Origin of the sequence: Olivibacter sp. XZL3, from assembly GCF_004368405.1 — a bacterium.
In the GTDB taxonomy this organism is placed as follows: Bacteria; Bacteroidota; Bacteroidia; order Sphingobacteriales; family Sphingobacteriaceae; genus Olivibacter.
The window spans coordinates 57,672-98,132 of record NZ_SBJH01000001.1; the positions used below are offsets into that span (position 1 = coordinate 57,672).

Here is a 40,461-nt window from a genome sequence, read left to right on the forward strand (position 1 = left end):
CTATATGCCGACCAGTCAATGGTATCCGGATCAGCTACCTTGACACCGTTTTTATAAACGTCCATACCATGATTGGCTAAGTAATATCTATCCTCTTTTGCTTGCGCCAGTATCTCCTTTTTTGCGATGCTTGTCGGAATATTCCAGATGGGATTCACCTGAACGCTGTGAATTTTACTGAGCAGCATGGGCGTTTCGTGGCCATCCGCTTTGCCTACCACCACCTTCATACTTTGCTCTACTTGTCCGTTACGTATAACATACAATTCATAAGCCGGAACATTTACATATATGAGGTGCGCACTATCCACCGGGTATTTCCAACGCAAACGCTCCATATTGGCAACTAAAGCGGCCTTATTGGCAGCGTCTCCTTGGCCCAAGGCATTTTGCAAGGCTTTATAAGTCGCATTTTTAGGCTGAATACTATCCAGATAACCTATCAGGTTATTTACATTCAAGACTTTAAAGAAAGCTGTGCTGTCCGGTCGGTCGACAGGAATATAATAGCGAGGCAATGCTTTTCTCGGGTTGACCACACCGTATTCCAACGCAAAGCTATATTGCGTCAGCGCTTCAGCGGCTAACAACTCGGCCTGGGTGATACGCTCATATGCATCTCCTACTTTACGTACCTGCTCTTTATCCGCCAAACGCGCAAACGCATCCGACACCGCTTTCGCTTTATTAGCTTGCCCGGACAGCCCATGTTCGTCCATCTTCGCCAAGTAGTCTATAAAGCGGGCGAGAGAGGAATCCGCATAAAACTTATTGATCAACACCGGCTCGAAATTGTGGGCCGTATAGAATTGGGTTAAGTACTGCGGGTTCTTAAATGATTTTGCATTTGCTTCCAGATAGCTTTTAAAATAGGAATGTAGGGAGTCGGCGTGTACCTTTTTGTATACTTTATTTTCGGTTTCCTTAGAAAGCATCTCACCCACCGGCGTAGCAGAACGTGTACAACCGATCAATAAGAGCAAGAATAAAAAGTAGATGGATTGTTGGAATGAAATTTTACACATATATCAACAGGCTTACAGTTACCTTCGCGGTATAAATGCATAAACCATGCCGATTATTCTATGATGTTCGCAGGGAGTACGCAGATCCCTACATCGCTCACGCCCTTTAACGGATTGTCGCGCATATTTTGCTCTATCTTGAAATAATAAGTTCCCGTATCGGAAAAATGATAATTCGCATGATAGCTAATCTGATAGCTATACAAGCTACCTGCTCCCTTACCCAGCCAACGGCCGTCCTTATCAGCCACTTTCAATCCCACCCGCTTCGTCGTGAACTCATTCTGTTTGGCGTGGCGCTGGTGCACCAAGACGAACAAGTCCGAGTAGCGGTAGTTGGACGTTAACCGTAAATTGACCTTCAAGGTATACGGTATCTGATTATCCTTTACGTTGACTTTAAATTCGGGCGTAAAGGCATAGTTCCATGATTGATTTGGTACCGGCCTAAATTCGTCCAACAATACGCCGTTACTACACGAAAGGACACAAAGGCTAGTCATCATCATATAAAAAATGCGCCTAACGATATCCTTTTTAAGAACTTTCATTGCCAGCGGCACCTCCATCCTTATTCGTCTTTTTTCCGCGGTATCTTTTTCGGTTATTCCTAGCTTTTTGCCCATTGCCAGCGGCCTTCGTTCCTTCCTTTTCTGTATTCGGTTTTTCGTTGGGAGCCCGATTTTCTCTTTTTGCAGCAGGTTGAGCTTTCTGTGACAACTTCTGCTCGGTCACAACAGTACGGTCTGAACCGGCTTGCTTGGACTCGGCAGTCTGTTGTTTATTTTTATTTCGTTTTCTGGCAGAAGAACGTTTTTTCTTTTTCCCCTTCTCGTCCAAACGTGTCAAGCTATCCTGTCCAACCACATTTTCATAATCATAGGTAACGGGCTTAACAACGGTTGCCTCTTCTTTCAGCTCCACAAGATCTTCGGGCTTCACACCGTTTTTATTGCCGCTGGCGATCAACCGCACTTGTTCGATCTCCAGTGGTATCCAGTTTTCGTCCCCGGGATAAGAAAACCACATCAACCGTCTGAATATATCCGTCTTTTGTAACCGCGCCGTACCCCTTTTTGTCTCTAATCGATCAATATCATTGGGAATATCCTTCAAGGCGTCCATATACGTATCTAACTCGTAATTCAGGCAGCACTTAAGCTTTCCGCATTGTCCGGCGAGCTTGAGCGTATTCAATGAGAGGTTCTGATACCTAGCTGCAGCCGTTGAAACCGTTTTAAAGTCGGTTAACCAGGTCGAGCAGCAAAGTTCTCTGCCACAGGAACCAATACCGCCCAAACGGCTTGCCTCTTGTCTCATCCCGATCTGCCGCATTTCGATACGTATCCGAAATGCTTCGGCCATCTTTTTGATAAGTTCTCTGAAATCTACCCGGCCCTCTGCCGTATAGTAGAAAGTAGCTTTGGTTTTATCTCCTTGATAATCTACGTCGCTCAGCTTCATGGAAAGCCCTAAATCGAGTGCCAGCTTACGTGCCCGGTGCATCGTTTCCCATTCAAGATCCTTTGCAGCCTGATACTTATCCATATCATTGCCAGTCGCTTTCCTGAAGATCTTCCTTTCTACTTTTGCCGGGTCGACCTTATTCTTTTTAAGCTGTAAGCGAACCAGCTCGCCCGTGAGGGACACAAAACCGACATCGTAGCCACCTGTTGCTGTTTCTACGGCGACAGGTTCGCCCATCTCCAGATAAAGATTCTCGTGGTTGATATAAAAATCTTTTCTTGAACCTTTAAACCTGACTTCTACAATGTTAAACGGTATATAGTTTGTTGGCATATCCATGTGGCTTAGCCAATCGTAAACATCCAACTTATTACATCCATTCGTCATGCATGAACCGTTGCTTTGGCAACCTGCAGGGGCACAACCTCCTCCGGATGAACAATTATCACATCCCATATTATATATATATTGAGTCCCGTCTGCGCGGGAGCGTTTAGTGTTTAAATAACAAAACTAGTTGCAAAGATACATCTAAAAATAAGATTTTAGGATTCGCGTTGCGTTCTACATAATAGCTCGTCTTCTCAAAGATGCTAACGCAGGCTTCCAGTTTAGCCGTTTCGTAAAGTGGACTGAACTTTTCTACGAAGGACAATTCCGCTTCAGGAAGGTGTACCAACGCCTTTGCCCCTTCTTTATAAAGCACAACGTCGCGCATCATTTGGATAGCGTAAAGTAAGAAACTTTTTTGATTTTCACGTCCAAGCTTCGATAAATCTTCTTCTACTATTTGCATAATGTCTAACACTTTCCCTCCAAAACAAAAGCGCAACCACTGCACAAAAAGTTGAAAATATCCTCCCCCTTCGTCCGACAAGAGTGACAAGGCCTGTTGCATATTCCCTTCGCTGATATACGCCAATTGCGCTGCCCGTTCGCGCGATAGTCCCTTTTCTTCGACTAAAAATTCTGTTAAGCTAGGCTTATCGATCGCTTTGATCTTGACCAGTTGCGTTCTTGAGATGATGGTGTTTAAAAGTTGATCCTGATTCTGGGTAACCAACAAAAACAAGGTGTTGGCCGGAGGTTCCTCAATAAGCTTTAACAGGGTATTCCCCTCCTTGTCCAAAAATTCAGGCAACCACATGATTAAAACCTTATAAGAGGCTTCAAACGCTTTTAAGCTTAATTTCTGAATGATGTGATGACATTCTGCAATATTGATATTAGCTTGCTTATTCCCGGCATCCAGGCTGTTTCGCCAGCTATCCAGGTTGAGGTAAGGGTTTTTCAGAAAGCTCGTTCTCCACTGTTCAATAAAGGTGCTGGCTGTATCTTCTTTATGCGATGCAAAAAAAGGATAAGAAAAATGCAGATCGGGATGAATGAGCTTCGTGTATTTTCTGCAGGAGCTACAGCTTCCACAGCTGTCGTTCTCTTGTTTGTTTTCACAATTGATATATTGTGCATAAGCAAGGGCTAAAGGCAAGCTTCCACTTCCCTCAGGCCCCAGAAAAAGCTGAGCGTGACTAACCCGATTCTCTTTTACGGTATTGATCAGGTGTGCCTTTACCTGCTCCTGTCCTACTATATCTCTAAATTGCATGTCTCTCTCTTTTGTCGATTTCTATCCCGAGCCGTCGTTCTATATTGCGCAACCGCAGAGGCTAAAATAACCTAGCTTTCTGTATCTTTGCTACAAAAATTCAAAAATAACAAATTATGCGGATAATGGCTTTTGATTACGGCACAAAGCGCATCGGTATTGCCGTGACCGATCCTCTACAGATCATTGCGACCGCTTTGATTACCATTCATCCCAAAGATGTTATTGAATACTTAAAAAAGTATTTATCGGCAGAGCAAGTACAAACTTTTGTTATCGGGATGCCAAAACAAATGGACGGCTCGGATTCTCAATCAGCCAGTCATGTAAAAGGATTTATACGTTTGCTGAAAAAGACATTCCCTCAGGTGCCGACGGTGACCATCGACGAGCGGTTCACCTCAAAAATGGCCTCTGCAAGCATCGCAGCAAGCGGACTCAAACGTTCAAAAAGACAAGACAAAAGCTTGATCGATGCCATTTCAGCGGTCATCATCTTACAGGATTATCTTAAAACAACGCAACATTAGGTTGTAAACTTTAAGCATTCGAAAACTGACGGCTGATAGCTAATACTAAGTCCTAAATTGGATCCAAATTTGTTTTTTGTTTTCAGGAAAACCGCGTATTTTATCTAAGTTTGCTTCATGGAGATAATGGACAATCTGCTAAATGCTTATCTAACCACTACTTGTGATGATGAGCCTGCACTTTTGAAACAAATCAATAGGGAGACCCATCTTAAGGAAACCCAACCGCATATGCTATCCGGGCATTTCCAAGGTCGTTTTTTGAGTTTCATTAGCCATCTATTAACTCCCAAACGGATATTGGAAATCGGCACCTTCACGGGATATGCAAGCCTTTGTTTAGCAGAAGGGCTTGCTCCGGACGGAATACTACATACCATTGACATCAACGAAGAGTTGGCCGACCGTGTTCAGGGCTATTTCGATGCCTCGCCCTTGGGTTCCAAAATACAATACCATATTGGCGATGCGCTGTCCATTATACCCACATTGGAAGAAACATTTGATCTGGTATTTATTGATGCAGATAAGAAAAATAATTTAGCCTATTTTGAACTCTTATTAGATCGGGTAAGAACAGGTGGCCTTATTATGATTGATAACGTGTTATGGAAAGGAAGGATTCTGGATACGGCACCCGACAAGCAAACGGAACAGTTCCTTGAACTCAACAAGCGGATCGCGCAGGACAAACGAGTCCAGAAGCTGATCTTACCCATTCGTGATGGTATATTTCTCATTAGAAAGCTTTAGCAATGAAGATTGTCCGGTTTTTTACAAGTGCATTTTTACTTCTTTTCGTTTCGCAATGTAGCTTGGCACAGGGAAGCGCGCAAGCCTACATAGCAGCCCATAAAGATTGGGCGATCCAAGCAATGGAAAACTTTGGTATTCCAGCCAGCATCGTCTTAGCGGTGGCCATGCATGAAAGCGCCAACGGAAGCAGTAAGGTGGCGGTCCACCTCAACAATCATTTTGGCATCCGGGGCGTAAACAACAACAAAGAGATCCGGTCGTCCTATAAAGGCTACGATAGCGTAAAGGCCTCTTATGATGACTTTATCACATACCTCAAAACGCGGAAACAGTTCCAGTCGCTTTTTGATAAATACAGCGCTTACGATTATCGTTCTTGGGCGTACGGCATCATGCACGGCGGTTATGCCGGCAGTAAGACCTGGGCTGCCCACATCATCGCGGTTATTAAAAAACACCAACTTTTTATATTCGATAATAGACCGCCCGACTATGTCGAGCCCCAAACTGCCAGCGCGAATGGATCGCCCATGGCAGGCGATCAAACGTATACGGTGAAAAAAGGGGATACCTTAAGCGCTATTGCACAAAAACACAACACCTCGGTTAGAAATATCAAAATGAAGAATCAACTGCGGAATGACCGATTAAAAATCGGTCAACTTTTAAAAATTTAACCCACGGTTTTTATATGGATAAGCGTCTCTATACATTTCCATTATCATCGGTCATATACCTCTTCCTCTTTTCTATTTCATTGGGTTTAACTTCGTGTTTACCCAAACAAAAGGTATTGCAAAGCTCGAAGTCGCGCCAACAGGCGCCCAACGGAAACGATCGGGAAGGCCTTTCGCATAATCATCCCCACCGTCCCAGCGGTAATCCGAGCGCTATCAGTGTCTCTGCACAAGACTATATAAGTCGCTATAAAGCGATCGCCATCCAAGAGATGAATACCTACGGAATCCCGGCAAGTATTACGCTCGCCCAAGGTCTTTTGGAATCGGCAAATGGCAACAGCACATTAGCGCAGGAAGCCAATAATCACTTTGGCATAAAATGCACTTCCGACTGGAAAGGAGCCTCGTTTTTTAAGGACGATGATGCGATTAACGACTGCTTTCGGGTATATCGTTCACCAGAAGACTCTTTTCGGGACCACTCCGAATTTCTATTAAGAAAACGATATGCGGCCTTATTTGAATTGGATAAAGACGATTATACCGGATGGGCCCATGGACTCAAAAAGGCCGGGTATGCCACCAATCCCCGGTACGCAGAACTATTGATAGACTTGATTGAACGTTATGGTCTATATGAATACGACCGTGGAGAAAAGGCTCCTGAGAAAATACATCGGGAAGAGCGGGTGTTAACTGAAATCGCACACAATAATCCAGATGAACCCGAAAAGGCAGAAGCCAAACCGCCTGTGGAAATGAAAATACATGAAGTAAAACAGGGAGACACCATCTTCAGTATCAGCAAGCGCTATGGATTAAGCACCGTGGAGCTAAAAAGCCTTAACGGCTTGGACAACGATAGCCTCGTAGTAGGGCAACTACTTTTGGTATCAAAATAATGTTATCGATTAAGGCTATTTAGGCGTATAGGCATTGTTAAAAAGTGCAAAATGCTTTTCAATGCCCGCACGCATTCCTATCTTTGTTAACTTGAAAATTCTTGCAACCATAATCGTTTTGCTGTTCATTTCTACCTTCTTTGCCCAGGCACAAGAGCGGGAGGGCATTGTGTTTGACAGCTATACCAAGCAGCGGATAGCACGTGTTTACATATACAACACAGCAAATGATGCGATGAAATATAATAACAAGCGAGGCGAATTTGCGATTGAAGCAAAGCCGGGGGACACGCTGGTTGCTATCGTTAAAGGCTATCATGCAGATACATTGGTGGTCAAAAAAGACCCTGTTATTGTGTTTAACCTAAACCGCTCGACCATTTGGCTAGACGAAGTAAGCATTATTGCGAAGCGTTCTCCGGCTGAAATACTGGAACAGCGGAAGCAGGAATACAGTTCAGCGTACCGGAACGGGAATCCGGGCAGCCTCTTGTCGACAGGCCCGACGGGGGCAGGATTGAGCATCGATGCACTTTATTCCCTGCTCAGCAGGCAAGGAAGAAACGCCCGCTTTTTGCAAGAGCTGATACAACGAGAATATGAAAATAACGTCATTGATGCTCGATTTACGCAAGCGGTGGTAAAACGGCTAACCAATTTAACAGGCGTTGCATTGGAGGATTTTATGCAACAATACCGACCATCTTACCGCTTTATCTTGCAAGCGAACGATTATGAACTAGGGAAATACATACAAAGCTCATACAATATGTATCGCAAAAATCCCAGTGCCTACCGTTTACAACCTTTGCCGCGCGTGCAGCCTAAGAAAGAAGAAGTGAAGATTGAGCGATTGGATTCCAATTAGAGGCACTATTATTGCTTGGTGAAAGCTGATAAAATAAATCAGAAAAGGCTAAGCAGGCAACTTCCCGATGGTATAACACAGCGACACTTTGCCCAGGACAAGTTTCAGCGATTATACGTTTGGCATATAAGATCATTTTATCTAAGTTTGCAGTTTGGATTGGAACCTATAAACAGGTATATATTTACCATGGGCAAACACCAGCGTTAACAATAAAACTATTCTGATGAACGTACGACATTTACTTGTTGCATTTTTTCTCACGGGCGCATTTTTTTTAGCTAACGCTCAAAATTATGATCTAAATGATCTCCGTCAGGCTCCACCAAAAAACAGCTTACCTGTACGGTCTCCGCAGATGAGCATACATGATGTAGAAGTACAAGATCCCAATTTGAATTTAAAGGTAAATTATTGGCGTAATTGGACTGCTTTTGGTATTAACGCGAATCAAGCCTCTTTCAGCGACAACTGGCAAAACGGAGGGGTGAATTCGATTGCCGTAGGTCTGACTTTTAACACTAAATTCGACTATACCCGGGAAAACAAGAATTTCACCTCCGAATTGGATCTAAAATATGGAAAGGTCAAAAACAGGGATCAGCTGGCCAGAAAGGCGAATGACCGGATATTATGGGATAATAAATATGCCATTAAATTCGCCAAAAAATGGTCCTTCTTCGCTTCATTGACATTTGAATCCCAATTTGACAAGGGATATCAATATGGAACGGGGTCGCAGGGCCAGGACAGTATCTTCAAAAGAATATCGAACTTTTTGGCACCCGGTTATTTAACTGAATCAATCGGTTTGGAAGTACTTCCCTTTACCGGTCTTTCCATTCGTTTCGGTACCGGTACAGCGCGGCAGACATTTGTGATGGACGATTTGGTGCTCGTCCCAGATGATCCGAATAACCCAGGAGCAGATTACAAACGATTCGGCGTCGATTGGCCAAAGACCTTCCGCAATGAACTGGCATTTCAAATTGTGGCCAATTTAGACCGCAACCTAAGCGAGAACATTAACATCAAAGCACGTTATGCTTTCTTTGCCAACTATGGACAGTGGGGAGATGCCAGTCATCGTTTAGATGCTACACTAACGGCCCGCGTATCCCGCGTAATCAGCGTCACCTTAAACGGCATTGGATTATACGACCCTCTACAGGAAGAAGCTGGCGGTCGATTACAAACTGCGCAATCCCTCGCTATCGGTATTCTTTATAAATTCCCTCGATAATGTGGAAAGTTGTTTATTTAGTATATACAGGAGCAGCGATACTCTTAATGAGCTCCTGCGCCTCAAAAAAGCAATTTGCCGAAACCAACAAGGTGTATGAAAAGCAAGTCGAGCAATTAGCGGAAGTTATTAAACAACCCTTACCAACACCACACGCCATGGCTGCTGCCGGCTTACCTTCGCCTGGACTGGAGGGACAGCGGACAGATTTTGAATGGGTAGGCACCGTTAACTTCAATATGCGTAAGCCCAACTTCGTCGTTTTACATCACACGGCGCAAGACAGTATACAACAAACACTACGCACCTTTACCTTAGAACGAACACAGGTTAGCGCCCATTATGTGATCGACAAAACCGGTAAGGTCTACCAATTACTGAACGACTATTTGCGTGCCTGGCACGCCGGCAATGGCCGATGGGGGTCGGTTACCGACGTAAATTCGGCTTCAATCGGTATTGAGCTTGACAATAACGGACTTGAGCCCTATAGCGAAATACAAATCGCCAATTTACTCAGCTTACTCGACACCTTGAAAACCAACTACAAGATTCCGACCGAGAATTTTATTGGCCACGGAGACATTGCCCCGGGCAGAAAAGTGGACCCCGGAGTTAATTTTCCATGGAAACGTTTGGCAGAAAAAGGCTTTGGTTTATGGTATGACGACATTTTACAGACGCCCCCTCCGTCCTTCAATCCCTTGGACGGCTTACGGATCTTGGGCTATGATACGCGCAACGCAACGGCCGCTATTCTGGCTTTCAAACGACATTATGTTCCCACCGAGACCACCGAAGAGTGGACTCCTTTCGCACTCAGTGTACTCTACAATCTCTATATAAAGAAAACGACCTTATAGGCAGAGGAGAACAGTTAGTAGTGAAAATCGTAAACAGTTTCACTACTAACTATTCCCCAATCATGATGCTAGCCCGGTTTTTTCGATTCTTTGGCCCAGGTATCCCGTAAACCAACGGTACGATTGAACACCAAGCGTTCTGACGTTGAACGGGTATCTAAAGTAAAGTATCCTTTCCGAATAAACTGATATCCTTTCCCTGGTACGGCACGCAATAAATCAGGCTCTATATAGACCGTCTCCAGGATCTCCAAGCTTTCAGGATTAATCGACTCCTTAAAATCGCCGGTAGTCGCCAAAGGATTCTCACTCTTGAATAAGCGATCGTAAAGCCTTACTTCCGCTGTCTTCGCATGTGGAACACTGACCCAATGGATCGTTCCTTTTACCTTTAGGCCGCTAGTATCTTCACCACTTTTGGAATTTGGAATATAACTACAATGTATCTCTGTGATATTGCCAGTTTCATCCTTTACGAAGTCATCGCATGTAACAATGTAGGCATGTTTTAACCGTACGCTTAAGCCAGGCCCCAAACGGAAGAACTTCTTCGGCGCATCTTCCATAAAATCTTCACGTTCTATCCATAGTTCGCGACTGAAAGGAATATCCCTTCCCCCTTCACCTCCTTCGACTTCCGGATTGTTCTCGCCATACAAAATCTCTTCCTTTCCTTCGGGATAATTCGTGATGATTAATTTCACCGGATCCAGTACGGCCATTCTGCGCCAAGCCGTTTTATTCAGATCTTCGCGGATGCAAAACTCCAACAAGCCAACATCGATTACGTTTTCCCGCTTTGCTACACCAATTCGCTCACAAAAATTACGAATACTCTCCGGCGTATACCCTCTTCTTCTTAAGCCGCTGATAGTAGGCATTCGAGGATCATCCCATCCCTCCACATGCTTTTCGTTTACCAACTGAAGTAAGCGGCGTTTGCTCATTACCGTATAGGTCATATTCAAACGTGCAAACTCATATTGCTTAGAAGGGAAAATACCAATGTGTTCGATTAACCAATCGTATAAGGCCCGGTGTGGTACAAACTCCAATGTACAGATGGAGTGCGTAACGCGCTCGATTGAATCGCTTTGTCCATGCGCGAAATCATACATTGGATAAATGCACCAAGCATCACCCGTGCGATGGTGATGTGCATGTTTAATGCGATAGAGCAATGGGTCGCGCAGGTGCATATTGGGGTTTGCCAAGTCAATTTTTGCTCGGAGCACCTTGCTCCCGTCCGGATACTTTCCTTCCTTCATTTCGGCAAATAAACGAAGATTTTCTTCGACAGAGCGGTCTCGATAAGGAGTCGGCGTACCCGGCTCCGTGGGCGTACCTTTACTGGCCGCAATCTCTTCGGGCGTACTATCATCCACGTATGCCAGCCCTTTTTCAATGAGACCTACGGCATAACCATAAAGCGTTTCGAAGTAGTCGGACGTATATAGCTCTTCTGCCCATTCGAAACCTAACCACTTAATATCATTCTTTATGCTCTCTACGTATTCGACGTCCTCGGTGACGGGGTTGGTATCGTCAAAGCGCAGGTTTGTTTTACCCTTATACTTTTGGGCTAATCCAAAGTTCAGGCAGATTGATTTTGCATGACCGATATGTAGGTAGCCATTGGGTTCGGGAGGGAATCTAGTTAAAACCCTACCGTCATTTTTTCCATTACGTATATCTTCCTCAATAATTTCCTCTAGGAAATTCAATGATTTATCTTCATTCATAAGGCACAAACTTAGCTAAATTTCTCAGATGAAACAGCATGCCAAACATTTTTCCATCGCGCTCTTCGTTTTTGATAAAAACAAGAAAGGCTGCCCTCTGGACAGCCTTTATACGATTTATATTATTACTATCCTAGATAACTTTAACATTTACCGCATTTAAGCCCTTCTTTCCCTGCTCAACCTCGTAAGATACGTGATCATTTTCACGGATAGAATCGATTAGGCCAGATGAATGTACGAAGATATCGCCTCCACCAGCATTTGGAACGATGAAACCGAAACCTTTCGTTTCATTAAAGAATTTTACTACTCCTTCTTGCATTGTATTGTATTGAAATTTATTAATAATATAACAAAGGTACGGAATATTAATCTAAGATTTTCTCAATAAATCATTTATTTATAAAATCTTAACAACAAATTAGCCTAGCTATTTCCGAGTTTGCTGATTGGCAGGCCTAAATCGGCGCTTTTTCCGGCTTTTTGCCACAGCCGTCTTTTCCGACTTTTCTTTTAGTGGTCTTTTTGGAGTTGGTACTGCAACAAAGGTGTCACTAGCAGGAAAAGGATGGCTATTTATTACCGGGATTACTTGATTGATTAAGTTGTTGATGCTTTGCAGATACGGACGTTCTTCCAAATCACAAAAGGAGATTGCTTTGCCACTAGCCCCAGCCCTGCCCGTACGCCCAATACGATGCACATAGGTTTCCGGCTCGTTTGGTAAATCAAAATTAATCACAAACTTGAGCTCTTCGACATCGATTCCGCGAGCCGCAATATCGGTTGCAATAAGTACCTTTAAGGCACCTCCTTTGAACGCTTGAAGCGCATTTTGCCGCGCATTCTGAGACTTGTTACCGTGTATAGCCGCAGCCTGTATATTTTGCTTGGCCAGAAATTTAACCAAGCGATCCGCCCCATGCTTCGTTCGGGTAAAGATCAGGACATGGTCTTTCACTTCATGTTGCAATAAGTGTAAGAGCAGCTTCGGCTTATTCGCTTTGTCCACCGCATACACTTCTTGTGCAACTTTTTCTGCAGTTGAAGAAACCGGAGTCACTTCCACGCGCTCCGGATCTTTGAGCAAGCTATTCGCCAGCTTGGTAATCTCCGGCGGCATAGTAGCTGAAAAAAACAAGGTTTGTCGCTTTGATGGAAGAAGTGCTACAATTTTTTTAATGTCGTGTATAAATCCCATGTCCAGCATCCGATCGGCCTCATCCAACACAAAATACGATACCTGTTGCAAGGTAAGTACACGTTGGCCGATCAAATCCAGCAGGCGTCCGGGAGTAGCCACTAACACATCAATACCTTTTTTTAAACCATTAATTTGGGTGTTGATGTTGACCCCACCGTAAACCACCTGATGTTTCAATGGTAAAAACTGACCATAAGCAGCGATGCTTTCATTGATTTGTATCGCCAGTTCCCTGGTGGGTGCCAAGATTAACGCTTTCACCTCTTTTTGATTGCTGCGCTGCTCGGTTAAGCGCTGTAAAATAGGCAATATAAATGCGGCAGATTTACCGGTGCCTGTTTGCGCACAACCGAGTAAGTCTTTACTCGAAAGTACGATCGGAATAGCTTGGGATTGGATGGGCGTCGGGTTTTCGTAGCCCTCCTTATTTATTGCCTTTAGTAAAGGCTCAATAAGGTTAAGTTCTTTGAATGACAAAATATGTGAGATAAGTAAAATTACTTCTGCAAAAGTAACATTAATTTCAGGAATCGTTAAATAAAAAAGCGGATGTCTTAGACACCCGCTTTTTGTCTACTTCTGACCGTATTTATACTCATATCGCTCGAACAACTGCTTATGCAAATTCTCCAAGCTGATATCGCGTCCCACAATAAACGCCTTCTCTATTTGGTTCCCTTTCATATCGAGCGCGTCTCCTGCCGAAATAAACAGGTTTGCGTCCTTACCTTTCTCCAAACTGCCGGTCGTTTGGTCGACCCCTAAAATTTTGGCCGTATTGAGCGTAATGGTAGCGAGCGCTTTCTCCTTATCTAAACCGAAAGCCGCGGCCGTGCCAGCCATAAAAGGCAAATTCCGTTGCTGCCAGAAGCCGTCCATTCCGTAAGCTACGAGCAGCCCGGCGTCCGACAATAATTTCGCCTGTTTATAAGGCAAGTTCACATCGTCATCATCGTTGCTTGGCAAAGAATGCGCCTGATGAATAATAATGGGGATTTCATTTTCCTTTAGGAAAGAGCTAACCAGATGCGCATCTGCGCCGCCTACCAATACTGGTTTTAGACCAAAGGCGCCGAAGAACTGTACCGCAGCAATGATGTCGTTCTTTTTATCGACATGTACCATAAGCTTCTTAGTCCCATCAAACACTTTACGGAAGGCCTCCAGGCGACCATTGAATACGGCAGGGTTATCAACCTCGCAATAAGCCTTAGCATCCTTCAATAGGTCGGACAATATACCACGCTCCTGCTGGATACGTTCCTTTTGTGCCGCCTCGTTAGTTGCCCCGAAGCGTGAATAGCGGATACTGGGCCAATTAATATGGATGGCATCATCGGTTTTGTAAGCGGCATCCTCCCAATTCCAGGCATCCAGTTGGACGACAGACGACTGCCCTGTGACCAGCCCTCCCTCTGGTGTCACCTGCGCCAACAAAACACCGTTGGAGCGAAGCGTATTAATCACTTTCGAATCCGTATTGTAAGCAATCAAAGCCCTCACATGTGCGTTGTTTTCGCCTACTTCTGTGTTATCAAGCGTTGCCCTTACCGATTCCACTTCCACCAACCCCAAATTGGTAACCGGGGCAATAAAACCCGGATAAATATGTTTACCCTGTGCATCAATGCTCTGTGCGGCGGCCGGAGCGCCTGCCCCCTCGCCTACATAGGTAATCTTGCCTTGATCAAATACGATTGTTCCATTGGGTATGACTTGTCCATTGCCTACATGGATAGTGGCGCCCTTTATACTAATGGCCGATGTTTGCGCTTTTGCCGGATAAACAGTTGGCTGCGCTTGTAGATAGCACCCAATCGACAAAAACAAACTTAAACTACTTATATATTTTAAAATTAACTGCATAATTCGTATTAGTTATGGTTGACGTCCTCGTTATTATCGCCTGAGAGTGTTTCGCAGTGATAAACCATCGTTGTTTTCTCCGTGGCCTTTTGCGTAGCATTCCCTTTCCCTTTTTCTTCCAGTGATTTTGCTATAAGACGGGCCTTCTCTTTTTGTTGCAGGTCGCGCAATTTTTGATCTTCCTCCACGTCCCAGTACTTGACGCCGTCAACAAAAGTCTTCTCGGCCCGTGCATAGATCGTTAACGGATTGTCGCTCCACACAACCACGTCGGCATCCTTGCCTACCTTTAAACTGCCGACTCTATTATCGATATGTAGCATCTTAGCCGGATTGAGAGTCACCAATTTCCAAGCCTCTTCCTCTGTTAAACCGCCATATTTAATCACTTTTGCGGCCTCTTGGTTTAATCGACGTGCCATCTCGGCATCGTCCGAATTAATCGCTGTTACAACGCCCTGCTTCTCCATTAAATAAGCATTGTAGGGTATCGCCTCTTGCACCTCCATTTTATAAGCCCACCAATCGGCGAAGGTCGCCCCCGCGATGCTTCTTGCTGCCATACGATCGGCGAGCTTGTAACCCTCCAAAATATGCGTAAACGTGTTGATCTTGAAGCCAAGGCTATCCGCTAAGTGCATGAGCATGTTGATCTCCGATTGAACGTAGGAGTGGCAGGTAATAAAACGCTTATTATCCAATATCTCTACCAACGCGTCCAATTCTAAGTCGCGGCGCGTATTACTGCCCTTCATAGCCAATTTCGCTTTATACTCCTTTGCACGGGTAAAGGCATCTACGTAAACCTGTTCCACGCCCATTCTGGTTTGTGGAAAGCGTACGCGCGCAATATCGCCCCAATTACTCTGCTTTACATTTTCACCGAGTGCAAATTTTATGAAGCCGTCACTACCGCCAAACTTAAGTTCTTCCGGTGATTTACCCCAACGTAGTTTGATCAGTTGAGATTGTCCGCCAATGGCGTTTGCCGACCCGTGCAATATATGTGAACTTGTTACGCCACCCGCCAATTGTCGGTAAATATTAACATCTTCCGAATTAATAATATCGCCGATACGTACTTCTGCCGTAACCGACTGCGTTCCCTCGTTTATTCCTCTTGAAATAGCAATATGTGAGTGTTCGTCGATGATACCTGCCGTTATATGTTTACCGCTTGCATCGACCACGGTGGCACCGCCTCCACTTAGATTCTTTCCTATAGCCTTTATTTTTCCGTCAGCGATCAAAACGTCTGCGCCTTCCAATATTCCCTCTGCTTCGTTTGTCCATACCGTCGCATTCTTTAGCAAAATAGCGGTCGCCTGAGGCGCTTGCTCGTAGCCGAAAGAAGCGAAAGGATAAATAATCTTTCCGAGCTCCAGAGGCTTATCCCCTGCGTTCTTCTCCGCTTTTTGGGTATAAGCACCGGTATAAGAGGCCGACCAAGCAGTGCTGCTGCCGTCCTCGCGATTCACTTCGCCTTTTAACTGAAGCGGCTCGGTAGCCATTACGTAGGCACTGATGCGGTAACTTTTCTTAGCACCTTTCGGATTGAAACTGAGGCTCAGTAAATCGCCATCTACCACTAAATTCACTTTTGTTTTGGTGGTGTCATCTGCTTTGCTGATAAAAGCCTCGTATTTTCCAGGCTTTCCGCCTATAGCCAACTTGGCCGGACCAAAATCATCGATGGTGCTTGCGTATTCGCCTCTCAGATCTTTGCCGGCTCCTTGGTTAGCGACGTACTTGTCGCCTTCAACCCAGTTTTCATAAATGATGTTTCCCTCTTTGAACAAACTGTCGGACGTAATGATAAAACTCGCCAATTTGCCTTTTTCCAAGGTACCCAATCGGTCGGTCGCCCCTAAAAATGCCGCAGGTGTTTCTGTCAAAGCCCTTAGCGCGGCATCCTCGCTTAATCCGTATTGGATTGCCTTCCGTACATTAGGCCAAAAATCACGGACATTGTCTAAGCCACTCGCCGTTAAGGCAAAAGAAATTCCCTCTTTTTCCAAAGTGGCAGGATTGCTAGCGGCTAGTTCCCAATGTTTCAGTTGGGCCAGCGACAGTTTGTTCGCTTCATAAGGATCTTCTACATCGTAAGCTTTTGGAAAGTTCAATGGCACTACCAAGCTGGCACCCGTTGCTTTGATCTCCTTAATACGTTGGTAATCATTTCCGCCGGTTTTGATTATGTATTGTTTGCCGAATTCCTTTGCTATTTTATCAGCTCTTAAGACGTCTAATACATCGTTCACTTCAAAGAACTGTGGTAAGGACTGCCATTTATTGAAGGCTTCCAAGGAAATATTGAATTCCTTTTTCTGCTGCTGATACCATTGAGCATCATAATAAGTTTGTCGCAGCAATGCAATACTCCCCATTAAGGAAGCCGGATACGATGTCTTAGCAGAACCTTTATCAAATGAGTAATGTGCTGCCGCATCCGGGATAATGACGACCTCGTTATCGCTGTTTGTATTCAGTGCGACCACCGCGCTACTTCCACGTGCTATACCGTCTTTAACCAAGGTTTGTACCGCTCCAAAGCCGATCTTTTTTAATTGTTCGGCTTGTTTCTGATCATGGGTAAATACATCGATAGCACGGGTTTCCGGACGTACCGCTTCATTCCACGCGTAGGGGCCGTTCTTCGTGGAAGTTAACACTTGTGCGGCTCTTCCAAAGGAGCGGGTTTCCTTAGCTTCGCCCGGCACGCCATAAGTAGTAAAAGGATCGATCAGCGATGGATAGATAAATTTACCCGCTAAATCGATGGTTATATAGCCCGCGGGAACTTTTTGTCCGGCTCCAACGGCCTCAATAACCTTATCGTTTACTAGCAAGGTTCCATTTTTGATGCTTTGCCCTGCTTTTGTTATGATGTTCGCATTGACAAACGCATATTTCTTCGGACGTTTATCATGTGAACCATTAACAGGAAAGGTTTCCTGGCCTTTCAGAAAGTAAAAACTAAAAAAGAGCAGGCAAAAGGGTAAGATTTTTCGCATAGTGCATACTTAAATTAGAAAATAAAAAGTTAAAATCGCCAAAAAGTACATCCATCCACTGGAATTCTTGTATTTTTTTTTAAAAAAATAGCTTAAGGCAAGTTTTTCACTAAAATAGCTTTTTTTAATTAAAAAAAGTGCTTTCATTCTATTTCCATAAGAATGTTACTTTTTTTGCAGCCAAAAGCGTTAACTTAGCTAAAAACATCCGTATGGAACACCCATTTATACAATCGGTTCATCACATTGCCATTATTTGTTCCGATTACACGCGATCAAAAGAGTTCTACACAAAAGTGCTCGGATTTGACATACTCGCAGAAACATACCGCGCAGAGCGGCATTCCTACAAACTGGATTTATCGTTAAACGACTTCTATATCATCGAACTATTTTCCTTTCCAGCCCCTCCTAAGCGCATCAGTCGACCGGAAGCATGTGGGTTGCGGCATTTGGCTTTTGCCGTTGATAACTTGGAAAGCGCCATTGATCATTTGACACGGCATAGGATAGCAACGGAACCGATTCGCATTGACGAACTTACGGGGAAGCGATTTACCTTCTTTGAAGATCCGGATGGGCTGCCACTTGAATTTTACGAAACCGGCAGCTAATTGTCATGCCAGTGAAATAAAGTATAAAGGTGACCAAACACATCATTTAGGGTGATTGTTATCACAACACGCATGATCTCAATACCTTAACTTTGATATCGTACAGAAATTCATCTTATATTACTGAACATGGCAACATTCATGCAAGAAATCAAACGTGAGGTCAAAAACTGGTGGCTTTTCACGATCATTGGCGTTCTATTATTGATCGCCGGGCTCTACACGATTTCCAATCCTTTAGCAAGCTTTCTCGGCTTATCGGTATTTTTTGGAGGACTTATTTTTCTCAACGGAATCATGGAGTTATCGTTTGCCTTGGGAAATCGCAGGCGCCTACACCACTGGGGCTGGACGATAGCCGCCGGTATCCTCGACATTATACTCGGTTTCGTCCTACTCTTATATCCGGGTCTCTCCATGAGCATCCTTCCCTTCTTGGTGGGCTTCTATGTATTATTACTTGGGGCTTCATTGAGCAGCTATGCTTTTCAACTTAACAACTTAGCGGTGAAAGGCTGGGGCTGGATTTTGGCGGGCGGGATTTTAACCATTCTGTTTGGCTTAAGTATGATTTTCAACCCCGTTATCGGCATTGCAACGATTGTCGGTTGGACCGCCTTTGCGTTCCTTATAGCGGGCGTAGTAACAATTGTTTTCTCGCTACAACTTAAACGGATCAAGGATCATACAGAAGTTTAGCTGAAAGGCGGTAACAGATATTTGATAAACGATAAATAAACACAATCATGGCACTGGTAAAAACTGCAAAAATTGACATTGGCATCTCTGAAGACAATCGCCAAACGGTAGCGAACAAACTGAATCATTTGCTTGCCGACGAATTTATCTTGTATACCAAGACCCGCAAATTTCACTGGAATGTGAAGGGCATACACTTTCACGACCTTCATCTATTTTTTGAGTCGCAGTACAAAGAGCTTGCGGAGATCATGGACGGTGTAGCGGAGCGCATCCGTAAACTGGGCCATTATTCGCTGGGCACCTTACAACAGTTCCTTAGCGAAACCGATCTCTTGGAACATACAGACGATGGTTCTTCTGCGGAAGTGATGATCGAAGCACTTTTAGAAGATCATGAAACCATTATTCGCGAAATTCGTCGGTCGATTGATCCTATTCAAGATGACTATAAGGATGCAGGCACCGCGGATTTCTTGACCGGCCTGATGGAGCAACACGAGTCAATGGCGTGGATGTTGCGCGCTATGCTTCAATAAAGGAATGCTAGCTGTCTAAAATGTAGGTCAGGTAATCAAATGATCTAATTTAGACAGCTACTATACTACCACCCTTCTTCATGCAACCTCAGTCGGTTTTTCAATAAGCCGATTTCCGCTTGCATAGTCCTTATTTTTTTTACTAGATGACGCATGGCATCGATGCCTTCCACATTAATATGCAAATCGTAATGCCATTGCCGAAACTGCTCCAAATCCCGTAGTTGGTCGGCATCGATATACCACTCATTCGCCTCTATTCTTACCTCAATCAGACCTTCTTCGTAGAGCGCACGGATAAAGGTCTCCTCAACGGCACTTTGCGTACAATAGTCTTTAACCAAAATCAATGTGGTTCCCATGTATTTTTTATTTAGTATTCAAATTGGCTAACTGTTTAAAAAGTTGGCGTTGTTCGTCGTTTAAGTCTGTCGGTATTTTTACTTGGTAAGTTACAATAAGATCTCCAAATTGACCTTCGCTTTTATAAACGGGAAAGCCCTTTCCTTTTAACCGTACTTTCATACCATTCTGGGTTCCGGGGCCGACCTTCAACTTAACCTTCGAGCTTAGTGTGTCGACCATCACTTCACCTCCTAATACCGCTGTATACAAGTCAATCTCTCGGGTCACGTACAAGTCGTCCTTTAACCGCTTAAAGACGGGATCGTCACCAATTACAAAAGTAATATAGAGGTCGCCCGCCGGACCATTATTAACGCCGGGGCCTCCCTGCCCTTTTAACCGAATTTCCTGTCCGTTTTCTACACCGGCGGGGATGGTAATACGAAGCTTCTTTCCATTCACCGTCAGTGTCCGTTTATGGGTTTCCGCTGCCTCTCGCAAACTTAGCTGAAGCTCGGCGCGGTAGTCCTGCCCTTTAAATTGGCTCCGACTCCTCCGCCCACCTCCTCCGAACATAGAAGCGAAGAAGTCGGAAAAGTCATCGGAAGAAAAATCGCTCGCCGAATCCGCAAAACCGCCTTCGAAAGGATTTTGATTGCCAAAAGGGTTTCCCCGGGCATATTGGTCGCCCCCAGGCTGCGACTGCCGCGCCTGCTCATAAGCTTCCGCATGCTTCCAGTCTTTACCATACTGATCATACTTTTTCCGTTTTTCCGGATCGCTCAATACTTCATTGGCCTCATTCAATTCCTGAAACCTCTTTTGCGCTTCTTTGTCATCTGGGTTTAAATCGGGATGCAGCTTTCGGGCAAGCTTACGATATGCCTTTTTTATGTCCTCTTGAGACGCATTTTTTTCAACCCCCAGTATTTTGTAATAGTCGATATATTCCATAACTAAACTTAACGTAGGTACAGCTATGCCCGCCTTTTTGTTTGGGTTTTGAGCATGAATTTTCTTTACGCTCATCCGAGAAGGCCATTGTTCCAGAAGCGCTGTCGCCCCGCTGCATAGCTGTTTCGAAGGAATAAAAGGCCTAGTCCATGGAATGGTGACAAGGCTAGGTAGTAATCCGGAAAATCATTAAATTTGCGCACATGTCGCTTTTCGTCACCTCAATTAATTCTGGCAGCAACGGTAATTGTTACTATATCGGTAACGGTGACGAAGCTGTTTTAATTGATGCGGGGATATCGTGCCGTGAGATAGAACGGCGCATGGCCCGCTTGGATTTACCGGTGCAAACGATAAAAGCCATCTTTATATCACACGAGCATAGCGACCATATAAAGGGTTTATGCCGACTGAGTTTAAAATACCGTATCCCTGTATATATAAATCGGCAAACCTTGGCGGCAACCCGCTTCTCCATACCAACGGAGCAGCTCCATCTATTTCATTCGTCGGATCCCATTCAGATTGGTAGTTTCCAGGTCACTCCCTTTGCAAAATACCACGACGCAGTGGATCCTTACAGCTTTGTCGTAGAGGGAGGAGGCGTGCGGATAGGCGTTTTCACGGATTTAGGCCAGGTATGTGAGCGTGTGCAATATCATTTCAGCCGATGTCACGCCGTCTTTTTGGAAGCAAACTATGATGAAGAGATGTTGGAGAGCGGTCGCTATCCCTACTTCTTGAAAAACCGGATTCGCGGTGGTCATGGGCACCTTTCAAATCGAGAGGCCTTAGCGCTCTTTTTAAACCATCGAACTGAGCAACTGAGTCACCTCTTTTTATCGCATTTATCAAAAGACAACAATTGTCCGGAATTGGTTGCAACGCTGTTTTCAGCACATGCCGACGGTGTAAACGTGTCGGTCGCTTCGCGCTATGAGGAAAGCCCTATCTATGAAATAAAACAGTGGTCAAGGGAACCTGCAAAACTCACTCATCCCGAAATTCTGCTTTCTCCCAAGATTCTTTCTTAAAATAGTGCAATAGGAGAAAGAAAGTTCCGGCGGCCAATATCATGAGTATCCAAACCAGCCATTCATATTTTACAACTAAATAATGCCCAAAACCAATAGCGCTTATTAAGCCTATAAGCAGTAAATTGGCCAGAAACCGGCCTTCTGTTTTTTTAATCGGTTGACTAAAAGGATAGCCTGTTACCGTAAACAAACAAATGAGAATGGCTGCTATTCCGCCTACGGCCATCGATAGAAGCACATCGTTTATTACCGAAGGGCCGATAAAAGCAAGACCTAAAGCAGCGAACACAGTTGTAAAAGGCAGATAAAATTTAACGAAGGCTGCTTTCAGCACACCCGACATGAGCAATCCCGGTTGTTGGACAGGCGCTACAAAATAAATCCAAGCTGCCTTATATTTCTCACTTTGGGTTATAAACTGAAATACTGTCAACAAGGTAAACAAGGAAAAATAAAAGATAAACAGATAACTGTGCTGTGCCAGGGCGTCATCCCACCTTTCGGCCCAAGACATACCGGCATTGCCCTTATTACGGACAAAAAACATAAAGAAAAAGTAAACAGCAACGTAGGCTATCGAAGGGTATACCTTGATTTTAAATTCGCGGGTACGAGCTGTAAGCCGCCAAACCAAGCCAAAGCCCGCATTTTCCAATGAACTGGTAGTTAGCACCGCAGCCATCCTATCGCCAAGGCTGTATCGCGACGGGCGCACCTCTTCCTTTGGCATTACTTCGTCACTCGTTTGCAAACTGGCCAGCATCGCATTAAACCCGGAGGTGAACTTTCCGACCATTAGCCATAGGGCCAATAGCGGACTTAACACGGCCATCAGTGATAGCGAGCAGGCCAATAAAGACCAGTGACCTTCACCGATTTCCTGCAATCCGCTGATCCAGGCACTAGGCGTAAGCCACAGCCAAGGAGTAGCCGTAAAATCAAGCTGCTGTACCAAGGCACTCTCCAGTAGGGTAGGCATTGTATAATACAAGGCAAAAATAAGCACAGAAAAAAAAATCTGTAAATAAGCGACAATATCTTTAAATCGCTGTAGGGAGACTAATCGCATGGCGACCAGATAAAATAAATTTACGAATAACACAGAAAGTATGGTTGCGATCATCATCTGAGCAACGAAAATAAAGCCTGCCAATCCGCCTCTACTGACAGTCGTAAAAAGCAGGCCGGGTAATGCCAAACCGAGCGCTTGCTTAAATACACTTATACCAATGTGCAAGATTCGGCTCATTGAGAGCGTGCGATCGTCCACCGGCCGAGGTAATAGGATGAAGTTATCCTTACTGTCCAAAAGAATAACAGAAAAGTCGGCGATTAAACTCAAACAGAGCATGGACATAAACATCCCAAAGTAAATCGTAAAGGACAGGTAGGACTGGCTAATCGAAAAAAGGAATAAAAGCAACACACAGCCCATCACCATGAGCAATAAAAAGTTGATCCAAGAACTGTAATTGCTTTCCTTTTTAGCTTTACCGCCAAAAGCGGTCATCGGTCTTCGATCGTCCATTAACAGTTTGGTGCGAAGAATGACTTCCAATTGTGCCGTATTGCACCCTATTTTACGATAGAGGGGGCTAAAAAGCAATATAAATCGAATGATGAAATTATTCATGGGATATATTTTCAATGTGGGCTAGCTCACATTTTAAATTACTCAAAAGCCGACATGATATTCGCAGCACTGCCCGAACTTTCTGCGTGACCAGTGAGTTTTGCAAAAATATGCTCAAGGGAGTTACCATGATCGGCTTTCAGTTGTTCAAATGTGCCATTCGCTACGATACGTCCCTTATTGATCAATAAGATCCTATCCGAGACTTTTTCTACCACATCCATCATATGCGAGCAGTAAAAAATGGTCTTTCCCTCCTTAGCTAGCAAGGATATGAGTTCCTTAACAATAATCACGGCATTCGCATCTAAACCCGACAAGGGTTCGTCAAGAATAAGTATTTTCGGATTATGAATAATACCGGATACCAGCAACACTTTTTGTTTCATCCCTTTAGAAAAGGTATCCATCCGTTTATTGAACGATTCACCCAGCCCGAAAGCAGTTAACAGTCTTGTCGCTCGCTCCGTTATTACAGATGCATCCATCCCATACAGTTTGCCAACAAAGTCGAGGTATTCTAAAGGGCTTAACACGTCGTACAGCTCCGCGTTCTCCGGCACATAGCCCATAATCGCTTTAATAGGCAACACTTGGTCTTTTAAGTGCATTTGATCAATAGTGATGTTGCCTTCGAAATCCTCAATGAGTCCGGTCAGAATTTTAACCGTTGTTGATTTACCGGCGCCATTGGGGCCAATGTAACCGATTACTTCACCTGGATAAATTTCAAGGTCAATCCCTTTCAAGACCTCTTTATCGCCATAACTTTTATGAAGATTCTGTATCCGTATGATAGGTTCATATTGGTTCATTCTTCAAGTTTCTTGTTTATAAAAAGCAAGATAACAAATTCTTGACGTTCTTGTAAACTTTTCAAGGCAGAAAGCAAGACTTAGCAAAAAAAAGGAAGGTATCTAATTCAGATTTCAGACTTTTTTCGGCGGAACCTGTAACACCAAGAATGCTACTCTCTTTTTATCGCGGATTGTGAGGTTTAACTTTGTTTCAGACACTTAAAAACTAACTATAAAAGTCCCCAGATATAGAAACCTGCAAACAAAAATTCAAAAACCAGAATGATATTGAAAAACAAATTCCTTCGATGAACAAGAAGAAATCCGATAGCCAAGACCGTGAGAGCGATTAAGAAAAAGTTGAATCCTTTGGGGCTGACAAAGCCGGGAATATATTGACGATAATGCTCCATACGTCCCACATAGCTTGTAAACTTTCTAAATGTGTTTATCCACAATGCAAGATAAATCCCATTCAGCATTAGGGAGGTTAAAGCTAGTAGTTGTATTATTTTTTTCATAACTAACTAACAACTAGCTTCTGGTTCACAGCCCCATAGGCAATACCAATCGTCACAACACCAACAAATGATATCATGAGCTAAACATAAGCCTGCAGATAACCAACAACAGCCGGAATAATTACCGCAACAACCGATATCACTGCCACTTGGTCCATCTTGACAATCGGGCTCTTCTGTATAGGCGGTGGCGTCCAGTCTTCCAGTAATGGAAGAAGAGCTAGTTGTTCTCGCTCCTTTATAAAAGGCATTATACTTCGCGACTCTTGCCTGGAAGCTTTTTTTTGTTTCAAATAATCCATATAGCCTATCTATAGAAATTTCATCTTCACTCGCATGCGCACGTATATAGTCGGCTATCTTTTCGATTTCGTCTTTTCGATCAGTTTTCACATTCTGCACAATGGCAAGCACAGCCTTAGTATTAATTTTAAGGTCTTCTTGACAAAAGAAAGGACCCTTGTTTACGTAATAAGCAGGATCCGGAGTGCAGTTACACTCTTCGCCGTTCTGAAGACTTCTGTTAACCACATTCAATACCGCGTTGTGAAAATAGATGGATTGGGCCAACGGGGAAGTTTTTATAATTTCTTTAGATGACAGAATCTTTCTGCCAAATATTTCATACTGTCCAGTGATATACCGTATCTCTTCAGTCGTAAATGTAGATAACAACTTATTTGCTTGCTCAACGACCTTATTATGAAGATCGAATTTAAAGCCGTCCAGATTTTCATCCAAAATAAAATCGGTCTCGACCTGTTCACCTCCTTTGCCTGATATTAATTTAGATGAAGTACGGCCATTATCTGTCTCCGCAGAGTAAGCAAATGAAACGATTCCCATATTTATGGACGCAGAGAGCTTATCCGAGCTGGTTATTGTCAGACTCACATCGGTTTCATAATTTGTTTCTGCCGAAATATTACGGCCGTCCGCACGATTTGATGTTTTTTGGCAAGAAACACATAAACAAAACAAAATCGTTGTAAAAATAATTCGAATAGGTCTAAATGTTTTCATACACGAATATTTTTACCAGAAAGTTAGTATTTTTTTCGTAAAAAAATCGTTTTAAACAAAAAAAATCGTTTTGTTTGGCATATTTTCGTTAAATCAATATTTCGTTATCTGAAAAGACATTAATTTATTAACGACGTATATCCGATACGAGCACTTTCTTTTCAAATCTATTTTAAAATTGATTATCTTATCTTGGAATAGCCTTATTTACGATCATTGTCTGTTGAAAGAACGTTGTAATGAATACTCGAGCAGCAATTTCCTATGTAAGTCTAAAAAAATAAGGTTTCATTTAGCTAATCCTTCTAAGAGCCCTCGTGACTTCCTTTATTGGCATTTGTTATGCGGGTACGCATAAGGGCTTCAGCAGAGGCAAAGCGGATTGAGCAAGAGACGCCGACTGCGCCATCGACGCTTTGTATCAAATCTACCACAGGCTTCACAAGCCTAATTTATTCGCGTATGTTTGTTTCTAAGGAGTTCATGAACTCATCGTTACGCTCTTCGGTTTTGTCCAGCTATTGACTAAGCAAATCTGGTCGCCTGCGCGGCGAAAGAGCGCACAACTAAAGCCCATCACCATATTTAAAAAAGCTATTGACGGTTACTGGCAACCTGCCACTTGCTTTTAATTGACCTGTAATCAATTTAGCAACGGCCCGCTGGAAGCTGGCATCGTTTTGATAAGCTACTACGAGTGCACCGGCATCTTCTAAACCCGGAAATGCGGCAATGCTATAAGGATTTGCAAAGACATTGAATACGGCATTTTTGCCAGCCAGCTCGCTAATAAAGAGATTGACTTCCTGACTATAATTCAACTTGCTTTGCGGCCGCAATCGTTGGTCGTGCACGGCTACGAGGACCTGCTTATAATTTTTAAGTTCATCCGCCACTTTAGCGACTTCAGCACCCGTTGCCTTTGCCGGTAATACAAAATGTAAACTGTTTTCAAAATGGGCGCCTAACAGTTGCTGAAAGGTACTCAATTCATCAACGCCAATGCTTACTAATGCTGTTCTTTCCGTTGGCTTTAGCTGTCTGATTAAGCTATCTCCCTTCAATAGTGTAATGGCGGCATCGGCCAATTGCTGATTCAGCGCTCTTGCCTGTTCGTTGTTAAGGTCTTGATACAGATTCTCTGTGGCTGTTACCTGCCACTGGTTCAATCCTAACCAGTATTTAGCAGCCAAGATCTTCTTGACCCGAGCATTGATATCATTCCAAGAGAGCCGGTCTTTTCGAATCGCTTTTCTCACTTTCTTAATAGCACGTTTACTGTTTTCCGACAGCTCCAAAACGTCGTTTCCCGCTATAATGGCCCGCACATCGGCTTCGCCATTCTGAAAATATTTGACCACGCCCTTCATATCCATGGCATCGGTAAAGGTAAGGCCTCTAAAACCCATTTTTTCTTTCAAGATACCGGTAATGACGTTCTTTGAAAGCGAAGAAGGCAGGTTGGCGGTTGTATCTAAGGCCGGGATATTCATATGTGCCACCATCACTCCAGACGCTCCCTGCTTAATCAGTTCACGGAAGGGGTACATCTCAAGCGAGTCTAAACGGGCTGTTGTAAAGTTCAAACTCGGCAGGTCGTAATGAGAGTCTACGTCAGTATCTCCGTGCCCCGGAAAATGTTTCAGCGTGATGATAAGGCCGGCGTCCATCATTCCCTTCATGTAGGCACCTCCTTTTCGGGTCACATTGAACTTGTTTTCACCAAAAGAACGGAAGTTGATAACCGGATTGTTAGGGTTATTGTTCACATCGACGTCCGGCGCGAAATTGATGTTCAGACCAATTCGCTTAAAATGACGGGCCACTTCCTGCCCCATTTCGTAAATGAGCTGTTCATTTTGCACAGCGCCTAAAGCCATTTGATAAGGAAAAGAAACAGTGGAATCCATCAAGCGCATTCCCAGTCCCCATTCCCCATCTAAGGCCATCAACAAAGGGACTTTCGAAAGTTGTTGATACCTGTTGATAAGATCAGCATGCCTATGTGGGCCACCCTGAAAAAGCACTACACCGCCCAACTTTTGCTTTTTAATTACTTTGGCGACCGAATCGCTATAAGCATCCCCTAAGTTCGTGTGCGCGCGAACCATGAACATCTGCGCTATCCGCTCCCTTTTATTTAGTTTCTTGAAAACAGAATCTACCCATTCATGTTCTTGATTAATAAAGTCAATAAACGGGGTATGCGATTGAGCAGAAAGTTGGCGCGAAACGGTCACAACTAGCAAAAGAATCAGACAGGCTTTTCTTAACATATCAATTAGTAAAAACCAAACATAAAGATAATTGCTGTTTTATGCAACCGGATTATAGCCAAGCAAGAGCAATAGCTCTCGTTTATGCAATTCCATTGGATAAAAACGCAAAAACAGGCCCTAAAAGCTATAATCCATCTCCATATCTAAAGAAGGTATTAACTGTGACTGGCAGTTTTCCGCTTGGCGTCAAGCTGCGTAAGATAACTTTCGCCCCGGCCCTTTGCAGCTCATCGTCGTTTTGATAGCCGACCACCATACTTTTACAGGCCTCAATACCGGGCATCCCTGCCAAGGCATAGGGATTAGCGAAGACGCAAAAAATACTATTCATATTCGCCAACTCGTTAATGAACAAGCGAACGGTACCACTGAAATTAATTTTGCTTTGCGGGGATTTCCTTACATCATGAAGCGCCACAATAATTTGCTTATAGCGAATCAATTCAACAGATACTTTGGCGATATCATTTGGTTTGGCATCGGGTGCAATAACAAATTTCAACGCATTATCGAACTTGCTTTCCAACTCGTTCTGAAAGGTCGTCAATTCGCGGTCGCCTATACTGATAATCGCTGTACGTTTCGTATAATCGATTGCGCGGATTAGGCTATCGCCCTTCAATAAAGTGACCGCCGCATCGGCGAGGCTTTGCTTCAATTTTTTTGTTTCTGGCCGATTCAATTCTCTATAGAGCCCATTAAGCGGCACTACTTGTCTTTTGTCTAAACCAAGCCACAGTTTTGCCGCCAGAATTTTTTTCACTTTGGCGTCAAGTTCTGCCTGGCTAATTCGCTTGTCTTTAATGGCTTTAGCCACCATGGATATCGCTCTTTTCGTGTTTTGAGATAACTCCAGGATGTCGTTTCCGGCGATAACAGCTCGCACATCAGCCTCTCCGTTTCTGAAGTACTTGACCACACCGTTCATGTCCATGGCATCCGTAAAGACCAATCCTTTAAAGCCAAGATCCCTTTTAAGGAGCCCATTAATTGCCAAGGGCGACAGTGAAGAGGGCAGATTGGGCGTTTTGTCTAAAGCCGGGATATTCATATGCGCCACCATGACGCCCGATGCGCCCTCCCGGATCAATCGCCTAAAAGGATATAATTCAAGCGAATCAAGTCGGGCCCGACTAAAAGCTAACTGCGGCAAATCTTTATGTGAATCAACTTCGGTATCGCCGTGGCCTGGAAAATGTTTTAAGGTAATCAGGATATGTTCATCCATCATACCCCGCATATAAGCACTCGCTTTGCGGGTAACGTTTTCCTTATTTTCGCCGAAGGAGCGAAAATTAATGACGGGATTTCTCGGGTTGTTATTTATGTCCACTACCGGCGCAAAATTCACGTTTAAGCCCAGTCGCTTAAAGTCCTTTGCAATTTCGCGTCCCATGTTGTACAAAAGCCGTTCGTCCCGAACAGCCCCTAAAGTCATTTGGTAGGGATAAGACACGGTGGAATCACCTAAGCGCATGCCGAGGCCCCATTCGCCATCCAGTGCCATCAGTAGTGGCACCTTGGCGCGCGCCTGATAAGCGTTTATGGCAGCAGCATGCCTGCGGGGGCCTCCCTGAAAGAACACCACTCCACCCAGTTGCTCGTCCGAAATTACTTTTGCTACTGAATCGATATACCGCTGGCCTAAATTAGTATGGGCCCTTACCATAAAGAGTTGCGCAATCTTTTCATTTTGACTTAAGCGATTAAACATCGAATCCACCCAAGGATGAGCAGCGTGGATAAAGCTCGAAAAATCCGCTTGCTGTTGTGCAGACAGGCGCAAAAGCGGCAAGAAAAATAGATATAGCAGTACCAGTTTTTTAACCATGGGTTTATCTTACATCAAAAATAATACCCATGGCTTAACTTTTCAAAAAGAAAGTATATTGACACTAATTTTTATTTCGGACAAGCCGATTGTCTGCCGTGTCGTGTTTATCCCTCAAGAGCACCAGCACCAGGGCGCATAAGATGGCAACACTTACCCATACCGCAGCGTACGGATTTAGCACGTCTTTCGCGAGATCTCTAAAGAGCAGGGCCATTAACACAACAGGCATTTGCAAAATACAGGCAATACGTACGTAGCTGCCCGTAAACAGCGCGATCGCACCAAAAATGTGCGCCACGATGATGGTATGGACCAATACGCTCATTAAGATGGCTACTGGGACTGAACTGTTCATCATGATATCCGTAAAGACGTGGATATTTGCGATAAACTCAAGTCCTTTCCAAAGAATTACGAGAGAAAGCACGATTCTGGTTATTTCCAGCCAAAGCGGGTGATGCCTCTCTGCCCTATGGGATACGTGATGGCTTAGCATAGCATTCAGTTTTAATTGTTTATAAAATAAGTTAGCTTTAACGTAATATTAAAGTTACGTTTTTTTTATAAGAATAACAAATGAAAAAGGAAGATGTTTTGGAGCAAAAGGCATAGGGCGCGCGGAAGGATTCATGCACCAGCGTACGTATTTCTTATAGGTTACAGCGTTAAGGTTTCCATTCCAATACACTGACCATTTGAGGAGGAAAATCTGTCTGGCCTTCCAAATCTGCCTGTTCAACTTTTTGTAAATAAAGGCTGATGCGTTTTTTATTTTTCCAGAGTTCCGTATCGAAGGTAGGCTCCCAGGCGCCCATATCCTCATCAAAAAGATCCACGATCTCCAAACGGTCGCCCTCATCGGTCGTCACCTTAGCGAGTGAAACCCGCCCACGGCGCTCTTCGTCTCTGAAGATCATATAAAACAACGACTTCCCCTTATGCCGGCTAGCCAATATTTGCGGCCTTGAAATCGGAATTCGTTTAGTTCCTACACCACTTAAGGAAAAGTCCGTTTTTCTGAAAGGCAGCATTCTTATCTTCCATAGGCCATCCTCCAGATAAATCAGATGATATTGGGGTACTTCTTTTGCCGACTCCTTCCAATAGGTGGCAATTACAGGGTTCCCTCCGTCATCGGTCGTCATCGACGTTTGATTGATAAGCTCACTATTAGGCGGTATAAGCGCTGCTATTTCGGCATTTGCGGCTGTTATCGGCAGCGTATATCCCTCTCCATTGCTCCTTTCCCAAGTTTGGCCGCCATCTGTTGAACGGGCATAACACATATTATGGTTCGTTGATACATCTGCACTGGTCCGCCACACCCATGAGAGGTGAATAATGCCTTTCTTATCGACCGTTGTCTGGATATAAGCGTTCCGCTGGCCTTCGCCATTGATTAAGTTATCATGGAGGGTAGACCATTTCTTGCGCAGATGATCATAGCGATTCAATATCAGGTTTCCTTTGCCGGATTCGCCGTTTCTGTAAGTAAAAAGCAGATCGCCGTTTGCCAACTTATAAAACTCAGGATAAGCCACCCTTGTTTCCTGGCTTCCGGTCATCGCCATTTTAGGACCCATTTCTAGGGATTCCGGTATTTTACTTCGACAATAGTTAAGTGGATTGTTATGGTGATCCCACGACAGATGTAAATACCCATCACCATCTACCATGATGCTGATAGTATTATGCGCGTCCTTTACGTTGCCTGCGTAATCGGTAGTCACAAGCGTCCAATCGCTCATGCCTATTTTCCTTTTGCCGATCACCACCTTACCTTGTTCGTTATAAAAAGCGATATATTGATGCTTCTTAAAAGTAACAAGAGAGTTCTTTCTAAAGATAATAGCATTAATGGAGTTTTTCGCCCATGCTTCGCCAACGGGATATAGCTTGACGGCAGGTTCGACCTTCGTTTGGGCAGCGAGGCTTTCGAATAGGCAAATCAAAATGCCTGCTAATAAATAGTGGTAAATGCGCTTACAAAAAAGTTGTTTTCTCAATGGTATTATCATTATATCTCGGCAACGTTTTACCGTTACGCTGGATTTTACTTAGAATTCGAAACTGCCAAGCGTCTATTCGTCAAACGGAGCTATCTCCTCTTATTCAGTCGAAGCCCGTATGCCTTCCAAGCTTGGTTTAACCGGCTCAATCTCCCCTTGCGCGCTGAAGAACAGCCTATCCATGCACACTTCGCGATGGTAGCCCGCGGCATCACCCATTTTAATGCCATCAGGTCGGCTAAAACGATGGTATACGATATACCATTCATCTTTTCCGGGGATCTGCAAGACCGAATTATGACCGGTGCCGTAAATACCCAAAGCGGGATTCTTGGCCAATATTAAGTTGTTTTCAGGAATTTCAATAGGCCCTAAAGGCGACTTACTTGTTCCATAGCGAACACGATAGTTTTCGCTGCGTGTATCATCTTCCGACCAAAGAAAATAATAGCGCCCTTTTCTATAGAAAACATAGGTACCCTCGCGGAACGTTTTATCTGGGGTGATAACTTTCAAGGTATTTTCTTTAATAGAAACCATATCCTTATTCAACTCGGCGACAGCCATATACCCATTCCCCCAATATAGATAGCTTTTACCCGATTTAGGGTCTGTGAACACATCTGGATCGATCTCCTGACCACCTCGGACACCGGGCGGCTTTGTTGCAATCAACGGTTTTCCAATATCCCGAAATGGCCCGGCGGGGTCATCGGCTACGGCTACACCAATTTTCTGGGCACCGGAGTAATAATAAAAATACTTGTACGCACCGTTGACCTTTTTTTCTTCAATAGCAGGAGCCCAAGCGTTTCGACCTGCCCATGGCACCTCTTTTTTCAAGTCGAGAATAATCCCCTCATCTTTCCAGTCGACCAGATTATCAGACGAAAAAGCCTTGAAGTAATAACCACCCCAGTGATCAAACCCGTCACTGGTAGGATACAAATAGTACTTTTTAGTCTTTTCGGCATAAAGTATTTCCGGGTCGGCGTAATAACCTTCCAGCACAGGGTTCTGATGAATGGATCCCAGCTCCAAGCCGGGGTTTCCCCATCGATTGATAAGCCGGTTCAACTCCGTCCTCGTGATGGGTATCACTGTGCCATGGCGTGGATGGAAGTCCATAGAGACCTCGTCATCGATAACCGAAAAATTTTCGAGGTCGGTGCTTTTTGTGAACTGATATTTTCCTTTTCCGTATACGTCGTACATCAGCACATAGGTGTCCGTTCCGATTTGTTTAAACACACAGGAGCCTTCTACGGCGTCTGTTGTCTGCTGTTTATAATCGGGCGACTCATCCCAGTGCCCACTTGTAAGCGAAGCTGATTTAGCCACCTTAATACCGTTACCGTGCCCTTCTGTCTTATAAAACAAATAATAAGTGCTATCTTTAAGTACAATATCCCCATCTATGCAAGATTTCCCGTTTGAGGGAAAAAACAGTTGTTTCGGCTCACCCTCTAAATCTGAAAAATCCGGATTTGCGTAAGCATAGTAAATCTTATCCGGTTCGTCTCCATGTTTCATCGACCAGTATACCATGTATTTTTTAACCTGCGGATCATAGATCGTTTGAGGGGCCCATACGCGTAGCAGTTTTTCCTGATTAGCGTATCGCTGTTGTATATTGACGACGTGTGAGGTCCAGTTGATCAAGTCGACCGATTTCAATAACACCATGGCTCTATTAGAATCCCAGCCCTTTGCAGAAACCATGTCTGTCAGCACCATATAAAAAGTTTTTCCATCTTCACTGCGGAGGATATGCGGATCACGCACTCCGCCGGTAGTACTGATTTTTTTAGAATCGAGCACAGGCAGATTTTTATTTAAGGCCTTATAGTGGTAACCATCCAAGCTGAGGGCGAATCGAACCGCCTCTTCTTCCTGTTGGTTTCCCGTGAAGTAAGCGAAAAGATAGCCCATATAATCCTTTTCGGCCATAGGCTTTGGCAAGTTCTGCGCCGAGATAAACGGTCCTTTCCCGACTAACAAGACGAACAATAAAGAGACACCGTAAATACTGGATCTATTGAATGTTAACATATACTAAACTAAAGGTATTTTATATCCGTTATTGTAGGACGCAGTGATCAGCTTGTCGGCATCGGCGTCATTAAACGAGCCCTTTGCCTCATCCCAGTAAATCTTTTTCCCTGTACGATAAGCAATATTACCCATTTGCGAAAATATAGCGATATGAGCTCCTGCTTCAATAGGCGTATTCAAAGACGCTTTGTCGCGGCTCTTTACCGCTTCGATAAAATTTGCCGCATGCAGATCTAGCCCGTTATCCACCCTTTTTTGCAGAGGCGTCGCCGCCATGCGGTCTCCTTCCGGAATCACTTCCCACCCTTCGCGGTCAACCACCAGGGTTCCGTTATTACCGATAAAAGCAACGCCATGGTTTCGTCCGTAGGGGCCGCCGTCAATGCCGTTCGCATGCTCCCATTGGATATTAAAATCATCAAATTCAAACACCGTTGTTAAGGTATCCGGTGTTTCGGCTGCATCGTCCGGATAAGCAAATTTGCCTCCTGCTGCCATAATGGATTTTGGTGTAGTCGCCTTCATACCCAATAAAGCGTAGTCCAACATGTGAACGCCCCAGTCGGTCATTAAGCCCCCTGCGTAATCCCAAAACCACCTGAACTCAAAATGAAAACGGTTGGGATTAAACGGACGCTTTTTTGCCGGGCCCAGCCACAAATCGTAATCCACCCCTGCAGGTACCGGTCCATCCGGCTTCAGCGGTATACTTTTCATCCAACCTTGGTAAGCCCAAGCCTTTACCAAACGGATCTTACCCAACTTTCCGGAATGAACAAAAGCCATTGCATCCTTAAAATGCTTCTGGCTGCGTTGCCACTGGCCTACCTGCACTACGCGGTCGTATTTTTTAGCAGCAGCCACCATGGCTTTACACTCCGTAATTGAATTGCCTAGGGGTTTTTCCACATACACATCCTTCCCTGCTTCACAGGCTTCAATCATTTGCAAGCAGTGCCAATGATCCGGCGTACCGATTACGACGACATCCACCTCCTTGCTAGCCAATAAATCGCGATAGTTGCTATACCGTTTTGGCTTTATTCCCCGATCGTTCAGCTCTTTGCTGCGTTTATCCAGCACATTATTATCTACATCACAAAGTGCCGTACATACTACGTCCGGGTGTTTCAGCATGGCGTTTAAATCGGCCCACCCCATTCCGTTAATTCCAATAGCGCCTACTCGCACTTTCTGTTGCGTATGTCCAGCCGCCACACCGTAGAGACCGGGAAAAGCGGTAGATAACCCTGTGGCCGCAGCGAGCGCCGTCGATTTTTTAATAAAGCTTCTTCTTGAGTTGTTCATAAATGGTTATGTTTCTGGTTACCTTTCAAAAGTATATCTTTTTTCCAATAATGCCAACGTTTTCAAAAACGTAAGACAGACATTTATTAACAGTAATACAGCGAGTTTTTTTAAATTAAGGAGCTGGGTTTTTAGCAAAAGGTGCATCCGCGATATAAAGGCGAAAATCTTTAATCCGCCCGTTTGTGTTTTTCATTCTCGGCAAATACCGTATGGCCGTTATTGTCCTTCGAGCGGCTAAATCAATCTCAATTTGATGCGGATGATTAGGCTTATCTTTGCTCCATTGGCTATGCCAGAATGTCGTTGGTTGGTTATCGATCAACAGGGTGGCTAAGCCGTTTTCTTCTCCAAACTCTTCACTGTCCGCATAGCGTATGGTATACTCTTCCCTTGGGATTTCGTTGCCCTTTTCATCCAGAAAACGCAGTTCAGCCAAAGAAGCAAAAGGCGAGCCATCGTAAGCTGAAACCGTTTCGAATAGCACGTAGCGCCCTGTAAGACTTTTATCCAGCTCCAGCACTTGCCATCCTTCTTTGTCGTTCAGTACGCCCTCGTAGGCAGCTGCTTTGGTGTCGAGCATTAATTTTTCGCCTGCTTTACTGACCATTAGTGAAGAGTCCACTTTTGTTTCCCAAACCTGTTGTGTCAGGCCCGTCACCGTCAAACCTTTCGGTTTACCCATCTCCAAGACCTGCAAATCATTTTTCCCCTGCTTTAACCAGCATCCCGACACAAATAAGGTTTGTTGAGGTCCAATGAACCAATATCGGCCAATCAATTTACCATTTATCCAAAGCAGTCCTTTATCTAGGTTCCGGGTGTCTAAATAGGTATCTCCCAGTTCCGATATTTCAAAGGTCGATCGGTAAAAAGCAGGATAACCCTCCTGAATTTCAGCAGCCTTAAGTCCTTTAGTATTGTCCAGCGGCAAGGAAAAGTGAGTCCATCCTTTCAGCGCTTCGCCATTAATGAACACACCTTCTGTAATGCCTTTCCGTTCATGATCGATGGCCTTGCCAAAATTTACCCTCGCTTGGTGCTCGACTAAAATCTCCAGTTCATGTTCTCCTGGCCCGACATTCAGGGGCAATTTGGATTGATTGAGCCGGCGATCCAAGGTTCCCAGCAATTCGCCGTCCACGTAAACCATCGCACGGTCCATCACCCGTTTGATTTCCAAGTTACCTTTCCTTGCGCCTTCAAACGTATGGCTATATAAAATCAAGCCGCTCATTTGATCGAGCTCTTCCATCGTCTTTGGCTCGTTAAAAAACTTCCCGTTCGGTAAATTGGCCATTAAAGATGCATAAGGCTTTAGCGAAATCTCGGGAATGGAAATCTTCTTAAGAGGGCTTGGTAGCGACGGAAGCTGTAAGTCGGGATATTTCTCGAGAATTACCTTTTGAAAGGCAAAATATTTTTCAGTGGGTTCGCCGCTTTCATCCAGCAACGCATCGTAATCATAGCTGGTAATATACGGCGTGAAGTACGTATTGCTACCATTAGCCCCCGGAAAGAAGCCATTGCTTGTCCCGCCATGGAACATATATAAGTTTACGGAGACCCCGTTATCTACCATCCATTTGAAATCGGCCAATTTCTCTTCCACCGAATGCACCTCGTGCTTCCCGCCCCAATAGTCGAACCAACCCGTCCAAAATTCAGAGTTAAATCGCGGCGCGTTGGGCGCGTATTGTTCGAAAATCTCAAAGTTCTTCTGGGCATCACCGCCAAAATTGATCGACGGCATAACGCCGTCTATATGCGCTTTATCGTAGTAGTTCTTGCCCGCCCAATCGCAGTGGAATAAAGGCACGTCAACGCCAGCCTCCAATAAGGTATTCTTAATAGCGGTTATATATATTTTATCATCCGCGTATACCCCATATTCATTTTCAACCTGCACCATAAGCACGTTTCCGCCATGTGTAATTAAATTCGGCTTAAACTCTTGTACGGCACGTTTTAAAAATTTAAGGGTTGGCGGCATATAATTCGGGTCGGAGGAACGCAAAACCACACCGCGCTTCTTGAGCAGCCAAGCGGGCAGCCCGCCGAGGTCCCATTCGGCACAGGTATAGGGCCCAGGTCGGATAATGACCCACAAACCCTCCTCTTGCGCTATACGACAAAATTCCCGGATGTCGAGATTATCTGAAAAATCGAACTGCCCTGGTTTGGGCTCATGAGCGTTCCAGAACATATAGGTACAAATGGCGTTTAAGCCCATAGCTTTTGCTTTCTTTAGTCGATCGCGCCAATAAGGTCGGGGAATCCGCGCATAATGCATTTCCCCACTGATGATCTGCAGATTCTTCCCATCCAACAGAAATTGTTTCTCACCGATTTCAAAGTGATGACGCTGCTGATCATTTTGTCCATAGGCGTTAAGAACCATGATCCATACAAAAAGGAGACTACCTATAAGTCGGGCCATATTTTATTTGATTTATCATAAAGTCTAAAGATCTTCGATTACCGTATTGTCTGTGCGTCAGTTGATACGCTCTACATAGCGCGCCAGTTCGGCCGATGCCAATAAGAAAGCACCGACGCCAAAGTTCGCCTCAGAATTTACGTCGACAACCTGACCCGGGATGGCTTTTTCTCCTATGGGCTGCACATAACCGATCTTACCGCCCGGTTGCAAGGCTATTTCGCTGAGGTACTTCCAAGCCCTTTTAACCGTCGGAAGGTACTCCTTTTCGTTTAGCAAACCATTATTGATTCCCCATAAGTAACCGTACGTAAAAAAGGCCGTACCGCTTGTTTCGTAGCCGGGTGCATGTCGAGGATCCAACATACTACGGGTCCAATAGCCTTCCTTTTGCTGCGCTTTTTGAATCGCTGCTGCCATATCCCGAAAAAGTTGTTCATATTCCTTTCTATGCGCGTCGTCCTTTGGCAAGTCGGTCAGCACCTTTGCCAAGCCCGCGAACAGCCAACCATCGCCGCGTGCCCAAAAATCCTTTTTGCCGTTGGACGTTTTGTGCTTTGGGTAAATATATTTTGCATCCCGATAGAACAATTTGGCGTCCTCGTCGTACATCAAATTCTTGGCATAGGCGAAATATTCATAAAGTTTATCCAAGTATTGTCGGTCTTTTGTTACGGTATATAACTTCGTCATCACCGGCATCACCATATAGAGTCCGTCCACCCACCACCAGTAATCGTTTCTGTCGGTACTCATCTGATATTGCATCACTTCTTTGGCGCGTGCTATTTTCTTCTCTTCGGGGTCTAGCTTATAGAGATCAATGTAAGTTTGGAAACATATCTGCCAATCACCAAACAATACAAAATCGTCCGTTTCACCATAGGTATATTTCCAAGTGGCTTTATCAGTCGATTTTGCCCCTTTCCACTCATTATGTTCGGCCCAGTCTTCAGCATACTGACGGTATCTTTCCTCTTGGGTAAGTTTATAGGCCTCCATGTTGCCGGTATGGTAGGCCGCATTATCCCAAAAGGCCCGTCCATGCGTCGGGTGCCGGGCTTGCCAATAATCATTCACTTGACGAACGATCTGTATGACCTCGTCTTTATCCGGCAGTTTTTGCGCTTTGGAAGCCGTTCCAAAGAAACTTATGCCGATAATCCCTAAGAAGATGAAAACAATACTATTCTTTCTCATGTACATTTTTATTTGCGTTAAGATAAGCAATCTATCTGACAGGTAACAATCACTGCACCGCCCTACTTGCTTTCATTAAAACTTATATTTTTCTCCTGCCCATCGTTCAAGCGCAGCGTTAAACCCTTTCCATGATCCCAATACCGAATATCCTTTATTGGGTCCAGCTCTTCTTCCGTCCAACGCTCCCCGGATTTTTTCCATAGCATCAGTGTGATATACCATTTGGGGCCCTCGGACGCTTCATGATGAGCCTTCGCATTCAATACCATGCTCGTTTTCGCTTCCGGATGCAGCCCCTCGGTGGTTACAACCTCTATATTTTGCCAACCTGTCAATGGAATCAAAGTCAATTGATAAACTCCATTATCCATTATTTTCACTTCTTTTCCCCTGATGCTTCGCTTCTATAGGGACTTGTTTTGTAATCTGCATTTTCCAGTTCAAACACGCCAGATCTTGTTTTTGGATCATCAATGGCTTGGCCAAAGCCCATTAGGTTAGCACCCAAAAGCAATATGAAAAATATATATGTACCTCTATTGCAAAAACTCATGGTGTTTCTTTTACTTTAACGCTCCAAGCCCTCCTCTCCCATTTCAAAATAAAGGGATTGAGGCAACATGTAAGCGGGGCAAATTCTTATTCTATAGGCGGTATTTTAAGAAAAGGAAAGAGGCCTTTACAAGCCTCCCCCTTTCTCACCTAAACAGTAAACCCTAATTATAGCCAGGATTTTGCTCCAAAACAGCGTCTTTATTCAGTTGGATTTCTCTTAAAGGAATTGGCAGCAATTGATTCCGTTCTGTCAAACCAGTAATAGGACGTACAGCACTATTTGCGTTCAATCTCATCGCTCTTTCCACCAGCGTTTTTGTACGCATCAGGGTCATTCTTCGGTTTTCTTCACCAATCAGTTCTCTTGCGCGTTCATCCAAAATAAAATCGAGTGTCATATCTCCCGCAGAAACCTGTCCTTCTTCCGGGTAATTCGGGAAGGCACGTTGCCTCAGCACATTGATGCTATTTGCCGCCTCCTGCAGCTTACCTTGTCTAAATTGCGCTTCCGCCAGTAACAGATAAGTCTCGCCCAAACGCATTAAGATAAAATCCTTGATCATTGCATAACCGAAGGTATCGTTCGGGTCAAATTGATACCATTTTGTGGTATGAGGTGCGATATTAAAGGCGGTATCTGGTCCTGTATAAGGTACAACATCTCCAAAATTAGGCCCTGCAGGATCGTTATAGTAAAATCGTCTCCTAATGTTATTGTCGGAGTTACGTATATCCCCCGGTTCATATAAGCCGTATAACACCCAATTATGTAAATCGTCAGCAAAAAGTGGACACGATATTTTAAAAACTTAAGGAGTGTTTTCATCAAAAACGTTAGATTTAATTA

36 protein-coding genes (1 of these 36 cut by a window edge) are annotated in these 40,461 nt (G+C 44.3%); 11 read left to right on the forward strand and 25 right to left on the reverse strand.

Features of this window, described 5'->3' with window-relative positions:
* The 4 genes in view from EPX21_RS00270 to EPX21_RS00285 are tightly spaced (at most 53 nt apart) and all read right to left on the reverse strand, a layout consistent with a single transcriptional unit that may run on beyond the window.
* On the reverse strand, positions 1–1,025 hold the 5' portion of the coding sequence (locus EPX21_RS00270) for a L,D-transpeptidase family protein (protein ID WP_134087676.1). 397 nt of this gene lie to the left of the window's left edge; 1,025 of the gene's 1,422 nt are visible here — the first part of the coding sequence; it begins with the start codon at positions 1,023–1,025; the stop codon falls past the left edge of the window.
* Between the two features lie 53 nt (positions 1,026–1,078).
* Positions 1,079–1,651 (reverse strand): gliding motility lipoprotein GldH, encoded by a 573-nt coding sequence (locus EPX21_RS00275; RefSeq protein ID WP_134087677.1) that lies wholly within the window; start codon positions 1,649–1,651, stop codon positions 1,079–1,081.
* Positions 1,563–2,948 carry a regulatory iron-sulfur-containing complex subunit RicT gene (locus EPX21_RS00280; protein ID WP_134087678.1) on the reverse strand — a complete coding sequence of 462 codons (1,386 nt, stop codon included), beginning with the start codon at positions 2,946–2,948 and terminating at the stop codon, positions 1,563–1,565. The genes EPX21_RS00275 and EPX21_RS00280 overlap by 89 nt, the downstream gene beginning before the upstream one ends.
* A gap of 37 nt (positions 2,949–2,985) precedes the next feature.
* The gene (locus tag EPX21_RS00285; protein WP_134087679.1) at positions 2,986–4,098 is read right to left on the reverse strand and encodes an ATP-binding protein; all 1,113 of its coding nucleotides are present in this window, start codon (positions 4,096–4,098) and stop codon (positions 2,986–2,988) included.
* Between the two features lie 116 nt (positions 4,099–4,214).
* Here EPX21_RS00285 and ruvX point away from each other — a divergent pair, with 116 nt between their 5' ends.
* The 7 genes from ruvX to EPX21_RS00320 all read left to right on the forward strand — a co-directional run bounded on the left by ruvX (position 4,215) and on the right by EPX21_RS00320 (position 9,940).
* Positions 4,215–4,628, forward strand: a complete 414-nt coding sequence (gene ruvX / locus EPX21_RS00290) for a Holliday junction resolvase RuvX (RefSeq protein WP_134087680.1) — start codon at positions 4,215–4,217, stop codon at positions 4,626–4,628.
* A 117-nt stretch (positions 4,629–4,745) separates the two neighbouring features.
* Complete coding sequence (locus EPX21_RS00295) at positions 4,746–5,381, forward strand: O-methyltransferase (RefSeq protein WP_134087681.1); 636 nt, start codon at positions 4,746–4,748, stop codon at positions 5,379–5,381.
* Between the two features lie 2 nt (positions 5,382–5,383).
* Entirely contained in the window at positions 5,384–6,061 is a 678-nt protein-coding gene (locus EPX21_RS00300; protein ID WP_134087682.1) for a glucosaminidase domain-containing protein, read from the forward strand.
* Positions 6,062–6,075: 14 nt separating this feature from the next.
* A complete protein-coding gene (locus EPX21_RS00305; RefSeq protein WP_206105958.1) occupies positions 6,076–6,966 on the forward strand; it encodes a glucosaminidase domain-containing protein in 891 nt (296 codons plus the stop codon).
* 61 nt (positions 6,967–7,027) lie between these two features.
* Positions 7,028–7,834: a hypothetical protein gene (locus EPX21_RS00310; RefSeq protein ID WP_240768427.1), complete on the forward strand. Its 807-nt coding sequence runs from the start codon at positions 7,028–7,030 to the stop codon at positions 7,832–7,834.
* A gap of 226 nt (positions 7,835–8,060) precedes the next feature.
* Positions 8,061–9,077 carry a DUF3078 domain-containing protein gene (locus tag EPX21_RS00315; protein WP_134087683.1) on the forward strand — a complete coding sequence of 339 codons (1,017 nt, stop codon included), beginning with the start codon at positions 8,061–8,063 and terminating at the stop codon, positions 9,075–9,077.
* The gene (locus tag EPX21_RS00320) at positions 9,077–9,940 is read left to right on the forward strand and encodes an N-acetylmuramoyl-L-alanine amidase (protein WP_134087684.1); all 864 of its coding nucleotides are present in this window, start codon (positions 9,077–9,079) and stop codon (positions 9,938–9,940) included. Before EPX21_RS00315 ends, EPX21_RS00320 begins: the two co-directional genes overlap by 1 nt.
* A gap of 68 nt (positions 9,941–10,008) precedes the next feature.
* On the opposite strand, the gene EPX21_RS00325 is transcribed toward EPX21_RS00320, so the two are convergent.
* The 5 genes from EPX21_RS00325 to EPX21_RS00345 form a co-directional block, all read right to left on the reverse strand.
* On the reverse strand, positions 10,009–11,682 hold the full coding sequence (locus tag EPX21_RS00325; protein WP_134087685.1) for a glutamine--tRNA ligase/YqeY domain fusion protein: 1,674 nt from the start codon (positions 11,680–11,682) through the stop codon (positions 10,009–10,011).
* A gap of 133 nt (positions 11,683–11,815) precedes the next feature.
* Positions 11,816–12,007: a cold-shock protein gene (locus tag EPX21_RS00330; protein WP_013664078.1), complete on the reverse strand. Its 192-nt coding sequence runs from the start codon at positions 12,005–12,007 to the stop codon at positions 11,816–11,818.
* Positions 12,008–12,115: 108 nt separating this feature from the next.
* A complete protein-coding gene (locus tag EPX21_RS00335; protein ID WP_134087686.1) occupies positions 12,116–13,366 on the reverse strand; it encodes a DEAD/DEAH box helicase in 1,251 nt (416 codons plus the stop codon).
* Between the two features lie 96 nt (positions 13,367–13,462).
* Positions 13,463–14,755, reverse strand: a complete 1,293-nt coding sequence (locus tag EPX21_RS00340) for an amidohydrolase family protein (protein WP_134087687.1) — start codon at positions 14,753–14,755, stop codon at positions 13,463–13,465.
* A gap of 8 nt (positions 14,756–14,763) precedes the next feature.
* Entirely contained in the window at positions 14,764–17,769 is a 3,006-nt protein-coding gene (locus EPX21_RS00345) for an amidohydrolase family protein (RefSeq protein WP_134087688.1), read from the reverse strand.
* Between the two features lie 212 nt (positions 17,770–17,981).
* Here EPX21_RS00345 and EPX21_RS00350 point away from each other — a divergent pair, with 212 nt between their 5' ends.
* The 3 genes from EPX21_RS00350 (at position 17,982) to EPX21_RS00360 (ending at position 19,621) form a co-directional block, all read left to right on the forward strand.
* Entirely contained in the window at positions 17,982–18,383 is a 402-nt protein-coding gene (locus EPX21_RS00350) for a VOC family protein (RefSeq protein WP_134087689.1), read from the forward strand.
* A gap of 129 nt (positions 18,384–18,512) precedes the next feature.
* Positions 18,513–19,082 carry an HdeD family acid-resistance protein gene (locus EPX21_RS00355; protein ID WP_134087690.1) on the forward strand — a complete coding sequence of 190 codons (570 nt, stop codon included), beginning with the start codon at positions 18,513–18,515 and terminating at the stop codon, positions 19,080–19,082.
* A gap of 47 nt (positions 19,083–19,129) precedes the next feature.
* Positions 19,130–19,621, forward strand: a complete 492-nt coding sequence (locus EPX21_RS00360; protein ID WP_134087691.1) for a Dps family protein — start codon at positions 19,130–19,132, stop codon at positions 19,619–19,621.
* 65 nt (positions 19,622–19,686) lie between these two features.
* On the opposite strand, the gene EPX21_RS00365 is transcribed toward EPX21_RS00360, so the two are convergent.
* Together EPX21_RS00365 and EPX21_RS00370 are read right to left on the reverse strand one after the other, a co-directional pair.
* Positions 19,687–19,983 carry a chaperone modulator CbpM gene (locus EPX21_RS00365; protein WP_134087692.1) on the reverse strand — a complete coding sequence of 99 codons (297 nt, stop codon included), beginning with the start codon at positions 19,981–19,983 and terminating at the stop codon, positions 19,687–19,689.
* 7 nt (positions 19,984–19,990) lie between these two features.
* Complete coding sequence (locus tag EPX21_RS00370) at positions 19,991–20,920, reverse strand: DnaJ C-terminal domain-containing protein (protein ID WP_134087710.1); 930 nt, start codon at positions 20,918–20,920, stop codon at positions 19,991–19,993.
* 203 nt (positions 20,921–21,123) lie between these two features.
* Here EPX21_RS00370 and EPX21_RS00375 point away from each other — a divergent pair, with 203 nt between their 5' ends.
* Positions 21,124–21,954 (forward strand): MBL fold metallo-hydrolase, encoded by an 831-nt coding sequence (locus EPX21_RS00375; RefSeq protein ID WP_134087693.1) that lies wholly within the window; start codon positions 21,124–21,126, stop codon positions 21,952–21,954.
* On the opposite strand, the gene EPX21_RS00380 is transcribed toward EPX21_RS00375, so the two are convergent.
* The 14 genes from EPX21_RS00380 to EPX21_RS00440 all read right to left on the reverse strand — a co-directional run bounded on the left by EPX21_RS00380 (position 21,911) and on the right by EPX21_RS00440 (position 40,375).
* Positions 21,911–23,590, reverse strand: a complete 1,680-nt coding sequence (locus EPX21_RS00380) for a hypothetical protein (RefSeq protein WP_134087694.1) — start codon at positions 23,588–23,590, stop codon at positions 21,911–21,913. The genes EPX21_RS00375 and EPX21_RS00380 overlap by 44 nt on opposite strands.
* A gap of 38 nt (positions 23,591–23,628) precedes the next feature.
* The gene (locus tag EPX21_RS00385; protein WP_134087695.1) at positions 23,629–24,405 is read right to left on the reverse strand and encodes an ABC transporter ATP-binding protein; all 777 of its coding nucleotides are present in this window, start codon (positions 24,403–24,405) and stop codon (positions 23,629–23,631) included.
* A gap of 509 nt (positions 24,406–24,914) precedes the next feature.
* A complete protein-coding gene (locus EPX21_RS00390) occupies positions 24,915–25,931 on the reverse strand; it encodes a hypothetical protein (RefSeq protein ID WP_134087696.1) in 1,017 nt (338 codons plus the stop codon).
* 566 nt (positions 25,932–26,497) lie between these two features.
* On the reverse strand, positions 26,498–28,207 hold the full coding sequence (locus EPX21_RS00395; protein ID WP_134087697.1) for a glycoside hydrolase family 3 protein: 1,710 nt from the start codon (positions 28,205–28,207) through the stop codon (positions 26,498–26,500).
* A gap of 127 nt (positions 28,208–28,334) precedes the next feature.
* Positions 28,335–30,041, reverse strand: coding sequence for a glycoside hydrolase family 3 protein (locus EPX21_RS00400; protein WP_134087698.1), 1,707 nt, complete (start codon positions 30,039–30,041; stop codon positions 28,335–28,337).
* Positions 30,042–30,105: 64 nt separating this feature from the next.
* The gene (locus tag EPX21_RS00405; RefSeq protein WP_134087699.1) at positions 30,106–30,540 is read right to left on the reverse strand and encodes a DoxX family membrane protein; all 435 of its coding nucleotides are present in this window, start codon (positions 30,538–30,540) and stop codon (positions 30,106–30,108) included.
* Positions 30,541–30,709: 169 nt separating this feature from the next.
* Entirely contained in the window at positions 30,710–32,062 is a 1,353-nt protein-coding gene (locus EPX21_RS00410; protein ID WP_134087700.1) for a BNR repeat-containing protein, read from the reverse strand.
* 90 nt (positions 32,063–32,152) lie between these two features.
* The gene (locus tag EPX21_RS00415; RefSeq protein ID WP_134087701.1) at positions 32,153–34,105 is read right to left on the reverse strand and encodes a family 43 glycosylhydrolase; all 1,953 of its coding nucleotides are present in this window, start codon (positions 34,103–34,105) and stop codon (positions 32,153–32,155) included.
* 3 nt (positions 34,106–34,108) lie between these two features.
* Entirely contained in the window at positions 34,109–35,416 is a 1,308-nt protein-coding gene (locus EPX21_RS00420; RefSeq protein WP_134087702.1) for a Gfo/Idh/MocA family protein, read from the reverse strand.
* A gap of 115 nt (positions 35,417–35,531) precedes the next feature.
* On the reverse strand, positions 35,532–37,856 hold the full coding sequence (locus EPX21_RS00425; protein WP_134087703.1) for a beta-galactosidase: 2,325 nt from the start codon (positions 37,854–37,856) through the stop codon (positions 35,532–35,534).
* Between the two features lie 57 nt (positions 37,857–37,913).
* A complete protein-coding gene (locus tag EPX21_RS00430; protein ID WP_134087704.1) occupies positions 37,914–39,056 on the reverse strand; it encodes a glycoside hydrolase family 88 protein in 1,143 nt (380 codons plus the stop codon).
* A gap of 62 nt (positions 39,057–39,118) precedes the next feature.
* Positions 39,119–39,430 (reverse strand): hypothetical protein, encoded by a 312-nt coding sequence (locus EPX21_RS00435; protein WP_134087705.1) that lies wholly within the window; start codon positions 39,428–39,430, stop codon positions 39,119–39,121.
* A 5-nt stretch (positions 39,431–39,435) separates the two neighbouring features.
* Positions 39,436–39,612 carry a hypothetical protein gene (locus tag EPX21_RS22555; RefSeq protein ID WP_166670637.1) on the reverse strand — a complete coding sequence of 59 codons (177 nt, stop codon included), beginning with the start codon at positions 39,610–39,612 and terminating at the stop codon, positions 39,436–39,438.
* A gap of 163 nt (positions 39,613–39,775) precedes the next feature.
* Positions 39,776–40,375 carry a RagB/SusD family nutrient uptake outer membrane protein gene (locus tag EPX21_RS00440; protein ID WP_240768430.1) on the reverse strand — a complete coding sequence of 200 codons (600 nt, stop codon included), beginning with the start codon at positions 40,373–40,375 and terminating at the stop codon, positions 39,776–39,778.
* Positions 40,376–40,461 lie beyond the last annotated feature (86 nt).

Coding starts and splice junctions, on each gene's coding strand:
- EPX21_RS00275 (WP_134087677.1), bottom strand. CDS start 1,651: ATGGGCAAAAAGCTAGGAATAACCGAAAAAGATACCGCGGAAAAAAGA.
- EPX21_RS00280 (WP_134087678.1), bottom strand. CDS start 2,948: ATGGGATGTGATAATTGTTCATCCGGAGGAGGTTGTGCCCCTGCAGGT.
- EPX21_RS00285 (WP_134087679.1), bottom strand. CDS start 4,098: ATGCAATTTAGAGATATAGTAGGACAGGAGCAGGTAAAGGCACACCTG.
- ruvX (WP_134087680.1), top strand. CDS start 4,215: ATGCGGATAATGGCTTTTGATTACGGCACAAAGCGCATCGGTATTGCC.
- EPX21_RS00295 (WP_134087681.1), top strand. CDS start 4,746: ATGGAGATAATGGACAATCTGCTAAATGCTTATCTAACCACTACTTGT.
- EPX21_RS00300 (WP_134087682.1), top strand. CDS start 5,384: ATGAAGATTGTCCGGTTTTTTACAAGTGCATTTTTACTTCTTTTCGTT.
- EPX21_RS00305 (WP_206105958.1), top strand. CDS start 6,076: ATGGATAAGCGTCTCTATACATTTCCATTATCATCGGTCATATACCTC.
- EPX21_RS00310 (WP_240768427.1), top strand. CDS start 7,028: ATGCCCGCACGCATTCCTATCTTTGTTAACTTGAAAATTCTTGCAACC.
- EPX21_RS00315 (WP_134087683.1), top strand. CDS start 8,061: ATGAACGTACGACATTTACTTGTTGCATTTTTTCTCACGGGCGCATTT.
- EPX21_RS00320 (WP_134087684.1), top strand. CDS start 9,077: ATGTGGAAAGTTGTTTATTTAGTATATACAGGAGCAGCGATACTCTTA.
- EPX21_RS00325 (WP_134087685.1), bottom strand. CDS start 11,682: ATGAATGAAGATAAATCATTGAATTTCCTAGAGGAAATTATTGAGGAA.
- EPX21_RS00330 (WP_013664078.1), bottom strand. CDS start 12,007: ATGCAAGAAGGAGTAGTAAAATTCTTTAATGAAACGAAAGGTTTCGGT.
- EPX21_RS00340 (WP_134087687.1), bottom strand. CDS start 14,755: ATGCAGTTAATTTTAAAATATATAAGTAGTTTAAGTTTGTTTTTGTCG.
- EPX21_RS00345 (WP_134087688.1), bottom strand. CDS start 17,769: ATGCGAAAAATCTTACCCTTTTGCCTGCTCTTTTTTAGTTTTTACTTT.
- EPX21_RS00350 (WP_134087689.1), top strand. CDS start 17,982: ATGGAACACCCATTTATACAATCGGTTCATCACATTGCCATTATTTGT.
- EPX21_RS00355 (WP_134087690.1), top strand. CDS start 18,513: ATGGCAACATTCATGCAAGAAATCAAACGTGAGGTCAAAAACTGGTGG.
- EPX21_RS00360 (WP_134087691.1), top strand. CDS start 19,130: ATGGCACTGGTAAAAACTGCAAAAATTGACATTGGCATCTCTGAAGAC.
- EPX21_RS00365 (WP_134087692.1), bottom strand. CDS start 19,983: ATGGGAACCACATTGATTTTGGTTAAAGACTATTGTACGCAAAGTGCC.
- EPX21_RS00370 (WP_134087710.1), bottom strand. CDS start 20,920: ATGGAATATATCGACTATTACAAAATACTGGGGGTTGAAAAAAATGCG.
- EPX21_RS00375 (WP_134087693.1), top strand. CDS start 21,124: ATGTCGCTTTTCGTCACCTCAATTAATTCTGGCAGCAACGGTAATTGT.
- EPX21_RS00380 (WP_134087694.1), bottom strand. CDS start 23,590: ATGAATAATTTCATCATTCGATTTATATTGCTTTTTAGCCCCCTCTAT.
- EPX21_RS00385 (WP_134087695.1), bottom strand. CDS start 24,405: ATGAACCAATATGAACCTATCATACGGATACAGAATCTTCATAAAAGT.
- EPX21_RS00390 (WP_134087696.1), bottom strand. CDS start 25,931: ATGAAAACATTTAGACCTATTCGAATTATTTTTACAACGATTTTGTTT.
- EPX21_RS00395 (WP_134087697.1), bottom strand. CDS start 28,207: ATGTTAAGAAAAGCCTGTCTGATTCTTTTGCTAGTTGTGACCGTTTCG.
- EPX21_RS00400 (WP_134087698.1), bottom strand. CDS start 30,041: ATGGTTAAAAAACTGGTACTGCTATATCTATTTTTCTTGCCGCTTTTG.
- EPX21_RS00405 (WP_134087699.1), bottom strand. CDS start 30,540: ATGCTAAGCCATCACGTATCCCATAGGGCAGAGAGGCATCACCCGCTT.
- EPX21_RS00410 (WP_134087700.1), bottom strand. CDS start 32,062: ATGATAATACCATTGAGAAAACAACTTTTTTGTAAGCGCATTTACCAC.
- EPX21_RS00415 (WP_134087701.1), bottom strand. CDS start 34,105: ATGTTAACATTCAATAGATCCAGTATTTACGGTGTCTCTTTATTGTTC.
- EPX21_RS00420 (WP_134087702.1), bottom strand. CDS start 35,416: ATGAACAACTCAAGAAGAAGCTTTATTAAAAAATCGACGGCGCTCGCT.
- EPX21_RS00425 (WP_134087703.1), bottom strand. CDS start 37,856: ATGGCCCGACTTATAGGTAGTCTCCTTTTTGTATGGATCATGGTTCTT.
- EPX21_RS00430 (WP_134087704.1), bottom strand. CDS start 39,056: ATGAGAAAGAATAGTATTGTTTTCATCTTCTTAGGGATTATCGGCATA.
- EPX21_RS00435 (WP_134087705.1), bottom strand. CDS start 39,430: ATGGATAATGGAGTTTATCAATTGACTTTGATTCCATTGACAGGTTGG.
- EPX21_RS22555 (WP_166670637.1), bottom strand. CDS start 39,612: ATGAGTTTTTGCAATAGAGGTACATATATATTTTTCATATTGCTTTTG.